This is a genomic window from Kitasatospora sp. NPDC048722, assembly GCF_040650235.1.
Taxonomy (GTDB): Bacteria; Actinomycetota; Actinomycetes; order Streptomycetales; family Streptomycetaceae; genus Kitasatospora.
Window position 1 is genome coordinate 1 of record NZ_JBEZGX010000016.1, and the last position, 57671, is coordinate 57671.

Below are 57671 nucleotides of genomic sequence, written 5' to 3' on the forward strand. Positions count from 1 at the left end.
ACGTCCATGCCTTCAACGCGGACGGCAAGGAGATCTACAACCAGAAGACGCAGCCCACGGTCAAGAACACCCGTCAGTAGGCGTCACTCCGGGCGCTTGGTGGTGGAGCGGCTGTCCCAGCGGCAGCACGGGTCGCACGGCGGAGGGCGAACGGCTGTATGACGATAGACGGATTGTCAAAGGCGGTCCCGAGACGTCGTCCCGGCGGGCGGAGCCGACCGGCCGGCCCGCCGTCGGCGCTCAATGCTGCGCCGGTGGCGCGGAGTTGGCGGCGTCCCGGTTCGCCGGCCCGCCCGGCACCGAGGTCACGAACGTCCGCTCGGTGAGCGCGGCGGTGGGCCGCAGCACCAGGACCGCCGCGCAGCAGGCGGTGACCGCCGCCATCACGACCAGCAGCGTCCGGTAGTCGAACCGGTCGATGAGGACCGTGCCGGCGGCGAGCGAGAGCGACTGCGGCACCAGCACCAGCATCGTGCACATGGCGTTGACGCGGCCCTGGAGCCTTGACGGCGTGTGGAGTTGGGCCGCCGACGACAGCACCACCATGAGCCAGGTGATGGCGATGCCGTCCGCGACCTCGCCCGCGACGACGAACGCCGTGTGCGGCACGCAGTAGGCGAGCGCCGCCAGCGTGAAGGCGCCGATCCCGAGTCCCGCCGTGCGCGCCATGCCGACCCGCCGGATCAGCGCGGAGGCCGTGAGGCCGCCGGCCACGGCGCCGACCCCCTGGACGGCGTTGAGCGTGCCCAGCGCCGAGGGCGGTCGACCCAGCCCCTCGTCCACGACCGCGAACATGACGGTCTGGCTCAGACCGATGACGCAGAACGCGCAGGCTGCGGCGTAGCCGATCTGGGCCAGGACCGGCGTGGCGTTGATGTGCCGCAGGCCCGCGAGGGCGCTGCGGAGGAACGGTTCGCCGGAGGCCTCCGGCCCGACGGACTCCTCGACCCGCAAGCCGGCGAGCGCCAGGATCGCGGCCAGGAAGGTCAGGGAGTTGAGCACGGCGAGCGTGCCGCCGCCGGCGACCGCGTAGACGGCCACGCCGGCGAGCGGGGCGAGGATGCGCAGCCCCTGCGTGGTCGTCTGGAGGATCGCGTTGGCACCGGTCAGCTGGTCGTCGGGCAGGAGGTCCCGGCGGATCCCGGCCGATGCGGCGCCGAGGACGCCGAAGGCCACGCCGTAGCAGACCGCCACCAGGTAGATGATCCAGAGCTGTTCGCCGCCGCGCACCGCGAGCAGGGACAGCACGGCCAGCCCCATGAGGGCGTTGGTGACCATGAGCAGCGGGCGCCGCCGCACCCGGTCGGCGAGGTGGCCGAAGAGCGGCGACAGCACCATGGGCGCGCCGAGGGCGGCCTCGACCCCGCCGGCGGCGGCGTTGCTGCCGGTGAGGTCCTTGGCCCAGATGCCCAGGGTCAGGTAGAGGGCGCTGCTGCCGAAGCCCGAGAGCGCCTGGCCGATGAGCAGGCGGCGGAACCGGGGGTCCGCGAGTGGCTTCACCGCCTCTCCCGGCCGTCGCGGGGGTGCAGCAGGACGGGCGCGGACTCGAAGCCCCGGATGAGGTTGGAGTGGAGCCGCCGGGCCGGTTCCGCGGGTTCGGCGCCCGCGGCCCGGGTGAGCAGCTCGCCGAACAGCACGCGGAGTTCGGTGCGGGCCAGTGCTCCGCCGAGGCAGAAGTGCGGACCGCTGCCGAAGGCGACGTGCGGGTTGGGCGCACGTCGGACGTCGAAGCCCTCGGGGGCCTCGAAGACGGTCTCGTCCCGGTTCGCGGACGGCATCCAGACCGTCACCGGATCGCCGGCCCGGATCGTCGTGCCGGCGATCTCGACGTCCCGGGAGGCCGTGCGCAGCACGTGCATCGCGGGGCTGGTGAAGCGCAGGACCTCGTCGACGACGGTGTCCATCCCGTCGGGGGAGCCGGCCGCGAGCCGCCACTGGTCGGGGTGGGCGGCGAAGGCGAGGAGGCCGCCGACGGTGGCGTGCCGGGTGGTCTCGTTCCCGCCCGAGATGAGGCCGTCGCAGTTGAGGAAGATCTCCTCGTCGGTGAGCGGGACGCCGTCGACCAGGCCGTTCGCCATGGCGCTGACGACGTCCTCGCCGGGCTCCTCGCGGCGGAAGTCGACGAGGTCGGCGTAGTAGGCGAGCATGCCGGCGTGGGCTTCGAGCCGGGCGATCGGGTCGACGCCGGAGGCGCCGAACGCGGCCCGGGTGGAGTCGAGCATGAACCGCCAGTCGCTCTTCGGCACGCCGAGCAGGTCGCAGATCACCGCGACCGGCAGGACCGCGGCGAAGTCCGTGAACTCGCAGGGCTCGCCGGTCAGGACGGCCGACAGTTCCTCGCGCACGATCGTCCGCATGTTCTGCTCCAGGCGGGCGACCATGCGCGGGGTGAACGCGGAGCTGATGACCCGCCGGATCTTCGCGTGCCGGGGCGCGTCGGTGACGATCAGCATCTTCCCGGCGGCCTCGGCGGTGGCGGTCGGGTTGTGGCCGATCCGCATGCCCTGGGCGGAGGTGAAGGCCGCGGTGTCCTTGAGCACGCGCTGGACGTCGGCGTGACGGGTGACGGCCCAGAAGCCGCCGCCGTCCGGGCCCTCGTTCCAGTGGACCGGGTGGTCGCGGCGGAGCTCGGCCCACACCGCCTCGGGGTCGCCGGTGCCGTACAGGGCCGGGTCGGCGAGGTCGACCGCCGCGGGGTCGACGGTCGGCGGGGCGCTGCGGCCGCCTGTTGCTGTCGTCATGATGCGCTCCCCTGGGGGGTGGCCGGTGCCGGGCCGAGCAGGTGCTCGGTCCTGGCGATGGACAGGATCCGTTCGGGCCGGCCGAGGACCAGCTCCGGGAGGTGCCGGGAGACGGCCGCCACCGGCCAGTCCCACCAGCGGGCCGCGAGCAGCCGCTCGACGTCCTCGGGGCCGTAGCGGGCGCGGATCACCCGGGCCGGGTTGCCGCCCACGATCCGGTAGGGCGCCACGTCGGAGGCGACCAGGGCGCCGGCGCCGATGATGGCGCCGTCGCCGACGGTCACGCCGGGCATGACGGTGGCGCCGCGGCCGATCCAGACGTCGTTGCCGATCCGGGTGTCGCCCTTGCGGCCCGGCCCCCGGGCGATCAGCGCGTCGATCAGGCCGTCGCGCCAGTCGCCTTCGAAGCTGAGGAACGGGTAGCCCGTCGGCCCGTCGAAGACGTGGTTGGCACCGGCCATCACGAAGGTGACGCCCGCGGCGATGGAGCAGTAGCGGCCGATGAACAGCCGCTCCGTGCCGAACGCGTAGCGGACCCGGGACTCCTCGAACCCGGCGGTGTCCTCGGAGGCGTCGTAGTAGGAGAAGTTCCCGGCGACGACCTTCCCGCCCGGCCGGAGCACCGGACGGATGAAGACGCAGCGGTCGTCGCCGAGCGGGCGCGGATCGCGGGGGTCCGGGATGTCCAGGCCGGGGTCGAGGTCGTGGGGGTCCGCGCAGTCGTGGTGCTCAGTCACCGTCGGCCCCCCGTCCGCCGCGCGGGCAGGGTCTTCAGGGCGGCCGTGACCAGCGGGCCCGACTGCTCCATGACGGCGGGAGTCATCATCGCGTCGTGGTCGGCGTCCACCACGTGGTGCTCGGCGTCGGTGAGGTACGGCCGCCAGGCCTGCTCGGCGGAGCCCCGCTCGGCGACGGTCTTGGCGGCGGCGATGCTCAGGACGCGCCCGTGGTAGCCGTCCGGGTGCGGCGGCCCGAGGAGGGCGGCGACACCCTTGGCCGCGCGGACCAGGGCGCGGCTCTGCCGGGCGTCGAGGGTGCCGTCGGCGGACGGGCCCGCGATGACCTCGCCGGTCACCCACGCGGCGAAGTCGCCCTCCAGCTCCTCCGGGGCCACCGGCCGTTCGTACGGCCAGGCGTCGTAGAGGACGACCAGGTCGACGGTCCGGCCGGCCGCCTCCAGCAGGCGGGCGACCTCGTAGGAGAGGACCCCGCCCAGCGACCAGCCCATGAGGACGTACGGGCCGTCCGGGTGCGTCGCGGTGATCAGGTCGGCGTAGCGCCGGGCCAGCGCGTCGAGCGACTCCACGGCCTTGAAGCGGCCGTGGCTCTCCGTCACCTGGATCCCGTGGACCGGCTGGTCCCGCTCCAGGTGGGGCAGCACGGAGCCGTAGCACCAGCTGAGGCCGCCGATGGGGTGGATGCAGAAGACCGGGCGGGCGCCCGGCCGACCGCGCCGGAGCTCGATGACGTTGGCGTACGGGTCGGCCGGGGCCCGGTCGAGCCGGGTCGCGAGGTCGGCGGCGGTGGGCGCCTCGAACAGCGTCGCGATGCCCATCTCGGCGCCGAGCAGGGCGCGGATGCGGCCGATCAGCCGGGTGGCCAGCAGCGAATGGCCGCCGAGCTCGAAGAACGAGTCCTCCGGGTCGACCCGGTCCACGCCGAGTTCCTGCGCGAAGAGCCGGACCAGGACCGCCACGCGCGGGTCGTCCGTGGCCGTCGTGCCGGTCGCGGCCGGGGCGTTCACCGAGGGCGCGGGGAGGGCCTTGCGGTCGACCTTCCCGCTCGGCGTCAGCGGCAGGTGGTCGAGGACCACCACGTCGCCGGGGACGAGGTACTCCGGCAGGTGTTCGGCCGCGTACCTCCGCAGTGCCGTGGCGGGGTCCCGCAGGTCCTGACGGTCCGCCAGAACCGTGTAGGCGACCAGGCGGACGTCCCCCGGACGGTCCTCACGGGCGATCACCGCGGCCTGGGCGACCTCCGGGTGGCCGCCGAGCACCGCCTCCACCTCGCCGGGCTCGACGCGGAATCCCCTGATCTTGATCTGCTCGTCGGTGCGGCCGAGGAAGACCAGTTCGCCGTCCGCCGTCCAGCGCACCAGGTCGCCGGTGCGGTACATCCGTTCCCCGGCGCCGCCGAAGGGGCTGGGCAGGAAGCGCTCCGCCGTCAGGGCGGGCCGGTTCAGGTAGCCGGTGGCCAGCCCGGCGCCCGCGAGGTACAGCTCCCCGGGCACGCCGGGCGGGACGGGGCGCTGCCGCGCGTCCAGCACGAACACCCGGGTGTTCGCCACCGGACGGCCGATCGGGACGGCCTGCGGCACCCCGTCGACGGTGCGCATCGTCGCGCACACCGTGGACTCGGTGGGGCCGTAGGCGTTGACCACCTTCGCGAAGTGGCGGGCCGCGTCGAGGACGGCGGGCGTGCAGGCCTCGCCGGCGGTGACCAGCGTGACCCCGGCGACGTCCTCGTCGAACTCGGTGGCGAGCACCACGGCGGGCGGCAGGGTGGCGTGGGTGATGCCCTGGACGCGGAGGAAGTCCGCCAGGGCCGGGCCGGGGATCCGGTCGGACTCCGGCACGACGACCAGGCAGCCGCCGGTGAGCAGCGCCATCCAGGTGTCCCACACGGAGGCGTCGAAGCTCATCGACGCGAACTGCAGGACCCGGCTGTCGCCGCCGACGCCGAGCGTCGCCGCCTGGGAGCGCACCATGCTGGGGAGGCCGCGGTGGGAGACCACCACGCCCTTGGGCCGGCCCGTCGACCCCGAGGTGTAGATGACGTACGCCGGGTGGGCGGGGAGGAGCGGCGCGGTGCGGTCCGCGTCGGTGGGTGCGGTGGCCGGCCGCTCCGCGAGCGAGCTCCGCACGTGCGCGTCGTCCAGGGCGAGCACGGGGAGGCCGGGGCCGCCGGGCAGCCCGGCGGCCACCTCGGTGGTGCTGAGCGCGCAGGCCGGGGCCGCGTCCCGCAGCATGAAGGCGACGCGGTCGGCGGGGTAGGACGGGTCGACGGGGAGGTAGGCCGCCCCGGCCTTCAGGACGGCGAGCAGGGCCACGACGACCTGCTCGGAGCGGGGCAGGGCGAGGGCCACCAGCCGCCCCGGCCCGATGCCGCGGGAGATCAGCTCGTGCGCCAGCCGGTTGGCGCGGGCGTCGAGCTCGGCGTAGGTCAGCACGGTGTCGAGGTGGCGCACCGCCGGGGCGCCGGGGGTGCGCGCGGCCTGGGCGGCGAACAGCGCGGGCGCCGGAAGCGCCGGCACCTCTGCCGCGGTGTCGTTCCACTCCCGCAGGACCTGCCGCCGTTCGTGCGCGGAGAGCAGGTCCACCTCGCCGACCCGGGCGTCCGGGTCGGCGGCCAGCGCCTCAAGCACCCGCACCAGCCGGCCGGCGATGCCCTCGACGGTGGCGCGGTCGAACAGGTCGGCGTCGTACCCGATCGCGGCGACCAGCCCGCCGGGCCGCCCGGCCGGGGCGCCCGGGCGTTCGCCGAACACGAAGGACAGGTCGAAGGCCGAGATCCCCATGCTCAGGTCGTGGGACTCCACCTCCAGCCCGGGGAGGGCGAGTTCCGCGGTGATGCCGTTCAGCATGGAGACGCTCACCTGGAACAGCGGGTTGGCGCCGGGGACGCGGGCCGGGTTGAGCGCCTCGACCAGCGTCTCGAACGGGACGTCCTGGTGGGCGTACGCGCCGAGGTCGGTCTCCCGGACGCGGCGCAGGAGTTCGGCGAAGGTCGGGTCGCCCGAGACGTCGGTGCGCAGCACGAGGGTGCCGGCGAAGAAGCCCACGAGGCCGTCCAGCGCGGCGTCGGCGCGCCCGGAGGTGGCCGTGCCGAGCGGGATGTCCGGTCCGGCGCCGGAGCGGGACAGCACCACGGCGACGGCGGCCTGGAGCGCCATGAACACGGTGCAGTCGTGGGCCCGCGCGGCGGCTGCCAGCGCGGCGTGCAGCGCCGGGCCGACCTCGACCGCGACCTCCCCGCCGCGCAGGCCGACCGTGCCCGTCCGCGGCCGGTCGAACGGCAGGGCCAGCTGGTCCGGGAGGCCGTCCAGCGTCCGGCGCCAGTACTCGGTCTGCTGCGAGAGCCGGCTCGCCGGGTCGTCCTCGGCACCGAGCAGGTCGCGCTGCCACAGCGTGAAGTCGGCGTACTGGACGGGCAGCGGCGGCCAGGCCGGCGCGGTGCCGGTGCGGCGCGCCCCGTACGCCTCGGCGAGGTCGTCGAGCAGCGGCTCCAGCGACCAGCCGTCGCAGGCCACGTGGTGGACGACCAGCAGGAGGACGTGTTCGTCCGGGCCGAGGCGGAAGAGGCGGGCGCGCAGGGCGGGTTCCGTGGTCAGCCGGAAGACGCGTTCGCTCTCCCCGGCGAGCTCGGCGTCCAGCGCCTCCGGGGTGGTGTCGGTGACGGTCAGGTTCGTCCGGGCCTCGGGACCGGAGAGGATCCGTTGCCAGGGCCGGCCGTCCTCGGTGGGCAGGACGGTGCGCAGCGCTTCGTGCCGGTCCACGACGTCGGCGAGGGCGGCGTTCAGCGCGTCGACGTCCAGGGCGCCGGACAGGCGGGCCGCGTACGGGATGTTGTAGGCCGCTCCGCCGTCGAGTTCGTTGAGGAACCAGAGACGGCGCTGGGCGAAGGACAGCGGCAGGCGTTCCGGGCGTGCCGCGGGGTGCACGGCCGGCCGGGCCCGCCGGCCGAGGGCGACGGCCGCGGCCAGGCCGGCCGGGGTCGGGGTCTCGAACACGGTCCGGATGGACAGTTCGACGCCGAGGGCGGCGCGGATCCGGTCCACCAGCCGGATGACCAGCAGCGAGTGTCCGCCGAGGTCGAAGAAGGCGTCCTCGACGCCGACCCGTTCCAGGCCGAGGACGTCGGAGAACAGCCGGCACAGGGCCGCTTCGGTCGCGTCCGCGGGTTCGCGGCCGGTGGAGGCGGAGGGGAACTCGGGTGCGGGCAGGGCGGCGCGGTCGATCTTGCCGTTCCGGGTCAGGGGGAGGGCGTCCAGGGTGACGATCGCTGCGGGGACCATGTAGGTGGGCAGGTGGAGGGCGGCGAAGTCGCGCAGCTCGCGGGGGTCGGTACCGTCGGGGCCGTCGGCGCAGGCCGCGTAGGCGACGAGCCGGGGGTCGCCGGGGGTGTCCTCGCGGACGACGACGGTTACGCCGCGCACGGCGGGGTGGCGGCCCAGGGCGGCCTCGATCTCGCCGAGTTCGATGCGGAAGCCGCGGACCTTGACCTGGTCGTCCGCGCGGCCGAGGTATTCGAGGTCGCCGTCGGCGGTCCAGCGGGCGAGGTCGCCGCTGCGGTACAGGCGGGCGCCGGGGGTGTCGCCGAAGGGGTCGGGGACGAAGCGCTCGGCGGTGAGGCCGGGGCGGCCGAGGTAGCCCCGGGCGACCCCGGCGCCACCGACGTACAGCTCGCCGGGCGCGCCGACCGGGACGGGCTCGCCGCGTTCGTCCAGGACGAGCGTCCGCCAGCCGGGCAGTGCGCGGCCGATCGGGCTGCGGGCGGTCTCGGTCCCCTCCGGGGTGAGGACCCGCCAGGTGACGTGGACGGTGGTCTCGGTGATCCCGTACATGTTGACCAGGACCGGGTGGTCGGGCGCGTGGCGGCGCCACCAGGCGCGCACGGGGGCCAGGTCGAGCGCCTCGCCGCCGAACACGACCAGGCGCAGGCCCAGTTCGCCGGCCGGGCGGCGTTCCTCCTGGGCGACGAGCTGGCGGAACGCGGACGGCGTCTGGGAGAGCACGGTGACGCGTTCGCGGACCAGGAGGTCGAGGAAGGCCGCGGGGTCGCGCGTCACGTCGCGGGGGACGACGACGAGCCGTCCGCCGTAGGCCAGGGCTCCCCACATCTCCCAGACGGAGAAGTCGAAGGCGAAGGAGTGGAACAGCGACCAGACGTCGCTCTGCGACGGCTTCGCCAGGCCCTCGGTCGAAGCCAGCAGCCCGGCGAGGTTGCCGTGGGTGACCTCGACGCCCTTCGGCCTGCCGGTGGAACCCGACGTGTAGATGACGTAGGCGAGTTCGCCGGCCTCCGGACGGACGGATCCGGTGTGGACCGCGTCCGTCGCCCGGCTGGTTTCGAGGGTGCGCCAGGGACCGGCCGGGACGCGGTCGGCGGTGCCGGGGCCGGCGAGGACGAGCCGGACCCGGGCGTCGCCGAGGACGTACTCGATGCGGCTCGCCGGGTTGTCCGGGTCGACGGGGACGTAGGCCGCGCCGAGGCGCCACACGGCGAGGACGGCGGCGACCATGTCGGCGGTGCGGCCGAGGCACAGGCCGACGCGGTCGCCGCGCCTCACCCCGTCTTCGGCGAGCAGTGCGGCGAAGTTGCATGCGCGCTGCGCCAGTTGACGATACGTCAGTGATGTTCCGATGCCGTCGGTGACCGCGACACTGTCACCTGCCGCCGCCACCTGCTCGGCGAACCGCTCCGCCGCCGACGGTCGCATCCGGGGCAGCGACGCGTCCGCGCCGCCCCGTTCGAGCAGCCACCGCCGCTCGGCCCCGTCCAGCAGCGGAAGTTCGCCGATCGGGCGCCCCGGGCCGGCCAGCGCCCCGGCCAGCAGCAGCTGCCAGCGGTGGGCCACCGCCTGCGCCGTGGCCCGGTCGAACAGGTCCTCGGCGTACTCCAGCACTCCGCTCAGGCCCGCCGGCCCGCCGTCCGCGCCGCGGTGCTCGGTCACGCCCAGGCTCAGGTCGAACTTGGCGGAACCCGCTTCGAAGGGCTCGTCGGCGACCTCCAGGCCCGGGAGGACCAGGCCGCCGTCCCCGCCGGCCTCCAGTGCGAAGCTCACCTGGAACAGCGGGTTCCCGGCCGCCGTGCGGGCGGGGTTGACGGCCTCGACCACCCGGTCGAAGGGGACGTCCTGGTGGGCGATCGCCGCCAGGGCCGTCCGGCGCACCCGCTTCAGGAGCTCGCCGAACGTCGGGTCGCCGGAGCAGTCGAGCCGGAACACCAGGGTGTTGACGAAGAACCCGACGACTTCCTGCAGGTCCTCGTCCGTCCGGCCGTCCACCGGCGAGCCGATCGGGAGGTCGGTGCCCGCCCCCAGCCGGCTCAGCAGCGCCGCGAAACCCGCCTGGAGCACCGTGAACAGCGTGACCCGGTGCTCGCGGGCCAACCCGGCCAGCGCGCGGTGGGTGTCGGCGTCGATCTCGAAGTGCACCGTCCCGGCGCGGGAGGAACCGGCCGGAGAGGACCCGGCCGACTTCGGCCGCGGGCGGTCGCGGGGCAGCCGCAGCTCCGGCGGTGCGCCGCGCAACTCTTCGCGCCAGTAGTCGAGCTGCTGTGAGATGAGGCTGTCGGGGTCGTCCTCCGCGCCCAGTGACCGCCGCTGGCGCACCGCGTGGTCCGCGTACTCCGTCGCCGGCACCGGCCACTCGGGCGCGGTGCCGGCGCGGCGGGCGGCGTAGGCCGTCCCGAGGTCGCGATCCACCAGGCCGACGGACCATCCGTCCGCAGCGATGTGGTGGATCACCAGCGCCAGCACGTGCTCCTCGGCGCCGGTTGCGAACAGCCATGCCCGCACCGGGAGTTCGGAGGTCAGGTCGAAGTCGTGCCGGCAGGCCAGGCCGACCCGCTCCGCCACCTCCCCGGAGCCGCACTCGGCGAACTCCACCGTGAACCGTCCGGCGACGTCGCCGGCGGGCACGACCTGCTGCCACGGCTCCCCGGCGACCTCAGGGAAGACCGTCCGCAGCGCCGCGTGCCGGCGCACGACGTCGCCGAGCGCCGCCGTGAGCGCCGTCCGGTCCAGCCGCCCGGTGATCCGGACCACCCGGGGCATGTTGTATCCGGCTCGGAACTCCCCGAGCCTGGAGAGGAACCACAGCCGCTGCTGCGCCAGGGACAGCGGCAGCCTGCCGGTGCCCGCCGCGGCGGGTGCGTCCGTCCCGGCGGGAGCCGGGGCGGGGGTCGGCCCGTCCTCCGGGGCGTCCAGACCACGAGACATCTCGATGTACCTCCTCACTCCGTCCCGACCGACCGTGCCTAGGCGCTGCGCAGGCTCATGGGCCGCATGTCGGTCCAGTTCCGCTCGATCCACTCCAGGCACTCGGGCTTCTTGCCGCGCGCCCCGGCGTCCCGCCAGCCGACCGGGTTCTCCCGGTCCTGCGGCCAGATCGAGTACTGCTCCTCGTCGTTCACCACGACCTTGTAGTCCAGGTCCAGTTCGTCGTTCGACATGCCAGCCTCCACGGCCTTCACGGGGAATAGGGATGGGTGTTCTCGCGGTGGGACGGTCAGGCCGACAGGTGGCGGGCGAGTTCCACGACCGTCGGGTGGAGCTGGACGTCGACCGGCCTGAGCGCGATGCCGAGCTCGCGCTGCACCCGGAACGCGATCTGCACGGCGCGGATGGAGTCCCCGCCGAGGTCGAAGAAGTCGTCCTCCAGACCGACCCGGTCGACCTTGAGGATCTCCGCCCACACCCGGGCCAGGCCCTCCTCGACGGGGGTGCGCGGTGCCGCGTAACCGGCCGCGTCGCCGGAGAACTCCGGTGCGGGCAGGGCGGCGCGGTCGATCTTCCCGTTGGGGGTCAGCGGCAGCGTCTCCAGGACGACGATCGCGGCCGGGACCATGTACGCGGGGAGGTGGGCGGTGGCGAGGTCGCGCAGCTCGCGGGGGTCGGTGGTGTCCGGGCAGGCGGCGTAGGCGACGAGTCGGCGGTCGCCGGGGGTGTCCTCGCGGGCGACGACGGTGACGCCGTGTACGGCGGGGTGGCGGCCCAGGGCGGCCTCGATCTCGCCGAGTTCGATGCGGAAGCCGCGGATCTTGACCTGGTCGTCGTTGCGGCCGAGGTATTCGAGGTCGCCGTCGGCGGTCCAGCGGGCGAGGTCGCCGCTGCGGTACAGGCGGGCGCCGGGGGTGTCGCCGAAGGGGTCGGGGACGAAGCGCTCGGCGGTCAGGGCGGGTCGTCCGAGGTAGCCGCGGGCCACGGCGTCGCCGCCGACGTACAGTTCGCCCTGCACGCCGATCGGCACGGGGTTGCCGTGGCCGTCGAGGACGAGCGTGCGGTAGCCGGGCAGTGCGCGGCCGATGGGGCTGTTGCTGGTCTCGATCCGTTCCTCGTCCAGGACTTGCCAGGTGACGTGGACGGTGGTCTCGGTGATGCCGTACATGTTGACCAGCGCCGGGTGGTCGGGCGCGTGGCGGCGCCACCAGGCGCGCACCGAGGCCAGGTCGAGCGCCTCGCCGCCGAACACGACCAGGCGCAGGCCCAGTTCACCGGCCGGATGGCGCTCGTCCTCGGCCACGAGCTGGCGGAACGCGGACGGCGTCTGGTTCAGGACGGTGACGCGTTCGCGGACGAGCAGGTCGCGGAAGGCCGCGGGGTCGCGCGTCACCTCGCGCGGGACGACGACGAGCCGTCCGCCGTAGGCGAGGGCGCCCCAGATCTCCCAGACCGAGAAGTCGAAGGCGAAGGAGTGGAACAGCGACCAGACGTCGGTGTCGCGCAGGCCGACGGTCTCCTGGCCGGCGTCGAGCAGCGTGGCGAGGTTCCCGTGGGTGACCTCGACGCCTTTCGGTTCGCCGGTGGAGCCCGAGGTGTAGATGACGTAGGCGAGTTCGGCCGGCTCGGGGCGGACGGACCCGAGGTGGACGGCGTCGGTCGCTCCGCCGGTGTCGAGGGTGCGCCAGGGTCCGGCGGGGACGCGGTCGGCGGCGTCGGTCAGGACGAGCGGGACGCGCGCGTCGCCGAGGACGTACGCGATCCGGCTCGCCGGGTTGTCCGGGTCGACGGGGACGTACGCGGCGCCGAGGCGCCACACGGCGAGGACGGCGGCGGCCAGGTCGACCGTGCGGGTGAGGCACAGCCCGACGCGGTCGCCGCGCTGCACGCCGGCCCCGGCGAGCAGGGCGGCGAACTTCGAGGAACGCTCGTCGAGTTGGCGATATGTCAACTCCAGGGTGCCGTCGCTCACCGCGACGCTGTCACCGGCCGCCGCCACCTGCCCGGCGAACCGCTCCGCCGCCGACGGCCGCACCCGCGGTGCCGGGGCCGCGCCGACGAGCCGCGCCCGCTCCTCGGCCGACAGCAGCTCGGCCCGTGCCACGAGCGTCTGCGGCTCGGCCAGGAGCGCCCCGAGCAGCCGGCACCAGTGCCCGGCCAGGCGCGCGGCCTGCGCCGCGTCGATCAGCTCGGTCCGGTGCTCGACCTCGATCTCGATCCGCTCGCCGTCGTCGTTGACGTTCCAGGTGAGGTCGAACTTGGCGGTCGCGGTGTTCACCGGGACGTGGGCGGTCTCCAGCCCGGCCATCCGCGGTGCCGCGTGCCCGCGGCTGTAGCCGAACAGGATCCGCAACAGCGGCGAGCCGTCGCGGTCGGTGCCCAGCCGCCGGGCGAGGTCCTCCAGGACGACGTCCTGGTGTTCCAGGGCGTCGATGAACGCGTCCCTGGTGGTCGCGAGGAGCCCGGCGAAGTCGGTGCCCGCGCCGGCCGTGATCCGCAGCGGGACCACCTTGACCAGGCAGTCCACCAGCCGTTCCGTCGTCGGGTCGTCGCGGCCGGCCAGCGACGTGCCGATGACGAGGTCCTGCTGCCCGGAACAGCGGGTGAGCAGCGCGGCGAAGCCGGCGAGGAGCGTCACGGCGGGGCTCACCCGGTGGGTCCGGCCGAACTCGCGGATCGTGGCGCAGAGGGCGTCGGGCAGCGTGAAACGCGAGGTCATGCCGCGGTTGGTGCGGGCGGCCGGCCGGCGTCCGGAGCCGAGCGGCTCGGTCGCCGCGGGGGCGTCGCCCAGCGTCCGCTCCCAGAAGGCGAGGTTCTCCTCGGCGGTGGCGGCGTCCAGCGGCGGGAGCTCGGGCTCCGGCGGTGCGTCGACGGAGACGGGGGCCGCGTCGGCCCGGTAGTGGGCGGCGAGCTCCTCCAGCAGGACGTCCACCGACCAGCCGTCGCTCACGAGGTGGTGGGACACCAGCAGCAGGAAGCACTCGTCCTCGGCGTAGCGGATGACGGACACCCGCAGCAGGGGGTCGGCGGCGACGGCGAAGGGGCGCGCGATCTCCTCGTCCATGGCCTGCCGGGCCGCCGCCTCGTCGGGCAGCCGCAGCACCTGGACCGGGACGTGGGCGTGGTCGAGGACGGTCCGGCGGGGGAGCCCGGCGACGGACGCGAACCGCGTCCGCAGCGCGCGGTGGCGCCGGACGAGCGCCTCGACCGCGTGCCGCAGGCCGTCCAGGGACAGCTCGCCCCGCAGGCGCAGCGCGGCCGGCACGTTGTAGACCGGCTGCCCCGGGTCGACCTGCTCGGCCAGCCAGATGCCGTGCTGCGTCGGCGACACGGGCAGGGGCGCGCCCCCGGCGCCCGGGTTGGGTACGGAGTGGGTCATGACGCTCAAATCCCTTCCTGGTCGGCGGTCTGCCGCTGCCGGTGGGTGTCCGCCCGCGCGAGCCGGATGACCCGGACGGTCCGCTGCAGGCCGGGGAGGTCGGGCTCGTGGGTCTCGACGTAGGCCGCGAGCGAGGCGACCGTCCCGTCGACGAGCAGGACGCGCAGCGGCACCGTGACGGACAGCTCGCGGCGCAGCCGTGCCACGATCCGCGTGGCGGTCAGCGAGTAGCCGCCGAGTGCGAAGAAGTCCTCGTCGGCGCCGACGGCGGCGAGGCCGAGCTCGTCGGCCCAGATGCCGGCCAGGACGGTTTCGAGGGCGGCGCGCTGGCGGGAGGCCGGGGCGGCGCCGCTGTCCTGTTCCTGGTCGGCAGCGGCGGCCGGAACCGGGGCGACCGGGCTCGGAACGGCCGGTTCCCCGGCGGGCAGCCACTGGTCGGCCCGCAGCTCCGGGTCGCGCACCACGGCCGCGAGGAGCGACAGGTAGTGCTCGACGAACCGGGCGATGCGCGCGGCGTCGTAGCGGTCGGCCCGGTACTCGACGTTGCCGATGGTCCCCGACGCGGTGGCCTCCAGCGTCACCATCAGGCCGAACTTCGCCGAGCCGACCCGGACGGGCACCTCCTCGGCCTCGGCGCCCGGGAGCGCGAGCCGCACCGGGTCGACGTTGAGCAGCTCGAAGATGACGGAGGTCGGCGGCGTGCCCGGGACGCCGTGGGCCCGCCGCTCCCGCAGGGCCGCCTCCAACGGGTAGTCCTGGTGCGCGTAGGCGTCGATGACGGTGGTGCGGGCGCGGTCGAGGAGCTCGCGGAACGGAACGCCGGGGGCCAGCCGGGTGCGCAGTTGCACGAGGTTGACGAACGACCCGACCATCGTCTCCAGCTGGGGGTGGCCGCGGCCGGCGACGGAGGTGCCGACGGTCAGGTCGTCCTGGCCGCAGTAGCGGTGGAGGAGCCCGAGGAACGCGGCGTAGAGCACCATGAACGGGGTCGCGCCGCTGCGCCGGCCCAAGGCCTCGATCTCGCCGAGGAGCCCGGCGGGTATCTCGAACCGGTGGCAGCCGGCCCGGAGGCCGGGGCCGGCGTCGGCGCGGTGCAGGGCCGTCAGGTCCACCTCGGGGGCGGTGACGACGCGCTCCCGCCAGTGCTCCCGCAGCGCGGGCAGCCGCTCGGCCAGCACGCCCCGGTGCCAGGCCGCGTAGTCCAGGTAGCCGGTGCGCGGTCCGTCCTGCGGCGCGCCCTCCCGGCCGGCGTACAGCGTGCCGAGCTCGTCGACGAGACGGGCCAGCGACCACTGGTCGCAGACGATGTGGTGGACGACGAGGACGAGGGCCCAGTCGTCGTCCGCGAGGCGGACGAGCAGTGCGCGCAGCGCGTTCTCGGCCAGGTCGAAGGGCGCGTCGACGGTGCGCCGGACCAGTGCGGCGAGGGCCGCGTCGTCGTGTCCGGTCAGGTCGACCGTCTCGAAGGGGGCTGCCGCGACCGGGGCGACGCTCTGGACGGGGCCGGCGGCCGACTCCGTGATCCGCAGCCGCAGCGCCTCGTGGCGCCGCACCAGTCCGTCCAGGGCCCGCCGCAGCGCCGCCGGGTCGACCGTGCCGCGCAGCCGCCAGTACAGCGGGAAGTTGTACTGCGCCGCGCCCGGGTCGAGCTGTTCGGCGAGCCAGATGCCGGTCTGCGCGGAGCTGAGCGGGTGGGCGCCGCCGGCCGGTGCCGCCGGGATCGGCGCCACCGTGGTGGGCGCGGCCCGGTCGATCAGGGCGGCGAGCCCGGAGAGCGTCGGGTGGTGGAAGAGGTCCTCCACGGTGACCTCGGCGCCGAAGACGGCGCCCGCCCGCATGGCGACCCGGGCGGCGAGCAGCGAGTGGCCGCCGAGGGCGAAGAAGTCGGAGCCGGCCTCGATCTCGGTGGGGGAGACGTTCAGCACGTCGGTCCAGATGCCCGCCAGGAGGGCTTCGGTGGAGCTCGGCGCGGGGGCGTCCAGGACCGTGGCGTCGGCTGTTTCCGGGGCGGCGGCCTCCTCGACGTCGAGCACCGGCAGGTCCGGCGACTCAAGGAGTGCGGTCAGCACCTGCCGGACGTCCTCGCAGAAGGCCGTCACGCCGGCGGGGTCGTAGAGGTCGCGGTCGAACTCGCAGCCGGCCTCCTTGCGGTCCGGGTCGATGCTGAGGACCAGGTCCCGGTCGGCGAGCCGGGGTCCGAGGCCGCGCCACTGCTCGGCCGGGCGCCCGAACAGCACCGCGACGCCTGAGCGTTCGGCGGACCGCGGCCCCGATTCCGCTTCGAGTCCGGCTTCGAACTCCGCTTCGAGTCCGGCTTCGAGTTCGGCCTCCAGCCGGCCGAGGGTCACCGCCGCGGCGGCCCGCCCGCCCAGCTCGACCCCGACGTCGACGAGCCGGAGCGGCCCGAGGTCGGTCCCGACCGCGAGCACCGTGCGCCCGCGCCGGTGGCGGGCGGCCAGGGCGGCGGCGACCGCGGCGACCGCCGCCGTCCGCGGCTCGATCCCGTACCGGGCCGACACCTCCGCGAGGCACTCGGCGAAGGCGGCGCCGTCGGCGGCCACCGCCGCGCGCCGGAACTGTGGCACCGGCGGGCGCGGCCGGTCGGGCGGCAGGGTCGCGTGGGCGGCCGGCCACCGGGGCCGCAAGGGGCTAGCCGACATCGGCGATCGACTCCTCGGCGCCCTTGACGACGACGGTCCGGCCGAGGACGAGGGCGTCCAGCCTGGAGCGCAGGAAGGTACGCAGGGCCTCCTGCGGGGTCGCGATGATCGGCTGGCCGCGCAGGTTGAACGAGGTGTTCAGCACCACCGGGGTGCCGGTGCGGCGGCCGAAGGCGCCGATCAGCTCGAAGAACCGCGGGTTGCTCTCCGGGTGGAGCACCTGGACGCGCGCGCTGCCGTCGACGTGGGTGACCGCGCCGAGGCCGTCGCGGTGCTCGGCGCGGGTCTGCGTCACGAACAGCATGTGGGCGTACCGGGATTCGGTGCCGGGCTCGATCTCGAAGTACTCGGTGGCGTCCTGGACGCGGACCACCGGCGCGAACGGCCGGAAGCTCTCGCGCTCCTTGACCACCTCGTTCAGGCGGTCGCGCATGGCCTCGGTCCGCGGGTCGGCGAGGATGCTGCGGTTGCCGAGCGCGCGGGGGCCGAACTCCATCCGGCCCTGGACCCACGCGGTGATCCGGCCGTCGGCCAGCAGCTCCGAGACCCGCTCGGCGAGTTCGGCGTCGGTGGCGTACTCCTCGACGGTGCAGCCCTCCGGCTCGCCGACCGCGGCCGCCAGCTCCTCGTCGGAGAACCCGGGCCCCCAGTACGGCATGGACATCCGCCCGGCCCCGGCGGACGCGGCGGCGTCCGCCGCGAGCGCCGCGCCGATCGCGGTGCCGTCGTCGCTGGAGGCCGGCTGGACGAAGACGTCGTCGAACAGCCGGCTGCGCGACACGAGGCCGTTGAGCGTGCAGTTGAGCGCGACGCCGCCGGCCAGGCAGAGCCGGCTCAGGCCGGTGCGCTCGCGGGCCGCGCGCAGGACGTGCAGCATCGACTGCTCGGTGATCGCCTGGAGGGCCGCGGCGATGTCGGCGTGCTCCTGGGTCGAGGGCTGCCCCGGGAGCCGTGCGGGGCCGAGCACGGCCGCCAGTTCGCGCAGGACGCCCTCGTGGGTCTCGTGCTCGAAGGCCGTGCGGTCCCGGGCCAGCACGGGGACGGTGTACGTGCCGTCCTCCCGCAGCCGCACCATGTCGGCGAAGCGGTCGTAGTAGCGCTGCGGGTCCCCGTAGGGCGCGAGGCCCATCACCTTGTACTCGTCCATGAAGGGGACGAAGCCGAGGTGGTGGGTCACCAGGCTGTAGAGGATCCCGACCGAGTGCATGGCCGGGACGGTGCGCAGGACCTCGATCTCCTCGCCCCGGCCGACCGCGACGGTCAGGCTCTCGGACTCGCCCATCCCGTCGCTCACCACGATCAGCGACTCCTCGAACCCGCTGGGGTAGAAGGTGCTCGCGGCGTGGGCCAGGTGGTGGGGGACGGGCCGGAAGCGGTCGCCCCAGGGCCGGCCGGGAAGGACCTTCTCGGCCAGGGCGATCTGCGACTCCGTCGAGTACACCTCGCGGAACCGGGTGGACGCGTAGGCGCTCCCTGAGCCGCCGACCGGCTCCCCGTAGGCGAAGCCGTGCGCCAGGACGTCGACGTCGTCGGGTTTCAGCCCGCCCTGCTCCAGGCAGTACGCGATCGCGTTGGCCGGGAACGACCCGGTGGTCTTCTCTCCGGTGAACCGCTCCTCCGCGGCGGCGGCCACGACCTCGCCGTCGATCACCAGGGCCGCCGCCGAGTCGTAGCCCTGGGCGAACCTGTGCAGCCGGGGATCGAGCCCGGGGAATGCCGCCCGCTTGAATTCCAGTCCGCCGTTCAGCCCGCTGTAGCCGAGGACGCGCATAGTCTCCAACCTCACCGTCGTTGCCACGCGAAATCGTTCGGCCCTCACGCTAGGCCGGGAAAGCGCCGCACGTCGCCGCCCGCAGGTCGAGAACCGACCTGTACTCCGGTAGGGCCGGGATTCTGTTCCAAAGGACGAGCGGTAAATCGTTGACCCGTGCGCGGCGCCGCTCCTAATGTGACCGGCGGACATATCGAAAGAACAGCGGATTCCGTCAGGATTCGTGTGGGCGACCGGGTGATAGGAGCCTGAGCTCGATGTGCGGAATAGCCGGGGTCTACGGATTCGACGACCCGGCCGGCCTGGACCCCGACGTCCTGACGGCCATGACCGACGCGCTGGTGCACCGGGGGCCAGACGCGCACGCCACCTGCGAGACCGGCGCGTTCACCGCCGGGTTCCGCCGCCTGTCGCTGGTCGACCTGGCTGGCGGTGGACAGCCCCACGCCACCCCGGACTCCTCGGTGGTCTCCGTGTGCAACGGCGAGATATTCAACCACCGGGAACTTCGCGAAGAACTCCGGAGAAAGGGCCACGCATTTCGGTCCGGTTCGGACACGGAAGTCCTGGTCCACCTCTACGAGGAATACGGCACCGAACTCACCGACCACCTCGACGGCCAGTTCGCCTTCGCCCTCTACGACCGGCGCGAGGACCGCCTCCTGCTCGCCCGCGACCACTGCGGAGTGCTGCCGCTGTTCTACACCGAAGTGGCCGGCCGGATCGTTTTCGCCTCCGAGGTCAAGAGCATTCTGCGCCACCCGCTGGTGGAACGCCGGGTCGACCTGCGCGGACTCGACCAGGTCCTGTCGCTGCCCGGACTGGTCAGCCCGCGGACGATGTTCGAGGGCATCCGTTCGCTGCGCCCCGGCGAGCGGCTCGTCGCGGACCGCTCGGGCCACCGGACCGAGCGCTACTGGGACCTCGACTACCCGCTCTGGGACGACGAGGCCCGCCACCGCGACGCCGCCGCCCTGCGCGACCCGCGCGTCCTCGACACCTTCGCCGACCGCACCCGGGCCCTCCTCGACGCCGCCGTCCGCTCCCGCTCGGTCGCGGACGTCCCCGTCGGGACCTACCTCAGCGGCGGCCTGGACTCCAGCCTGATCGGCGCGCTCCTGGCCGCCGGCCGCCCCGGCCACGCGTGGCCCAGCTACGCCGTCACCTTCCCCGGCAGCAGCATCGACGAGGCGCGCTACCAGCGGCTGGTGGCCGGCAAGATCGGCACCCGCCACCACGAGGTGCCGGTCGACGCCGCCGACACCGCCGGCCTGCTCGGCGGCATGGTCCGGCACGCCGAGACCCCGGTGAAGGAGTCCTACAACGTCTGCTCGATGCTGCTGGCCCGCGAGGTCCGCGCCACCGGCACGGTCGCGGTGCTCAGCGGCGAGGGCGCCGACGAGCTGTTCGGCGGCTACCCGGGCTACCTGTTCGACACCGGCGGCCCGGGCCGCGGCCCGGCCGACCTCCTGGAGGAACAGCTCGAACGCGAGGCCGCCCACCGGATGTGGGGCCTGGACCTGCGCTACGAGACCGACCAGGTCCCCGCCCACGACCTGCGCCGCCAGCTCTACAGCGGCCCGCTGGCCGAGGAGTTCGACGCCTTCTCGGTCACCTCCCAGCGCCTCGTCGACCCGGAGCGCCTGATCGGGCGCCACCCGCTGCACCAGCGCTCCTACCTCGACTTCCACCTGCGGCTCGCCGACCACCTACTCGGCGACCACGGCGACCGGATGGCCATGGCGAGCTCCGTCGAGATGCGCTTCCCCTTCCTGGCCAGGGACGTCGTCCGGCACGCGACCGCGATCCCGCCGTCCCTGATGACCGCCGGCGGCCGCGAGAAGGCCGTGCTGCGCCGCGCGGCCGAGGGCCTCGTCCCGCAGGAGGTCCTCGGGCGCCGCAAGTTCGGCTTCCGCAGCCAGACCAGCACCGAACTGCTCCTGGCCGGCGACGACTGGTTCAACGACCTGCTCTCGCCCGCGACCGTGCGCCGGCAGGGCTACTTCGACCCGGCCGTCGTCGCCGAGCTGATCCGCCGCCAGACCTCGGGGGCGCGCACCGTGCACCCGCACCTGGACACGGACTACCTGCTCGTCATCGCGACCTTCGCGATCTTCCTGGAGGAGTTCGGGCTGCCGTGCCTGGGATGACCCGAGAACGCGTCACCACGCCCCCGGCGACCGCCGCGCGGCCCCTCCCGGCCGGCGCCCCCGCGCGCACCGGGGAGCCCGGGGCCCGCAAGCCGCTGATCGGCGTGATCGGCGGAATGGGCCCGCTGGCCTCCACCGAGCTGCTCAACACGGTGTACGGGCTCGAACCGCCCGAGCACGAGCAGCTCGCCGCCCGGATCCTGCTGTGGTCCGACCCGGCCGTGGCCGACCGGACCACCGCCATCCAGTCCGGGACGGTCGACCTCGTCCGCGACGCGCTGGAGGACTCGGTCGAGCGCCTGCTCACCGCCGGCGCCGACGTCGTCGTCGTGGCCTGCATCACCGCGCACCCCGCGATCCGGCTGCTGCCCGAGGCGCTGCGCTCGCGCTGCGTCTCCCTGGTGGACCTGGTCTTCGAGCAGCTCGCCGAACGCCCCGGCCGGCACCTGGTGCTGTGCACCCGGGGCAGCGTGCTGGCCGGCGTCTTCACCGGCCACGAGCGGTGGCCGGAGTACGCGCACCGCCTGGTCCTGCCCGACGAGGCCGACCAGGAACAGCTGCACCACCACATCTACCGGCTCAAGCGCAATGCCGACCGGCTCCCGACGGTCGACTTCGTCCGCGGCCTGCTGCCGAAGTACCGGGCGTCCGCGTTCATCGCCGGCTGCACCGAACTGCACCTGGTGACCAGGGCGATCGAGGCCCGCGGACTGACCCGCCACCTGCCCAGCATCGACCCGATGACCGTCATCGCACGGCGGATCAGGAACGGAGAGTTATGACCACGCCGACGGTTCTGACGCGATGGGCGGACGGCCTGGCCCGCCACGGCGCCCGCTGCGCCGTCAAGTCCAGTGCCCGGGAGGTGAGTTACGAGGAGCTCGCGGGGCGGGTGGCCGGCTATCAGGCCGCCTTCGAGGGGGTGGGGCCCGCCGACCCGGTCCTGATCTCCTGCGCCGACCCGGTGGAGGTGATCGCGGCCGTCCTCGGCTGCACGGCCGCCAGCCGGACCTTCGCGCCGGTCGACCCCAGGCTGCCCGCAACCGTGCTGGACGGCGTGCTCGCCACCTTGCGGCCGGGCGCGGTCGTCGCCGACGCCCCGGGCCGCGCGGCGCTCGCGGAGCGCGAACTGCCCGACGGCGCACGGCTCGTCCGCCCGGAGGAGCTGGAGCCGCGGGCGTGGTCCGCCGAGGCCTGGCAGAGGTCCGGCCCGGAGGACCGCGGGTACGTCTACTTCACCTCGGGGACGACCGGGCGCCCCAAGGGCATCCGCGGCAGCCTCCGGGCGGTCCACCACTTCGTCGACTGGGAGATCGCCGAGTTCGGGATCGGCGCGGGCACGAGGGTCTCCCAGCTGACCTCGCCGGGCTTCGACGCGTTCCTTCGCGACGCCTTCGCCCCGCTGTGCGCGGGCGGCACCGTCTGCGCGAGCCCGGCCGGCGGGACACCGGTCGGCGAGGGCCTGGCGCGCTGGCTCACCGAGAACGAGGTCGAGGTCCTGCACTGCGTGCCGACCCTCTTCCGCACCCTGCGCTCCGCCGGCCTCACCCCCGGCTCGTTCCCGGCGCTGCGCGCCGTGCTGCTCGCGGGCGAGCCGCTCCACCCCTCGGACGTCGCGTGGTGGCGCGGCCTGTTCGGCGGCGGCAAGGAGCTGGTCAACCTGTACGGGCCGTCCGAGACGACCATGACGAAGCTCTTCCACCGGACGACGGAGGAGGACGCCCACGCCCGGCTGGTGCCGGTCGGCCGGCCGCTGCCGGGCGTGTCGGCCCGGGTCCTGACCGGGCCCGGCGATCCGCCGGACGCGCTCGGCGAGGTGGAGATCGAGGTCCCGTTCCCGCTCCTCGGCTACCTCGGCGACGACGAGTGGCGCGGCACGGCCACCACCCACCGCACCGGTGACCTCGGCAGGTTCCGGCCCGACGGGACGCTGGAGCTGTACGGCCGCCGCGACCAGCAGGTCAAGGTCCACGGCGTGCGCGTCGACCTCGGCGAGGTCGAGAACGCCCTGCGCGGCCGCCCCGGGGTCCAGGACGTCTGCGCGGCGGCGGTCACGGAGGACGTGACGACGGCCCTGGTCGCCTACGTGGTGGCCCCGGACGTCTCCGACGCCGACCTGCGCGCGCACGCGGCGCAGCGCCTCGCGCCCGGCCTGGTGCCCTCGGTGTTCGTCCGCATGGCGGCGATCCCCCGGACGCTCAACGGGAAGGTGGAGCGCCGCTCCCTGCCCAAGGTCGCGCTGCGGCGGTCGGCGGAGGCAGCGGAACCACCGAAGGGGCCGACGGAGACCGGGATCGCGGCGATCTGGAGCGAGATCCTCGGCCTGGCGGACATCGGCCGCGACGACGACTTCACCCTCCTCGGCGGCGACTCCCTCGCGATCGCGCGCCTCATGGACCGGGTCCGTCACGAGTACCGGGTGGACCTCCCGCTGCGTGCCTTCCTCCAGGACCCCACCGTCGCCGGGCTCGCCGCCGCCGTGACGGACCGTACGGCGGGGAGCGGGTCGTGAGCGCGCCCGTGGCGGCCCCGCCCGTGAACGCGCTGCTCCGCGCCCGTCTGACGGGCGGGCTGGACGTCACCGCGCTGTCGGCGGCCGTCGACGACCTGGTGGCCGCGCACCCGGAGCTCCGGGCGGCGGGCGGGCGGCCCGGCCGGGTCCGGCTGAGGGTCATCGACCTCGCGCGGTCCGGCGGGGAGCAGCAGCGGCGCGTCCTGGCGGACCTGGCGGCGGACGAGGCCGCCCGGCCGGTCGGGGCCGCCGGCCGCCCCCGGCTGCGGGCCTGCCTGGCGGGGCTGGGCGCCGGGGCGTACGAGCTCCTGATCGCGGTGGACGCGGAACGGGCCGACGAGTGGACGGTCGCGGCGCTGACCCGGGACCTCGGTGCCGCCTACCGTGCGCGGACCGGAGCCCCACCGGCGCCCGCGCCCGGTCCCCGGCCGGGCGCCTGGTGGCCGGGGGAGCGGGCGGCCCGCGAGCTGCCCGACGGCGCCACCGCCGAGCGGGTGCTCGCCGCCTTCGCGGCCGTGCTCGCCAGGTACGCCGGAACCGACGGGGCGGTGGTGACGGTGGCGGACGGCCCGGAGTACCGGATGGTCCGGCTGGACCTCTCCGGCGCCCTGACGTCCGCCCAGTTGGCCGCCCGGGTGCGTACGGCGCCGGAGGCCGCCGCCGACGCGCCGGCCTTCCCGATCCGCGCCGTGTTCGCGGGGCGGGACCTCCCGGCCGCGGCCCTGGACCTGCCGGGCGTCGCGGCCGAGGTGAGCGTCGACGCCCCGCCCGAACCGCAGGGCCGGCTGACCCTGACCGTGACCGGGCCGCGCGCGTTCACCGTCGCCCTCGCCGGTACGCTGCCCGGCGGAGCGACGGCGGAGGGCTTCGCCGACCACCTGGTCCGGGCGCTGCGCTTCGGGCACGTCACCCCGGACCGGCCCCTGGCCGAACTCGACCTCTCCGGCCGCCCCGCGCCCCACCCGGCGCCCGCCCCCGCCACCGTGCGGCCGTACCGCGACTACCTGGCCTTCTTGGAGGAGGAGTTCGCGGCGCGGGTGCAGGACGCCCCCCAGGCGGTCGCGGTGCGCTCCCCGGAGGGCACGCTCGACTACCGCGGGCTCGACCGGTGGAGCTGCCGGATCGCCCACGCCCTGGCCGGCCGCGGCGCGGGCCCCGGGCGGGTGGTGGCGATCCTGCCGGGCGGCGGCGCCGACGGGATCGCGGCCGTGCTCGGCGCTCTGCGCACCGGCGCGACGTTCACCTGCCTGAACCCCGCCGACCCGGACGCCCGCCTGCGCGACATCCTGTCCGGCACGGGGGCGGTCTGCGTACTGGCCGACGGGGCCGCCGCCGCGGCGCACCCCGCGCTGCTCGGACCGGACGGCCGGTTCGCCGGCCTGCCGGTGCTCCCGCTGGAGCCGGCCCCGCGCGACGAACCGCCGGGGGAGCACGACCGGTTCCCGGCCCCGCCGGCCGCCGACCACCCGCTGTGCATCGTGCACACCTCGGGGAGCACCGGGACGCCCAAGGGGATCGCGCTGTCGCGGGCCGCGTTCGCGCAGTTCGCCGAGTGGCAGCGGGAGCGGTTCGGGATCGGGCCGGGGAGCCGGGTCGCCCAGTGGGCGCCGCTCACCTACGACGCCGCGTACACCGAGGTCTTCGCCGCGCTCACCGCCGGCGCCGAGCTGTGCCTGCCGCCCGACGGGGCCCGGCGCGACCCGGTCGCGGTGGTGCGCTGGCTGCGGCGGGAGCGGATCGGCCAGATCCAGACCGTGCCGTCGTTCTTCCGGCTGCTCACCGAGGTACTGGACGCGCAGGGCGGCGAACTGCCGGACCTGAGGCACGTCCTGGTCGCCGGCGAGGTGTTCCCGGTGGACCTCGCCGAGGCCTGGGCGCACCGGCCGGCGCGCCCGGCGCTGCACAACCTGTACGGGCCCACCGAGTGCATCCTCGCCACCCACCACGAACTGCCTCCGGGCACGGCGTTCCCGGTCACCGTGCCGATCGGCGGGGCGATCCCGGGCCGGGAGGCGCTCGTCCTCGACGCCCTCGGCCGGCCGTGCCCGGCCGGGGTGCCCGGCGAGATCCACCTGCGCAGCGCGTTCCTGGCCGGTTCGTACCACCGCCGGCCCGCCGAGACGGCCTCGGCGTACCTGCCCGACCCGTGGCGGCCCGGCCGGACGCTCTACCGGACCGGCGACCGCGGGTACTGGCGAGCGGACGGCACCCTGGCGTTCACCGGCCGGACCGGCAACCAGGTGAAGATCCGCGGGAACCGGGTCGAGCTGGACGAGGTCGAGGCGGTGCTGGAGCAGCAGGCCGGGGTGCGGGAGGCCGCCGCGGCCGTGCGCACCACCGCGACCGGCGACCCCTGCCTGGTGGGCTACGTGGTGGCCGACGCCGGGGTCTCCCCGGAGGAGCTGCGTCGGCTCGTGGCCCAACGGCTGCCGGCGCCCGCCGTGCCCGACCTCATCGCGGTGCTGGCCGATCTGCCGCGCACCGCCACCAACAAACGTGATCGTGCGCGGCTGCCCTGGCCCCTGCCGGCACGTCGGAACGAGCTGGAAGGTGACGAATCATGAGGAACGCCGAAGCGGCGGTCGCGGCCCTGGCGGCCGAGGCCGGGGTCGACCCGGACACCGTGCGGCTGGCCGCGTCGTTCAAGGTCGCGGCGGTGCTGACCGGCTCCGACGCGCTCGGCGACGGCGGCCGGAGCTGGCGGGAGCTGATCGCCCGGGTGGCCACGCCGCAGGGGCGGGCCGACGCGGACAGGGTCGTGGCGGAGGCCGCCGCCCGGGGACACGTGGGCGCCGACCGCACCGAGGGCTACGTCCGTGCGGTCCTGGAGCGGATGACCGGCTCCCCGGACGAGGCGCACGACGAGCACGGCCTCGTCGCCGGAGCGGAGCTGGCCGCCGTGCTCGCGGCCTCCGCCGGTCCGGTCCGTGCGCTGCCGGACCGCCGGTTCCACGAGCTGTTCGAGGAGCGCGTGCGCCGGCACCCCGGCGCGGTCGCCGCGGTGCAGGACGGGCGGAGCTGGACGTACGCGGAGCTGAACCGCCGCGCCAACCGGATCGCGTGGTCGCTGCGGGAGCAGGGGCTGGCCGACGAGGACGTGGTGGCCGTGGTGGCCGAGCGTTCGCTGGAGTGGCTGGCCGCGGTCCTCGCGGTCTTCAAGGCGGGCGGCTGCTACCTGCCGCTGGACCCGGCGTTCCCGGCCGAGCGGATCGCCGTCGTGCTGGAGCGCAGCGGCTGCCGCCGGGTGCTGGCGGACCCGGGACTGGCGCAGCTCGACGAGGCCGTGCGCGGCCGGGAGGCGGTGACCGTCTCGGTGCTGACCGAGGTACTGGCCGCGCCCGGCCGACAGGACGATCTCGAACTCGCGGTTGCAGCAGACCAGTTGGCGTACATCTACTTCACCTCCGGCTCGACCGGCGAGCCCAAGGGCGCGATGTGCGAGCACGCGGGCTTCCTCAACCACCTCTACGCCAAGATCGAGGACCTGGGCGTCCGGGAGGGCGACGTCATCGCCCAGACCGCGCCGCAGTGCTTCGACATCTCGCTGTGGCAGCTGGTCTGCGCGCTGCTGGTCGGCGGCCGGACGGAGATCGTCGGGCAGGAGACCATCACCGACGTCCGCCGGTTCGTGGAGACCGTCACCGGTGCCGGCGTCCAGGTGGCCCAGCTGGTGCCCTCCTACCTGGACCTGGTGCTGGAGACCCTCCAGGGCGACAGCCCGGGACTGCCGTCGCTGCGCTGCCTCGCGGTGACCGGCGAGGCCCTCAAGGCCGAGCTGGTGCACCGCTGGTTCGCCGCCTTCCCCGGCATTCCGCTGGTGAACTGCTACGGCACCACCGAGGTTTCGGACGACACCAACCACGGCGTGCTGCACGGTCCGCCGGCCGGCCGGTCCGTCCCGCTCGGCCCGCCGACCCGCAACGTCCGGGTGTACGTCGTGGACGAGCGGCTGCGCATGGTCCCCGACGGGGCGCCGGGGGAGATCGTCTTCGCGGGGGTGTGCGTCGGCCGCGGGTACGTCAACGACCCGGCCCGCACCGACGCCGCGTACCGCGCGGACCCGTACCGGCCGGGCGAACGGCTCTACCGCTCGGGCGACTTCGGCCGTCGGCTGCCGTCCGGTGAGTTCGAGTACCTCGGCCGCCGGGACTCGCAGGTGAAGGTGAGCGGCTTCCGGATCGAGATCGGCGAGATCGAGAACCGGCTGCTCCAGGTCCCCGGAGTCCGGGACGGCGCCGTGGTGATCGCGGGTCCGGCGCAGGACCCGCGGCTGGTGGGCTTCTACAGCGGCTCCGGCGCGCCGGAGCCCGGGGCCGTGGAGCGGGCCCTGGCCGCCGTCCTGCCCCACTACATGGTGCCGGGCCGGCTGCACCGCCTCGACCGGCTGCCGCTGTCCGCGAACGGCAAGATCGACCGGAAGGCGCTCACCGCCTCCGCCCGGAAGAACGGCCGGGCGGCGGCCGACGGCGACGCGGCACGCCCGGAGACCGACACCGAGCGCCGGGTCGCCGGGCTCTGGGCCGAGTTGCTCAACGTGCCGCTCGACCGGGTCGGGCGCGGTTCCCGGTTCGTCGAGCTCGGCGGCACCTCACTGGCCGCGATCCGGCTGGCGATAGCCCTGGACCGCGCGGTGACGGTGGGCGAGCTGAAGGACACCCCGACCGTCGCCGAGGTGGCCGCGCTCCTCGACCGCAAGGCGGCCGGCCGCACCGCGGAGGTGCGCCGATGACCCCCGCCGGCGCCGTACCGGTCCTGCGCGTGCTCGCCGCCGCCCCCGGCGCGGAGTGGGCCGCCGAACACCGCGAGGAGGTCCTCACCGAGGTCGAGGCCTCCGGGGCCGTCCTCCTGCGCGGCCTGGACGTCTCCTCGGCCGCCGGCCTCGCGGCCGTCACCGCGGCGCTCGGGATCGAGTCGATGGCCGAGCGGGAGGGGTTCGCGCCCCGCGACCGCCTCGGCGAGGGGGTCTACTCGGCCTCGCACTGGCCCGCGGACACCCCGATGTGCATGCACCACGAACAGAGCTACGCCGCCGAGGTCCCCGGGCTGCTGGTGTTCGGGTGCCTGACCGCCCCGCAGCGCGGCGGCCGCACGCTGCTCGCCGACTCCCAGCAGGTGCTGGGCGCGCTGCCCCCGGAGCTGGTCGAGCCGTTCCGCCGGGACGGCTGGCGGCTGCTGCGGGCCTACCAGGACGTCGGCGTGCCGTGGACCGACGCCTTCGGCACCGACGACCGGGCCGCGGTCGACGCCTACTGCACGGCCGAGGGCATCGCGCACGCGTGGTCCGGCGACGGCGCGCTGCGCACCGTGCAGCGCCGGGCCGCCGTCGTCGCCCACCCCCGCACCGGGGTGCCCGGCTGGTTCAACCAGATCGCCTTCCTCAACGAGCTGACGATGGACCCGGCGGTCCGCGAGTACCTCCTCCACCAGTACGGGCCGGCCGGTCTGCCCTTCACCACGGCCCACGGCGACGGCGCCCCGATCGGGGCCGGAACCGTCGCGGCCGTCAACGCGGTCTACGACGCGGCCGCCTTCGGCGAGACCTGGCGGGACGGCGACGTCCTGGTCGTCGACAACATCCGGATGGCCCACAGCCGCGAGCCGTACGAGGGCCCCCGGGAGGTCGCCGTGGTCCTCGGCGACCCGGTGCGGCTCTCCGGGCACGTCCTGCCCGGCGGTGCGGCCGGATGACCACCGCGTCCTTCGCGCAGCAACGCGCCTGGCTGGCCAGCCGGTTCGCGGCCGGCACCGCCCTGTACCACGTCGCGGACCAGTGGCCGCTGCACGGGGACGTCTCCGAGCGGCAGATCCGGGCGGCGCTGGCCGCCGTGGTGGAGCGGCACGAGCCGCTGCGCACCGGGTTCCGGGTCGTGGACGGCGTGCTGACCGCGGTCGTCCGCGACCGCGTCGATCCCGACGTCGAGGTCGTCGACCTGTCCGGCCGCCCCGAGGAGCGGCAGCGCGAGGACCGTGAGGACCTCGCCGACCGGCTGAAGCACACGGCCTTCGACCTCTCCCGCGCACCGCTGTGGCGCGCCGGGCTGGTCAGGCTCGGCGCGGGCCGCTGGCGGCTGCTGTTCGTCGCCCACCACGCCGTCTGCGACGCGCCGTCACTCTTCAACCTCCACGCCGAGATCGCCGAGTTCTGCGCGGCCTTCGAGCAGGAACGTGCGCCGCACGTTCCCCAGCTCCCCGTCTCCTACGGCGATCACGCACGTCAGCAGCGCGAGCGGCTCGGCGGCGACGGGCTCGCCCCACTGGCGGGCTACTGGCGGGCGCAGCTGGCCGGCCTGCCGCCCGTGCACGGCCTTCCGCTGGACCTGCCGCGCCCGGCCCGGCGGTCCTTCGCCGGCGCGGAGCTCCGGGTCGCGCTCCCGGCCGGCACGGCGCGAGCGCTCGCGGAGGCCGCCCGCCGGTCCGGGACCACGTCGTTCGAGCTCCTGCTCGCCGGTTACGCCGCCCTCGTCCACCGGCGCTCCGGCCGGGACGACCTCGTGTTCGGGGTGCCGCTCTCCGGCCGGGACCGGCCCGAACTGCTGCCCCTCGTCGGCACGTTCGTGAACACGCTGGCGCTCCGGGTGGACGCCTCGGGCGACCCCTCGTACGCCGCGCTCGTCGACCGCGTCCGAGCGGTGTGGCGGGCGGCCCGCGACCACCAGGAGATGCCGTTCCAGACCGTGGTCGAGCAGCTCGCGCCGCAGCGCGGGCCCGGCCTGCCCCCGCTCTACCAGCTGGCGTTCAACGTCACGGCGGCCGGGGGCTTCGGGCCCCCGTCCACGGCGGCCGAGGACGACCTGCTGCTGGAGGTCTCGGGCACGACGGTCCGCCTGGAGTACAACACCGCACTGTTCAAACGGGAGACCGCCGCAGGGCTGCTCTCCGACTACGCGGCGGTCCTCACCGCGGCCCTGGCCGACCCGGCGACCCCGCTGTCCCGACTCCCGGCCGGCCCGGGCACGGGCCGGCCGGCAGCGGCACCGGCCCCACCGTCCGGCCGAGTACCGCCGCGCACCGCCGCCGAGGCCCTGGTGGCCCGCGCCTGGGCGGAGGTCCTCGGAGTCGACCGGGTGGGCGTCGACGACGACTTCTTCGCGGCCGGCGGCCACTCGCTGCAGGCACTGCGCCTGCTCGCCCGGCTGTCGTCCGACCACGGCGTCGAGACCACCGTCGACGCCTTCTTCTCGAACCCGACCGTCGCGGGGCTGGCCGCCGAGCTGGCCCGGCACACCGCGACCCGCCGGGAGGACCAGAGCGACCAGAGCGACCAGAACGAGCCCGAGGGAGAGACATGGCAGTGACCGGCCGGATCGACGGCGTGCCCAGCGAGGTCTGGGACGAGGAGGTGCTGGCCCCGCAGTTCGCCTACGAGGCCGAGGCCCTGCTGCCGCACTACGTCTCCATCGAGAAGGTGCTGCTTCTGGAGTACCGCAGGATGGGCCTGGTCGACCCGGAGGGCGCGGCCGCGATCGCCGGACGGCTCGACGAGCTGACCCCCGAGCTGATCCGGGCGGACCCCCGGGACAACATGTCGGACATCTTCTTCGCCATGGAACGCCACGTGGCCCGCGGCGCCACCGCCCCGTTCGCGGCCTGGCACGTGGACCGCAGCCGCAACGACTTCCAGGCCTGCGGCCAGCTGCTGTCCTGCCGGGAGAACGTCCGGGCCGTCGCCGGGGACCTCATCGCCCTGGGACGCACGGCGGCGGCGCGCGCCGCCGAACTGCCGGACAGCCCAATGCCCGGCTACACCCACGCGCAGGCCGCGCAGACCATCACGCCCGCCTTCTACCTCTCGGCGCTCTCCGAGGAGACCCTCGGCGCGGCCCGGCGTCTGCTGACCGCCTACGACGAGATCGACCGCTCGCCCCTCGGTGCCGGCAGCATGGCCGGCCAGGAACTGCCCTGGGACCGTGAGCGGATGGCCGGCCTGCTGGGCTTCCGGCAGCCGCAGGCGCACGCCCTGGTCTCGGTGGCCTCCCGGTCCTGGGCCCTCGTGGTCGCCTCCGCGCTGGCGGACCCCGCCGTGCTCCTCAGCCGGTTCACCACCGACCTGATGACGTGGAGCGGCGCCGGATTCGGCTTCGTGGACTTTCCCGACGCGCTGGCCGGGATCTCGGCGGCGATGCCGCAGAAGCGCAACTTCCCGGTCCTGGAACGGATCCGCGGCCGCTGCTCGCACGTCGTCGGCTGCGCGACGCAGCTCGCCTTCGCCCAGTGCGGAACCCCGTACGCCAACAGCGTCGAGGTCTCCAAGGAGGCCGGGCGGCACCTCCAGACCCAGTTCGCCGCGCTGCGCTCGGCCCTGCGGCTGGCCCACTCCGCCCTCGCCGGCGCCGTCTTCCGGACCGACCGCATGCGCGAGGCGTGCGAGGGGGACTTCCTCGGCGCCTTCACCCTCGCGAACCTGCTGACCCTGGAGGCCGGCGTGCCCTGGCGGACGGCGCAGGTGATCGCCGGGGCCTACGTCAGGGCCGCCATCGCGAAGGGCCTGACCGCGGCCACCCCCGACGGCCCGCTGCTCGCGGCGATCGCCGGGGAGCACGGCCACCGGGTGCCCGAAGCCGCCGCGCTGCTGTCCGGCGCCTTCGACACCGACCAGGCGGTCCGGATCAAGCACTCCGCCGGGTCGACGCACCCCGACGCCGTCCGCGCCGTGCTCGCCGCGCAGGAACGCGGCTACCGGGAGGTGGCCGGCCAGTGGCGGCTGCGGGACGAGGCGGCGCGCGTCGCCGCGGCGCGCGTGGACACCCTGCTGGCCGTCGAGGACAGCGCGGAGCGCACCCCGGCGGGCACCTCGTGAGGGGCTCCGGCCTCATCACCCGCCGCCCGGGCGCGGACCTGCGCAGCGGCCGGGCCGACGCCTCGGGCACCTTCGGCGAACTGCTGCAGGGACGGCTGCCCGACGGCACGGACTTCCTCGTCACCCTGCCGATCACGCTCCGCTCCCGGGCCTGGTTCCGCTTCGACCCGGCCGGCCCGCTGCGGGTCTTCCCCGCCCACAAGACGAAGTCGCTGCGGCTGGCCGGGGCCATGCTGACGGCCCACCAGGCCGGTGGTGGCGGGACCCTGATCCTGGACAGCGACCTGCTCATCGGCAAGGGGCTCGCCAGCTCCTCGGCCGACCTGGTCGCCACCGCGCGCGCGGTCGGCGGCGCGCTGGGCCTGGACACCGGCCCGGCCGAGGTGGAGCGCTGGCTGCGCCCGATCGAGCCGACCGACGGGGTGATGCACCCGGGCGTTGTCGTGTTCGAGCACCGCGAGGTGCGGCTGCGCGAGGCCCTCGGCGGGCTGCCGCCGGCCACCGTGGTGGCGGTCGACGAGGGCGGCCACCTGGACACCGTCGCCTTCAACAAGCGGCCCAAGCGCTACTCGCCGGCCGACACCGCCGAGTTCACCGGACTGCTGGACGCCCTGACCGGCGCCGTGCGGGCCGGGGACCTCGCCGCCGTGGGCCGGGTGACCACCCGCAGCGCCGTCCTCAACCAGCGCTTCGCGCCCAAGCGGCACCTCGACGCGATGCTGGCCGTCGCCCGGCGGACCGGGGCGCTCGGCGTGGTGTGCGCGCACAGCGGCACCATGCTCGGCCTGCTGTTCGACGACGCGGACCCGGATCGCGCCCGCAAGGTGGCCGAGGCGCAGGCGGCCTGCGCGGCCCTGGGTGACGACGTCCTGCTGTTCCGCACACTCACCCGGCCCGCCCAGTAGCGGCCACACCGACACCCCTAAGGACGTACGGACATGCGGCAGGAATCGGTCATCGACGGCATCGGCCACACCCCGGCGGTGCGGCTGCGGGTGGACGCGCCGGACGGCGTCGAGGTCTTCGCCAAGCTGGAGATGCAGAACCTCTTCGCGATGAAGGACAGGGTGGCCCGGCAGGTGATCCTCGAAGCCCGGCGCACCGGCGCGCTGGCCGAGGGCGGCCCGATCGTGGAGAGCTCCTCGGGCACGATGGCGCTCGGGGTGGCCCTGGTCGGCACCTACCTCGGCCACCCCGTGCACATCGTCACCGACCCGCGCATCGACCCCATCACCCTGGCCAAGCTGCGCACCCTGGGCTGTGAGGTCCACGTCGTGGCGGCGATGACCGGGCAGGGCTGGCAGAGTGCCCGGCTGGAGCGGCTGGCCGAGCTGATGGCCGGCCTGCCCGGCGCGTTCTGGCCGCGCCAGTACAGCAACCCGCAGAACCCCGCCGCCTACCGCGGCCTGGCCGGCGAACTGCTCTCCGACCTGGGGGCGGTGGACGTCCTGGTGGGGGCGGTGGGCAGCGGCGGCTCGCTCTGCGGAACGTCGAAGGCGCTGCTGGAACGGCTGCCCGGCGTCTCGGTGGTGGGCGTGGACTGCGTGGGAAGCGTGCTCTTCGCCCAGCCGGACCGTCCGACCCGCAGGCAGGGCGGGCTCGGCAACAGCCTCTTCCCGGACAACATCGACTACCGCGTCCTCGACGAGGTGCACTGGCTCTCCGACGACGAGGCCTTCGACGCCACCCGCCGGCTCGCCCGGGAGCAGAAGATCTTCGGCGGGAACACCTCGGGCTCGGTCTACCGGGTCCTCACCCACCTCGCGGCCCGTGCCGAGCCGGGCACCCGGCTGGTCGGGATCATGCCGGACCGGGGCGACCGCTACGTGGACAGCGTCTACGCCGACGGTGCCTGCGGGGGTGCCGTCGCCGGGGCCCCCGAGGAGGTGGAGTACGGCGCCACGGTGTCCAGTTGGTCGTTCGCCCGGATACCCCGCCGGGACCGGCGGCTGCTGCTCTTCGTCGAGTCCAACACCACCGGAACCGGGATGATCGCGCTGCGGACCGCCGTCCGGCTGGCCCTGGAGCCGGTGCTGTTCACCAAGGACGCGGCGCGCTACCCGGACCTGCCCGGCACCGGCTGCCGGGTCGAGGTCTGCGACACCGACGACGAGGCCGCGCTGGACGAGGCCATCGCCCGGGTGTGCGCCGGACGCCGGGTGGCGGGCGTCACGACGACCAGCGAGTTCTACCTGGAGCACACCGCCCGGGCCGCCGCCGCCCTGGGCACGCCCGGCAACCCGCCGGAGGCGATGGCCCGCTGCCGCAACAAGGCGCTGACCCGCACCGCGCTGCGCGAGGCCGGAGTGCACCAGCCCGGGTTCGCGGTCGTCACCGACCCGGCCGGCGCCGCGGCCGCCGTCGAAGCCGTGGGGCTGCCCTGCGTCGTCAAGCCGGTCGGGGAGTCCGGTTCGCAGTCCGTGCTGTGGTGCGGGGACGCCGCCACGGCCGTCGCGCACGCCACCGGGCTGCTCGCCGTCACCCACAACGTCCGCGGCCAGCGGACGGCGGGCGCGGTACTGGTCGAACAGTACGTGGACGGGCCCGAGTTCAGCGCGGAGATGTTCGGCGTGGACGGCGAGGCGCGCTGTGTCGGCGTCACCCAGCGCACCGTCAGCCCGCTGCCGCACTTCGTCGAGACCGGTCACCTCTTCCCCGCCGACGTCGACGGCGCGCTGGCCGGACGGATCGCCGACACCGCCCGGCAGGCCCTGAAGGCGCTCGGCTTCGAACGCGGCCCGGCCCACGTCGAGCTCCGGCTGACCGCCGACGGCCCGGCCGTCATCGAGGTCAACGGACGGCTGGCCGGCGGCATGATCCCGGAGCTGATCCGCCCGGCCACCGGGATCGACCTGCTGGAGCAGCAGATCCGCGCCGCCGCCGGCCTGCCGCTGAACCTGTCGGCCGGCCAGGCGCGCCGGGCCGGCCTGCGCTTCCTGACCGCGCCGCGACCGGGGCGGCTGACCGGCGTGGACGGGGTCGCTCGGGCCGGGCGGGTGCCGGGGGTGGAACGCGTCGTGGTGAGCGGGACGCCGGGTCGCGAGGTCCGGCCGCCGCGCAGCGCCTACGACCGGCTGGGCCACGTCATCGCGGTGGGTTCCTCGCCGGAGGAGGTCGGACGCGCGCTGACCGAGGCGACCGGACTGATCGAAATCGGCGTGGAAGAGGAGTGACGATCCGTCACATCACCTCGGGTGCCGACCGTCCGTGGAGGTCGGCCGCCATCCGGTCGAGCATCCGCTCCATCTCCTCGCGGAGGAAGAAGTGGCCGCCGGGATGCACGTGGAGGGCGAACGACGCCGAGGTGTGGTCGGCCCAGCCCGCGGTCGGCTCCGCCGGGACGATCAGGTCGTCCCGGCCCGCGAACGCCGTGATGGGGCAGGAGACCCGGCTCCCGGCCGTTGCCCGCCACCGTTCGAACAGGGTCAGGTCGGCCCGGATCACCGGCAGCATGAGCTCCATCACCTCGGCGTTGGCGAGGATCTCGGGAGGCGTGCCGCCCATCGCGGACAGCTCCGTCAGGAGCTCGGCGTCCGGCAGTCCGTGCAGTGGCCTCGGCTCGGCGGCCGAGGCCGGCAGGGCCCCGGACACGAAGAGCCGGGCCGGCGGCGTGGCCCCGGGCCGTCGCTCCATCTCCTCGGCCACCGCGTACGCGATCTTCGCGCCCATGCTGTGCCCGAGGATCGCGTACGGCCCGCTCTCCCACCGGAGGACCTCCTCGCACAGCGCGTCCACCACGGCGGCCATGTCGGTCAGCGGGGGATCGAGCAACCGGGTGCCGTGGCCCGGCAGTTCGACCGGGACGACCTCGACGGAGAGCTGCCGGGCGGCCGCCGTCCACGGGCGGAAGAATTGTGCCGCCCCGCCGGCGAAGGGGAGGCAGTAGACGCGGGGCGAACCCGTTGTCGTCGTCCCGGTCCAGGGCAGCCAGCGGGCGCCGTGGTCCTGGTTCTGTCGCAACATCAGATGACACCGTTCTGGTGGGCGAACACGGCGGCCTGGAGGCGGTCCCGGAGGCCGAGTTTCCTGAGCAGCTGGGAGACGTGGAACTTGACCGTCGACTGCACGATGCAGAGCCGCTTGGAGATCTCCGCGTTGGACATCCCGTTCGCCAGGAGCGCCAGGATCTCGCGTTCGCGGAAGGTGAGGAGGTTGAGCCCGAGCGCCGGGAACAGCGCGGGACGTCTCTCGCGCACCCAGCTCAGGAGCAGGGCCGCGATGTCGGGGGAGAGGAAGGAGTGGCCGGTGGCCATGGCCCTGATCGCCTGGGGGAAGTCCTCCACCAGGGTGTTCCGGGTGACGATCCCGGTCGCGCCGGCCAGGACGGACTCCAGGACGGCGTCGTCCTCGGCCGGTGTCATGAGCAGTGTGCGGGGGGACTGCCGGCTCGGCCCCTGGAGGTCGCGGACGAGCTCGATCCCCGTCATGTCCGCGAGTTCGTAGTCGGCCACGACGACGGCGGGGTTCAGCTCCCGGGCCAGCGCGCTGGCGGTGCTCCCGTCCGCGGTCTCGCCGACCACCCGGATGTCCGGCTCGGCCACGAGGGCCGAGGAGAGTCCGCTGCGCATCAGCGGCTGGCCCGCACAGATCAGGATCGGTATTTCCATCGGTCTGTGACATCCCCTTTCTCCGGAGTGGTCCTCCCGGCACGCCGGCTTCCCGCCGGTCGGTGCTGCTCGGATTCGGACCGGATCAGCCCGTACCGGGCCCGGCGGGCCCGGCGGTGTCGAGCCCGAGGGCGATGGCCAGCAACTGCGTGCGGCTGCTGGCTCCGCTCTTGGCCCGCATGTTGCGGATGTGGGTCTCGACGGTGTGGTGGCTCAGGTGCAGCAGGCGGGCGATCGCCCGCGACGTGTGGCCGTGCGCGAGGTGGTCGAGGATCTCCCTCTCCCGCGTCGTGAACAAAGGGTTCAGCCTCCCCAGGAGGTGTCGTTGCAGCGGGTGCGGGGCGGGCAGACGAAGGGGGCGGACGGCGCGGGGCCGCCGCGCTGGGCGGTCGTGGTGTGACCGTCGTGGGCGCGCGCCGATGCGGTCGGCGGCAGCCAGGCGGCGACGGCGGCGAGGAGCGCCACGGTGGTGAGGACGATGCGCTTCATGGGTGTCTCCCGTGGTTCGTTGGTATTCGCCCCATCGGCCGAAGGGGCGGTGGCCTCACTCTGGCGGGCATCGAAGATCGCCGACATGCTTGGAGCCGTTCATCAACGTGCCTGGCAACAAAGGGGTGTGGGTGTAAACATGGACATAAGTGATCACGATGTGACAGGGCGTCGGGCCGAACCAGGTCAGGGGCATGAATCCGATCTGTCCGTCTACGCATGGTTCGCGGAGAACCGGTACGCCGGCGCCCACGATCCGGTGGTCGTGGCGCAGGCGACGGGACTGGCCCCGTCCGGCGTGACGGCGGCGGTCGAGAGACTCCTCGACACGGGACTGCTGGCTCCGGCAGGCGTCCGGCAGGACGCGCTGCGGGTGGTCTCCCCCGACGCGGCCTTCTTCCGGCGCGCCGCGCCCGTCGAGGCGGAGATCCGGCAGCGCCAGGACGACATCGCCCGCATGCGCAGCCGGTACGACGAGTTCTCCGCCCTGTTCCCGGAGAGCCGGGAGACCGGCGCGGGCATCGAGGTGATCCCCACGCTCGCGGAGGTGCGCTTCCTGCTCAACCGGCTGGGCGAGCAGTGCACCACCGAGGTGGTCTCCTGCCAGCCCGGCGGCGGCGCCCGGCTCCCCGAGGCGATGTCCGAGGCCCTCGTGCGCGACCGGGCGATGCTGGAGCGCGGCGTGCGCATCCGCACCCTCTACCACCACACCGCTCGCTTCAACGGCCCCAGCCAGGCCTACGTCGCCGCCGCCTCCGCCCTGGGCGCCGAGTACCGCACCACGCACGAACTGGCCGGGCGGCTCATCATCATGGACCGCGAGACCGCCTTCCTGCCCTCCACGGGCCCGGGCCTCGGGGCCGCGGTCATCCGCGAACCGTCGACCGTCGCCTACCTGTACGAGATGTTCGAGCTCACCTGGGGCCAGGCCACCCCGTTCCAGGAGTCGACCGGACGCGAGATGGAGGCCGTCGCCCGGGAGATGCACGGCACGATCCTGCGCCTGCTCGCCGACGGGCTGAAGGACGAGGCGATCGCGCGCCGGCTGGGCATGTCGCTGCGCACCGCGCGCCGGCACATCGCCGAGATCCTGGAGCGGCTCGGCGCCGACAGCCGCTTCCAGGCGGGCGTCGCCGCCAGCCGGGCGGGCCTGCTGGATACCCGAAAACCGTGATGCCGTCCGACACGCCGATGCACCATGCTTGACACCCCGACACCAGCGGGGTGAGCGGTACCGCGCCGAAGGAGACGACACGTGGACTGGGAACGCCTGAGCGAGCGCCCCGGGCAGGATCCCTACCTCCAGGAGCTGGCGCTCTTCCTGGACGCCCACTTCGCCCGCACCTTCGGGCTGGTCTGGCCCGAGAACGACCCCGTCGTTCCACGGGGGACGGCCGGACCACCGGACACCGAGCTGGCCAGGTACGTCGCCGACGGCCTCACGGCCCTGCTGGGCTGGCGGGTCGAGCACGTCGCCGGCGCCCGGCCGCCCTCCGGCCACCTCCTGATGATCCAGTCCGCCGGATCGAGCCGCTGGACGCTCGATTCGCCCGGGGAGCCCGTCGCCGAGGTCTCCACCCTGAGCGGCGAGGCCCTGTACGTCCCGCCCGGCTACCGGTCCAGCGCCGTCCACAGCGACGACGCGCGGCACGTCGTCCTCCTCGTCACCGGACCCGAGGGGGCGCAGGCCTGAGGCCGTGCGGATCGGGCCGGGTACCGCGACGCCTGCCCGTCCCCACCCGCGGGCTTCCGTAGAATCCACGGGCGCCCGTCCGGCCGCGCCCGCCCGTCTGCAGGAGGAAGCCTTGACGTCCGACCCGCGGCCCGGTGTGCTCACCCGCCTGGACGGCCTGCTCGACCGGGCCCCCGCCGACCGCAGCGGCGCCCTGTGGCGGCTCGCGGAGGACGGCCGCCAGCTGGATGCGAACGTGATCCGCCTGCTCCCGCACGCCGAGGTCGCCGGCCACGAGGAGCCGGACCTGGACGTCCTCGTCCAGGTCCTGGAGGGGAGCGGCCACCTGGAGACGGCGGCCGGCCGGCAGGTCCTGGAGCCCGGCTGCACCGCCTGGCTGCCCCACGGCGCCCGCCGCGCCGTCTCGGCGGGCGCGGACGGCCTCGTCTACCTCACCGTCCACCGCCGCCGCCCCGGCCTGTCCATCCGCCCGGCACCGGCGGACGTCCGGTGAGGCGCTGACGGGCGTGCCGTACGCCCGCGCGGGTGTGCCCCGCTTGTGGACGGGCGCGGTCGCGGGTTCTCGTGGAGACCGGTGTCCGGACAGAACCGGGAGGGTCCCGTCATGGCCGCACGAGTCGCCTACCGGCGGATCTACGAGGAGTCCTCACCCGGGGACGGGCGGCGGGTGCTCGTCGACCGGGTCTGGCCGCGCGGGATGACGAAGGAGGACGCGCACCTCGACGAGTGGCTGCGGGACGTCGCCCCGTCGACCGAGCTGCGCCGCTGGTACGGGCACGAGCCGAGCCGGTTCGCCGAGTTCCGCCGCCGCTACCGCGCCGAGCTGCGCGACGCGGGGCACCGGGAGGCGGCCGGACACCTGCGCGACCTCGCCGCCGGGGGCGCTCTCACGCTCCTGACCGCGACCAAGGACGTCGACCACAGCCAGGCCGCCGTCCTCGCCGAGTGGCTCGGCGACACGAAGCGATGACCGTCAACCGTGCTCCTTCGCCCCCACCCGCAGGAATGAAGACGGGGGTCGACCGGGGTGTTGAACCGAGCCGGCGCCGCGCTCGTACCGAAGGGCAGGGGAAAGCGGTCCGGCATCCGGCCGGGCCGCCGGACCGAGACGGGACATGATGGCCGACGAGCGCATCGACACCCGACTGCTGGAAGAACTCACCGAGCAGTCACAGGACTTGAACAGTGACGCCATGCGGATCACCCGCGGCGCGCTGAGCGGCTTCGCGGAGGCCGCCGGTCCGTCGCGGCCGTGGTGGCGGGGCGGCCTGCTCGCCGCCCTGGTCGGCGGGGCGGGCCTGCTCGGCGCGGCCCGGGCGGCGGCGGACTCCCCGTCGCCCTCGGCGTCCGCCTCCGGCGCCGTGACGGCGGACGACATCCGCGCGCTCCAGACCGCCGCGGCGCTGGAGAACCTGGCGGTGAGCGTCTACCGGACGGCCGCCGGCCTGCCGTTCATCAAGGACGGCAACACGACGGTGGCCGCGTTCATCGCCAAGACCACCGAGCAGCACCAGGCGCACGCCCGGGCCTTCAACGCCGCCGCGACCGCCGGCGGCGGCAAGGCGCAGACCGGCCCGGACCCGACGTACAAGGCGGTGGTCGACCAGGCGCTGCCCACCATCAAGACGCCGGCCGACGTGGTGAAGCTCGCCGTCGGCCTGGAGGACGTCGCCGCCCAGACGTACACCAGGAACGTCGGCCAGGTCTCCAGCGCCGACCTGCGCAGGCTCTTCGCCTCCGTCGCCCCGGTGGAGGCGCAGCACCGGGCCGTGCTGCTCGCCGTGCAGGCGCTGCTGGCGGGCAACGCCGCCGACCTGGTCACGATCCCGGTGGACCCGGCGAAGCTGCCCGCCGCGGCCGGCAGTGTGGGCTTCCCCGACGCCTTCTACAAGACCGACAACGCCTCCCCGATCACCGAAGGGGCCGTCCAGTGACCGCCGACCGCACCTGGGAGCCCGCCCTCGGCGAGGCCGAACTCGCTCGCCTGACCCGGGAGATGGACGAGGCCCACCGGGCCACGCTGCCGCTGATGCGGGCCTCCGCGCGAGACCTCGGGGAAGAGCTCCGCGCCTCGGTCCCGGCCGATCCGGGCCGGCGCCGGTTCCTGCTCGGCGCGGGAGGCGTGGCCGCGGCCCTCACGCTGGCGGCGTGCTCCGGCACCAAGAGCGCCGAGGACCCGGCGCCGACCAGCCCGGCCGGCTCGGTCGATGCGATGTCCGGCTCGCCCTCGGCGTCCGGCGGCTACACCGGGGACCTGCGGGTCGTCGCGCTGGCCGTCGCGCTGGAGAACCAGGCGGTCGGTGCCTACAAGGCCGCGCTGGACGCCGCGGGCGCGGGCAAGCTCGGCACCGTGCCGCCGGCGGTCGCGACGTTCGTCACCACCGCGATGAACCAGCACGCCGACCACGCCAAGGCCTGGAACGCCGTCCTCACCGGCGCCGGACTGCCCGCGATCAACGACGTGCCGCTCTCCTCCCACGCGGACACGATGGCGGCCCTCGGCAAGGCGGCCTCCGTCGGGGACGTGGCCGAACTCGCGCTCGAACTGGAGGACCAAGCCGCCCAGACCTACCTCTTCGCGACGTACGGCGTGACCGGTGCGGCCGGCATCGCGACGGCCGCGAGCATCGCCCCGGTCGAGGCCATGCACGCGGCGATCCTGAACTACGTGCTCGGCCGGTACCCCGTGCCCGACGACTTCCTGCCCACCGACAAGGCCGCCAACCCGGACCTGCTGACCGTCTGACGACACCACGAGCCGGCGCGCGCCCACCCGACACCCCGGGCGCGCGCCCCACCCCTCCACCCGAAACGGAGCCCGTACGTGACCAGAACCCGGCCCTTCCCGGCCGCTGCCGCCGCCCTGCTGCTCTCCGTGGGTCTCGCGGCCTGCTCCAGCTCCGGCAAGCCCGCGAACACCACCACCAGCGCGGCGAGTTCCCCGGCCGCGAGTGCCAGCGCCAGTGCCGGCGCATCCGTGACCGCCTCCACGCCCGCTCCCAGCAGCACCGGGGCGCTCCAGGTCACGATCAAGAACTTCGCGTTCGCGCCGGCCTCCCTCACGGTGAAGCCCGGCCAGACCGTCACGGTCGTCAACCAGGACTCCACCACCCACACGCTGACCGCCTCCGACAAGTCCTTCGACACCGGGAACATCGCCCCGGGGGCGTCCGCGACCTTCACCGCGCCGCAGCAGACGGGCGACCACCCGTACATCTGCACCATCCACCCGTTCATGCACGGCACCCTCACCGTTGGCTGATGCACCATGGACATCCCCGAACCAGGCCGCCGCCGCAGCCGGAGCCTCACCGATCTCGTCCTGCGCCTCGTGGCGGCGGCCGGACTCGCGGTCGACGCGGCCGTCCACGCCCGGCTGGCCGACCAGTACGACGCCGTCGGCGACTCGATCAGCCAGGGCACCCTGTTCCGTCTGGAGTCCGCCGCCGCGAGCCTCGCCGTGCTGCTCCTGCTCCTGTGGCGGCACCGTGCCGGCGACGTCTTCGCGTGGGCCGTCGCCGCCTCGGGGCTCGGCGCGCTGCTGCTCTACCGCTACGTGGACGTCGGCGCCATCGGCCCGCTGCCGAACATGTACGAGCCCGTGTGGTTCTCCGACAAGACGCTCGCCGCCTGGGCCGAGGGGGTCGCCACGGCGGCCCTCACCATCCTGCTGTTGCTGGGCCGCCGCCGACGCCATCCGTGACCCCGGTCGTGAGGGCCGCGTCCCACACCGGCGCGCGCTTCAGGGCGCCCCTCCGCGCCCCCAGTGCGCCCTGCCAGCCTCCGCACGCCGTTGTGGGCCGGGCCGACCGCGATGAGGCTTCTTGTCGGGACGCGTTGTCTGTACATGTTCATGAAGCCCAGTCGCGGAGGCGCACACGGTCCACACCCGTCACTAACCCCGCAATCAGCCGACCGGTGGCCCGCCCCACCTCCCCGGGGGCGGGCCACCTCCACGTCGCCGGGCGGCAGCGGCGGCGACGACGGCGGTTCGGGTGAACGGGCGGCGCGGCGGCGGGCGCGCGGCCGGGGGCGGACGGGGCCGGGGCGATGATCGCCGGGTTCCCGGACGCTCACCCCACCGGAGGCGGAGATGCGGATCCTGCTCCTTGCCAGCGCGTTCAACAGCCTCAGCCAGCGACTCCACGCCGAACTGCGCGACCGCCGCCACACCGTGGACGTCCACCTCGCCGGGGACGACGACGACCTGCGCGCCGCCGTCCGGCGCCTGCGGCCGGACCTGGTCCTCGCGCCCATGCTGCGCACCGTCGTCCCACCGGACGTCTGGTCGGAGACCACCTGCCTGATCGTCCATCCTGGCCCGCCGGGCGACCGCGGCCCGTCCTCGCTCGACCGGGCGGTCCAGGAGGGCGTCACCGACTGGGGCGTCACCGTGCTCCAGGCCGAGGCCGAGATGGACGCCGGGCCGGTCTGGGCCTGGGCGCCGTGCCGCCTGCCCCCGCGCGGCAAGAGCGACCTGTACCGCAACGAGGTCTCCGACGCGGCCGTGGCGGCCGCGCTGCTCGCCGTAGAACGCGTCGCCTCCGGCACGTACGTGCCGCAGCCGCAGCACGGGCCCGGCTGGCGGGCGCCGGTGCGCACCCGGCCCGTCCTGCGCCAGGAGGAGCGCCGGATCGACTGGGCGGGCGACTCCACCGAGGAGGTGCTGCGCCGGCTCCGCGCCGCGGACTCGCAGCCCGGCGTGCTCGACGAGCTGTGCGGCGGCGAGTGGTACCTGCACGGCGGGCACCCCGAGCCGGAGCTGCGCGGCCGTCCCGGCGACCTGCTCGCGACCCGGGCCGGGGCGGTGTGCCGGGCTACTCCGGACGGCGCCGTGTGGATCCCCGAACTTCGCCGGCGGCGCACGCCCGGCGGGCCCGCGGCCTTCAAGCTCCCCGCCGTGACGGCGCTCGGCGCCCTGCTGCCCCCGCTGCCCGAGGTGCCGGCGCCGCTGATGCCGGGCGAGGACGACGGGCCCGCCTGGACGGACATCGGCTACCGCGAGGAAGGCCCGGTGGGCTTCCTGCACTTCTCCTTCCCCGGCGGCGCGATGTCCGCCGGCCACTGTCGACGCCTGCGGGAGGCCTACCGCTTCGCGCTCGGACGGCCGACCTCGGTGCTGGTGCTTGGCGGCGGCCGGGACTTCTTCTCCAACGGCATCCACCTCAACGTCATCGAGGCCGCCCAGGACCCGGCCGCCGAGTCCTGGGCGAACATCACCGCGATGGACGACCTCGTGGCCGAGGTGCTCACCACCACCGACCGCCTGGTGGTCGCCGCCGTCGCCGGCAATGCGGCGGCCGGCGGTCTGATGCTCGCCCTGGCGGCGGACGAGGTGTGGTGCCGCGGCGGATCCGTCCTCAACCCGCACTACCGGCTGATGGGCCTGTACGGGTCGGAGTACTGGACCTACACCCTGCCCCGACGGGTGGGCGCACCCGAGGCCGAGCGGCTGACCCGCCAGGCGCTCCCGCTGTCCGCGGCGACGGCCGAGCGGGTCGGCCTGGTCGACCGCGTACTCGCCTGCGGCCCGCAGGAGTTCGGACCGACCGCGGCCCACCTGGCCGGGCTGCTCGCCGCCTCGCCGGGCACGCAGCGCCGGATCGCCGAGAAGAAGGCCGCGCGCGAGGCCGACGAGCGGACGAAGCCGCTGGCCGCGTACCGGGCGGAGGAGCTCGCGGTGATGCACCGGCAGTTCTTCACACCCGAATCGCCGTACCACGCGCTGCGCTCCGCGTTCGTCCGCAAGCGCCCCGCGTCCGCGGGCCTCCTCGCCCGGACGTGACCCGAACGGCCCAGCCGGCTTGCGTCCACCGGGCGACCCGTACGGGTCTGCCGGACCGGCGTTCGATCCGAACGGTTGCTATGACTGTCTTTGAGCCATTTCGTCCGGCTCCCATCCCCGAGGAGGCATCCTCATGGGTGCTGCAACAGCTGCATCAACCGACACCGACGTGGTGCACATTCTCTGGATCAACGCGGGCCTCAGCTGCGACGGCGACTCCGTCTCGCTGACCGCCGCGATGCAGCCGAGCATCGAGGAGATCGTCACCGGCGCGCTGCCCGGCCTGCCCAGGGTCGCGGTGCACTGGCCGCTGATCGACTTCGAGTGCGGCCCGGTCCAGGGCGCGGACAACTTCGTCGAGTGGTTCTTCAAGGCCGAGCGCGGCGAGATCGAGCCGTTCGTGCTGGTCGTCGAGGGGTCCATCCCCAACGAGAAGATCAAGAAGGAGGGTTACTGGTGCGGCTTCGGCGACGACCCCGCGACCGGCCAGCCCATCACCACCAGTGAGTGGCTGGACCGGCTCGCCCCCAAGGCGACCGCGGTCGTGGCGATCGGCACGTGCGCCACGTACGGCGGCATCCACGCGATGGCCGGCAACCCGACCGGCGCCATGGGCGTGCCGGACTACCTCGGCTGGGACTGGAAGTCCAAGGCCGGGCTGCCGATCGTCTGCGTGCCGGGCTGCCCGATCCAGCCCGACAACTTCGCCGAGACCCTCACCTACCTGCTGTACCAGCTGGCCGGCTCCGCGCCGATGATCCCGCTCGACGACAAGCTGCGGCCCGCCTGGCTGTTCGGCGCCACCGTGCACGAGGGCTGCGACCGCGGCGGCTACTACGAACAGGGCCAGTTCGCGACCGACTACGGCACGCCCGAGTGCCTGGTGCGGCTCGGCTGCTGGGGACCGGTCGTCAAGTGCAACGTCGCCAAGCGCGGCTGGATCAACGGCGTCGGCGGCTGCCCGAACGTCGGCGGCATCTGCATCGCCTGCACGATGCCGGGCTTCCCGGACAAGTTCATGCCCTTCATGGACCCGCCGCCCGGCTCGCGCGTCTCCACCGGCGCCAGCAGCGCGTACGGGACGGTGATCCGCCGACTGCGCGCGATCACGCTGAGCACCGTCGACAAGGAACCGAAGTGGCGCCACACCGGCCGCCACCTGACCACCGGTTACCGCCCGCCCTGGTGACGCCGGAGGGCCGCGCACCCCGCCCGGGGTGCGCGGCCCGTCGCCGCCCCGCCCACCTCACCACCCAAGCAGGCCACGACAGAAGGGCACGACACACACGATGGCAACACCGACGACCAGGGCCTCCGGCGACGGCAGCGGCCTGACCGAGATGTCCTGGGACCCGATCACCCGGATCGTGGGCAGCCTGGGCATCCACACGAAGATCGACTTCAAGCAGAAGAGGGTCGCGGAGTGCTACAGCACCTCGTCCGTCTTCCGCGGCTACAGCGTCTTCATGCGCGGCAAGGACCCGCGCGACGCACACTTCATCACCAGCCGGATCTGCGGGATCTGCGGCGACAACCACGCCACCTGTTCGGTCTACGCGCAGAACATGGCCTACGGCGTGAAGCCCCCGCACCTGGGCGAGTGGATCATCAACCTCGGCGAGGCCGCCGAGTACATGTTCGACCACAACATCTTCCAGGAGAACCTGGTCGGGGTCGACTACTGCGAGAAGATGGTCAAGGAGACCAACCCGGGCGTCCTGGAGCTGGCCGAGCGCACCGAGGCCCCCCACGCCGGTGACCACGGCTACAAGACGATCGCCGACATCATGCGCTCGCTCAACCCGATCGAGGGCGAGTTCTACCGCGAGGCGCTGCAGGTCAGCCGCTACACCCGGGAGATGTTCTGCCTCATGGAGGGCCGCCACGTGCACCCCTCCACGCTCTACCCGGGCGGCGTCGGCACGGTCGCGACGGTGCAGCTGTTCACCGACTACCTGACCCGGCTGATGCGCTACGTCGAGTTCATGAAGAAGGTCGTGCCGCTGCACGACGACCTCTTCGACTTCTTCTACCAGGCGCTGCCCGGCTACGAGGAGGTCGGCCGCCGCCGCGTCCTGCTCGGCTGCTGGGGCAGCCTCAACGACCCGGACCACTGCGACTTCACGTACCGCAACATGACGGACTGGGGCCGGCGGATGTTCGTCACCCCCGGCGTCGTCGTGGACGGCAAGCTCGTCACCAACGACCTCACCCAGATCAACCTCGGCATCCGGATCCTGCTCGGCAGCTCCTACTACGAGGACTGGCAGGGCAAGGAGCTGTTCGTCACCCACGACCCGCTCGGCAACCCGGTCGACCCGCGGCACCCGTGGAACCAGCACACCATCCCGCAGCCGCAGAAGCGGAACTTCGACGACAAGTACAGCTGGGTGATGTCCCCGCGCTGGTTCGACGGCAAGGACCACCTCGCCCTCGACACCGGCGGCGGTCCGATCGCCCGCCTGTGGTCCACCGCGCTGTCCGGCCTCGTCGACATCGGCTACATCAAGGCCACCGGACACAGCGTCAGGATCAACCTCCCCCGCTCGATGACCAAGCCCGAGGTCACCTTCGAGTGGAAGATCCCGCAGTGGAGCAATGCCATCGAGCGCAACCGCGCCCGCACCTACTTCCAGGCGTACGCGGCCGCCGCCGCCCTGCACTTCGCCGAGAAGGCGCTCGCCGAGGTCCGCGCCGGGCGCAGCCAGACCTGGGAGCGCTTCGAGGTACCTGACGAGTCGATCGGCTGCGGCTTCACCGAGGCCGTGCGCGGCGTGCTCTCGCACCACATGGTCATCCGCGACGGCAAGATCGCCAACTACCACCCGTACCCGCCGACCCCGTGGAACGCGAGCGTGCGCGACAGCTACGGCACGCCCGGCCCGTACGAGGACGCGGTGCAGAACACGCCGATCTTCGAGGAGAACTCCCCGGAGAACTTCAAGGGCATCGACATCATGCGCGCCGTGCGCAGCTTCGACCCCTGCCTGCCCTGCGGCGTGCACATGTACGTCGGCGGCGGGCGCACCGTGCAGACCATGCACGTGCCCACCGGCCTGAGCGGGCTCACCGCATGACGGCCGAGCAGACCGGGCTGCGGATCCAGGAGGCACTGGACGCCCTGGCCGGCAGCGGCGCCGAGCAGGCCGGCGAGCAACTCGTGCGCGACCTCATGGAGTTCTACGGCGAGGGCCTGGCCAGGCTGGTGCCGGAGCTCGCCCCGCCCGCCCTGGAGCGGATGCTGGACGACCCCGCCGTCGCGGGGCTGCTGCTCCTGCACGACCTGCACCCCGAGGACGTGAACGCCCGGATCGACCGGGCGCTCGCGGCCCTGCCCGAGCGGGTCGAGGTGCTCGGCTTCGAACCGGGCACCGGCACCCTGCGGCTGCGCCGGACGGCCTCCGGCTGCGGCTGCTCGGACCAGGACGTCGAAGCCGTCCTCGCCTGCCACGCCCCCGAGGTGACGGCCGTCGAGCTGGCGCGCGCCCCGCAGCTGCTCCAGATCGGCACCCGCCCACAGCAGCCCGCGGAGGCGCGATGAACACCCGGAGGGTCTCCCGGGACGGGACCGCCCTGCTGCGCCGGCTGCGCGAGCCGGCGCCGCCGCGCCCCGAGCAGTGCGGCTTCTGCGGCCGCGACCTGCCGCCCGGCCACCGCCACCTCGTGGACGTCGAGGAGCGCGCCCTGGCCTGCACCTGCACCGCGTGCGGCCTGCTGTTCCAGCAGCCCGGTGCGGCCGGCGGCCGCTTCCGCACCGTGCCCGACCGCTACCTCGCCGACCCCGACGGCGATCTCGACGAGCGGCTGTGGTCGGTGCTCGGGATCCCCGTCGGCACCGCGTTCCTGTTCCGCAACGCCGCGCTCGACCAGCTCCTCGCCTTCTACCCCGGCCCGGCCGGCGCCACCGAGAGCGAGCTGGACGAGGAGGCCTGGGAGCGCGCCCTCGGCGGCAGCCGGCTGGCCGCCGCCCTCGAACCCGACGTCGAGGCGCTGCTGCTGCGCCGCACCGAGGGCCGCGTCGAGTGCTACCTGGTGCCGATCGACGTCTGCTACGAGCTGGTCGGCCGGCTGCGGCGGTGCTGGCACGGCTTCGACGGCGGCGCCGAGGCGCGGGCCGAACTCGACGCGTTCTTCGCCCGGCTGGCCGACCGGGCCCGCCCGCTGCCCGCGGAGGTGACGGCGTGACACCGCTCGGCTTCACCTGCACCGGCGTGCGCTCCGACCCGTACGCGGCCGCGCCGACGCTGGTGTTCCGGCTGCGGATCACGGCGCCGGCCGACACCCGGGTGCACGCCCTCGCGCTCCAGTGCCAGCTGCGGATCGAACCGGGCCGCCGGTCGTACGGCGAAGCCGAGGGCGGGCGGCTGGGCGACCTGTTCGGCGAGCGGGAGCGCTGGGCGACCACGCTCAACCCGATCCAGCTCGCCACCGTGCCGCTGCTCGTGCCCGGCTTCACCGGTGAGACCGAGGCCGACCTCGCCGTGCCGTGCAGCTACGACCTGGAGGTGGCCTCCGCCCGCTACTTCCGGGCGCTCGACGGCGGCGAGGTCCCGCTCCTGCTGCTCTTCTCCGGCACCGCCTTCGCCGGACCCGGCGGCTTCCAGGTCACGCCCGTGCCCTGGGACAAGGAGGCCCGGGTGCGGATGCCGGTGCGGGTCTGGCGCGAGGCGATCGACCAGCACTTCCCGGGCTGCGCCTGGCTGCGCCTGCCCGACGACGTGATGGGCGAGCTGCTGGCCTACCGCTCCCGGCGGGCCCTGCCCTCGTGGGAGGCGACGGTGCGCGAGCTGCTCGCGGCGGCGGTCGAGGAGGCGGTCCGGTGACCGAGCGGAGCGAGGCCACCATCGAGAGGTGCGCGTTGCGCGAAGTGCCCGCCGAGCGCGGCGAGGTGGGCGCATGAGTGACTTCCCGGAGACGATCGAGAGCGGGTTCGCCGCCGCCCGGCAGATCGCGGACGCCGTGCTGCTGGAGGGCTACGTGCTCTACCCGTACCGCGCGTCGGCGGCCAAGAACCGGCTGCGCTGGCAGTTCGGCGTCCTGGTGCCGCCCGAGTACACCGCGCAGGGCGGCGAGCACTCCCACCAGCGCACCGAGTGCGTCATGGAGGCGCGGCAGGACGACCGGCTCGCGGTCGAGCTGCGCTTCCTGCGCGTCCAGCGGCGCACCGTCGAACAGGCCACCGCCACCGGCGGGTTCGAGCCGGTGGAGCGGCTGGAGCTGGCCGACCGGGTGCTCGTCGAGTGGGACGAGGCCGTCGAGGAGCGGATCGAACTCCTCCAGCCGGTGCAGGAGTTGATGGGTGAGGGGGTGCAGCACGGATTCCGCCTGCCGGGCGTCGGCGAGACCGAGCTGCTGCGCGAGAACGGCACCGCCGTCGGACGCCTCGTACGGCGGCGCGAACAGGTCGACGGCGTCGTGCGCTTGAAGGCCGAGGAACTGCCCGGCCCGTACCGCGCGCAGCGCCTCACGGCCGTCGTCGAGAACGCGTCCACCTGGATGCCGCGCCGGCGCACACCGCGCGAGCAAGCACTCCCGCGCGCCCTGGTCTCCGCCCACCTGCTGCTCGGGCTGGAGCACGGCCAGTTCCTGTCAGTCACCGACCCGCCCGAGTGGGCGCGCCCGGCCGTCGAGCGGTGCCGCAACGAGCAGACGTGGCCCGTCCTGGCCGGACCCGACGGCGGGTGCAAGGTGATCCTCTCCTCGCCGATCATCCTGGAGGACCACCCGCGGGTGGCTCCGGAGAGCCTCGGCACGCTGTACGACGCCACCGAGATCGACGAGATCCTCGCGCTGCGCACCGCGGCCCTCACGGACGAGGAGAAGCGCGAGGCCCGGGGCACCGACGAACGGGCCGGCGCCGTGATCGACCTCGCCGAGTCGATGCCGCCCGAGGTGCTGGAGCGCCTGCACGGGGCCATCCGCGGGTTGCGCGAGATCTCCTCGTCCGATCCGGAACAGCCCTGGTGGGATCCGGGCAACGATCCGGCGGTCGACCCCGAGCGGGACGAGGTGCTGGTCGACGGTCGTGCCGTCGCCGCCGGCAGCCGGGTGCTGCTGCGGCCCGGACGGCGGCGCACCGACGCCCAGGACCTGTTCCTGGACGGGCGGACGGGTGTCGTCGAGGCCGTGCTGCACGACGTGGACGGCTCGGTGCACCTGGCCGTCACGGTGGAGGACGACCCGGGCGCGGACCTGTGGCGGGCGCAGGGGCGCTTCCGCTACTTCCAGCCCGACGAGGTCACCCCGCTGGAGGAGTCGTGAACGGACCGAAGGTGCTGGTGGCCGGGGTGGGGAACATCTTCCTCGGCGACGACGGCTTCGGGGTCGAGACCGTCCGGCGGCTCGCCGCCCATCCGGTGCCGGACGGCGTCGAGGTGGTCGACGTCGGCGTGCGCGGCGTGGACCTCGCCTACCGACTGCTCGACGGCTACCGGGTCGCCGTGCTGGTGGACGCCACCTGCCGGGGCGGGGTGCCCGGCACGGTCTACCTCATCGAGGCGGCCGCCGAGCCGCTGGAGGCGCCGGTACTGGACGGGCACCGGATGGGGCCCGACGCCGTGCTCGGCCTGCTCGCCACGCTCGCCGCGGGCACCGGTGGCGAGCCGCCCGGACGGGTGCTGGTGGTCGGCTGCGAGCCGGCGTCGCTGGAAGAGGGCATCGGGCTGAGCGCCCCGGTCGCCGCCGCCGTGGAAGAGGCGGTCCAAGTGGTCCTGCGGGTCGTGGACGAGGCCGCGCAGCCGGAGAAGGAGACGACACCATGCTGAGGAAACTGTTCTGCGCCGCCCTGCTGGCGGGGATCGGCGCGCTGGTCTGGCAGAGCCTGCCGGATCTCAAGCGGTACCTGAGGATCTCGCGCATGTGACGCGCACGTGAGGTGCGCGCGGGGCGCGGATTGCTGCGAACGGTGCAGCCCCGGACGCGGTGGCGGCGCGGCTACGGGCCGGCGCCGCCACCGCGTCCTGTAATGGGGCGCGTTGCCGCCGGGCGTGGGAAGGGACCGATGCACGAGATGTCGATCGCCGTCGCCGTCGTCGAACAGGTGGACGCGGCCGCGCGCGAACACGGCGCCCCCGGGGTGGCCCGGGTGCGGCTGCAGGTGGGCGAGCTGGCCGGCGTGGTGCCCGAGGCGCTCGACTTCTGCTTCGAACTCGCCTGCGCCGGAACGCTGGTGGCGGGCGCGGTACTGGACACCGAGGCCGTCGCGGCGCGGGCCCGCTGCACGCCATGCGCGGTCGAGTGGGCCGTCGGCATGCCGCCGGACCTCGGGTGCCCGAGCTGCCCGGGCGGCGGCGTCGAGCTGCTGTGCGGGCGCGAGCTCCAGATCCTCGGCGTCGAGTGGGCCGAGCGCCCCGGCGTCCGGGCCGAACAGAAAGGCTGACGCCGATGTGCCAGACGGTCGACCTCCGCCAGGCGGTCCTCGCCCGCAACGACGACAGCGCCCGCGAGCTGCGCTCGGCGCTGAGCGCGCGCGGCACGGTCGTGGTGAACATGCTCTCCAGTCCGGGAAGCGGCAAGACCGCCCTGCTCGAAGCCGAGTTGGGGCTCGCGAAGGAGCGCGGCGTCGCCGTCGCCGCGCTCACCGCCGACCTCGCCACCGAGAACGACGCGCTGCGGCTGGCGCGTTCGGGCGCGCCGGTCAAGCAGGTGCTCACCGACGGGCTCTGCCACCTGGAGGCGCGGATGCTCGCCGGGCACCTCGACGGCTGGCTGCCGCGGGACTGCCGGCTGCTGTTCGTCGAGAACGTCGGGAACCTCGTCTGCCCGGCCTCCTACGACCTCGGCGAGTCGCTGCGGGTGGTGCTCGCCTCGGTGACCGAGGGCGAGGACAAGCCGCTCAAGTACCCGACCGCGTTCGGCCTCGCCAACCTCGTGCTGGTGACCAAGGCGGACCTCGCGGCGGCGGCGGAGTTCGACGAGGCCGCGTTCCTGGCGAACGTCCAGCGCGTCAACCCGGGTGTGGAGGTCGTGCACACCTCGGCCCGCACCGGGGACGGCGTCGGGGCGCTGCTGGACCGGGCACTGGGCGTGCTGGGCGGGGCGGCGGTGCACCGGCCGGTGATGGCTTCCGGGCATTCGCACGGCGGGCACGTGCACGTGGTGCAGGAGACCCCGTGACCGCGCTCGACCGCGAGCGGCGGCGGGTCGCCGTCCGCGGGCTCGTGCAGGGCGTCGGCTTCCGGCCGTTCGTCTTCACGCTCGCCGGCGAGCTCGGGCTGGCCGGCAGCGTCACCAACACCGGCGAGGGTGTGCTGGCCGAGGTCGAGGGCAGCCGGGAGGCCGTCGACGCCTTCTGCCGGCGGATCGCCAGCGACGCCCCGCCGCTCGCCCAGGTGGCCTCCGTCGAGCACGCGGCGCTCGCCGCCACCGGCGCCACCGGTTTCACCATCACCCCGTCCCGCGCCGACGGCCCCCGGACCACCCTGATCCCGCCCGACGTCGCCGTGTGCGCCGACTGCCTCGCCGAACTCGCCGACCCCGCCGACCGCCGCTACCGCCACCCGTTCATCAGCTGCACCAACTGCGGGCCCCGGCACACCATCGTGACCGGCCTGCCGTACGACCGCGCCAACACCACCATGGCCGGCTTCCCCCTCTGCCCGGACTGCGCCCGCGAGTACGCCGACCCGGCCGACCGCCGTTTCCACGCGCAGCCCGTCGCCTGCCACGCCTGCGGGCCGCGCCTCGCGCTGGCCGTGCCCGGACGGGCCGGGCGGACGGGCGAGGACGCGCTGACGGAGGCCCGGCTGCTGCTGGTGGGCGGCGCGATCCTCGCCGTCAAGGGCATCGGCGGCTACCACCTCGCCTGCGACGCGCGGAACGCCGACGCCGTCGGAATGCTGAGGCGGCGCAAGCGGCGCGGCGACAAGCCGTTCGCGCTGATGGCCCGTGATCTCGCCACCGTCGAGGGCCTGCTGCCCCTCCATCCCGTGGAGCGGGAGCTCCTCACCGGGCCGGTGCGGCCGATCGTCCTGCTTCGGGGCGCGCCGCCGGCCGGGCTCGAAGCGGTGGCCCCGGGCAGTCCCGACCTCGGCGTGATGCTCCCGTACACGCCGCTGCACCACCTGCTGCTCGCCGCCCCCGGGTGCGACCTCCTGGTGATGACCAGTGCCAACCTCTCGGGCGAACCCATCGTCACCGACGACCGGCACGCGCTCGCCGCACTCGCCCCGCTCGTCGACGGCTGGCTCACCCACGACCGCCCCATCCACGTGCCCTGCGAGGACTCCGTCGTGCGCGTGGTCGACGGCGAGCAACTGCCCCTGCGGCGCTCGCGGGGCTACGCGCCGCTGCCGCTCCCGCTGCCCGTGCCCGTCCGGCCGGCGCTGGCCGTCGGCGGCGACCTCAAGAACACCTTCGCACTCGCCTGCGACGGCTACGCCTGGCTCTCCGGCCACATCGGCGACATGGACGACCTCGCGACGCTGCGCGCCTTCGACCGCGCGGTGGATCACCTCGGCGTCGTCAGCGGCGTGCGGCCCGACCTGCTCGTCGCCGACCGGCACCCCGGCTACCGCTCGGTGCACCACGCCGAGCGGACCGCCGAGGGGCGGCCCGTGCGGAGGGTGCAGCACCACCACGCGCACGTGGCCGCGGTGATGGCCGAACACGGCCTGGACGGCCGCCGGCCGGTGCTCGGCGTCGCCTTCGACGGCACCGGGTACGGGGACGACGGCGCGATCTGGGGCGGCGAGGTGCTGCTCGCCGACTACGACGGCTACCGCCGCCTCGCCCACCTCGGGTACGTGCCGCTGCCGGGCGGGGACGCGGCGGTCGAGCGCCCGTACCGGACGGCGCTCGCGCACCTGCGCGCCGCCGGACTGCCCTGGGCGGCGGGGCTGCCGCCGGTCGAAGCCTGTCCGGATGATGAACTGCGGCTGCTGGAGCGGCAGTTGGAACGCGGGCTGAACTGCGTGAGGACCTCCAGCATGGGGCGGCTCTTCGACGCGGTGTCCTCGCTCGCCGGCGTCTGCCACCGTGCCGGGTACGAGGCCCAGGCGGCCATCGAGCTGGAGGCCGCGGCAGTCGCGTTCGGGACGGTCGGAGGGTACGCCTTCGGGCTGTCGGAGCGGGCGGGCGGCTGGACCGCCGAAGCGGGGCCGGTGCTGGCCGCGGTGCTGGCGGACCTGGCTGCGGGCGTCCCGGCCGGGCTGATCGCCGCGCGCTTCCACGCCGGGGTGGCCTCGCTGGTCCGGCGGATCTGCGCGGCCGCCCGGGAGGAGTACGGGATCTCGACGGTGGCGCTCAGTGGTGGCGTCTTCGCCAACGCGCTGCTCTCCTCGGCCTGCGCCCGCGGCCTCGGGGAGGACGGCTTCACCGTACTGCGGCACCGCCGGGTGCCGCCCAACGACGGAGGGCTGGCGCTCGGCCAGCTGATGGTGGCCGCCCGGTCGACGGCCACCCGGGAGGAGTGAGAGCGGATGTGCCTGGCTGTGCCCGGCAGGGTGACGGAGATCGAGGAACGCGACGGGACCCGGATGGCGGTCATGGACTTCGGCGGGGTGGTCAAGGACGTGTGCCTCGAGTACTTGCCCGACCTGGCGGTGGGGGAGTACGCGATCGTCCACGTGGGCTTCGCGCTCCAGCGCCTGGACGAGGAGTCGGCCCGGCGGACCCTGGAGCTGTTCGAGGAACTCGGACTGCTGCAAGAGGAGTTCGGCGACCCGTGGGAAGCGGCGCGGGCGGCGGAGGCAGTGGGGACGGAGCGCGGGGCTGAGGAGGCCGGACGGTGAAGTACCTGGAGGAGTTCCGCAACCCCGAGCTCGCGGAGGGCCTGCTCGCCGACATCAGGGCGACGGTCACCCGGCCGTGGGCGCTGATGGAGGTCTGCGGCGGCCAGACGCACAGCATCATCCGGCACGCCATCGACCAGCTCCTGCCGGACGAGGTCGAGTTGATCCACGGCCCGGGCTGCCCCGTGTGCGTCACCCCGCTGGAGGTGATCGACCGGGCGCTCGCGATCGCCGCCAGGCCCGAGGTGATCTTCTGCTCCTTCGGGGACATGCTGCGGGTGCCGGGCACTGACCGCGACCTGTTCCGCGTCCGCGGGGAGGGCGGCGACGTCCGGGTGGTGTACTCGCCGCTCGACGCGCTCAAGATCGCCCGGGAGAACCCGGACCGCGAGGTCGTCTTCTTCGGCATCGGCTTCGAGACCACCGCCCCGCCCAACGCCATGGCCGTCCACCTGGCCAGGAAGCAGGGCCTGCGCAACTTCAGCATGCTCGTCTCGCACGTCCGGGTGCCCCCGGCCATCGAGGCGATCATGGACTCGCCGGACTGCCGCGTCCAGGGCTTCCTCGCCGCCGGGCACGTGTGCAGCGTCATGGGCACCGCCGAGTACCCGGTGCTCGCGGAGCGCCACCGCGTACCGATCGTCGTCACCGGCTTCGAGCCCCTGGACATCCTGGAGGGCATCCGGCGCACCGTCCGCCAGCTGGAGCGCGGCGAACACACCGTCGACAACGCCTACCCGCGCGCCGTGCGGCCCGAGGGCAACCCGGCGGCGCGCGCCATGCTGGAGGACGTCTTCGAGGTCGCCGACCGCGCCTGGCGGGGCATCGGGGTCATCCCGCTGAGCGGCTGGCGGCTCTCGCCGCGTTACCGCGACCACGACGCCGAGTACCGCTTCGACGTCGGCGGGATCACGACCTGCGAGCCCGCCGCGTGCCGCAGCGGCGAGGTGCTCCAGGGGCTGCTGAAGCCCCACGAGTGCGAGGCCTTCGGCACCGTCTGCACCCCGCGCACCCCGCTCGGCGCCACCATGGTCTCCAGCGAGGGGGCCTGCGCGGCGTACTACCTCTACCGGCGGCTGAGCGTGCCGGTCGTGCCCCTTTCCGCTCAGGAGGCGAGTCGCGTTGGCTGACGTCGAACTGCTCACGGAAACCGGTGTGTTGGACTTCTCGGGCTGGAGCTGTCCGCTGCCCCTGCGCGATCACCCGAGAGTCGTCATGGGGCACGGGGGCGGCGGGGCGATGTCCGCCGAGCTCGTGGAGAACATCTTCGCGCCCGCGTTCGGCGGTCAGGCCATGGAAGGACTCGGCGACTCAGCCGTCCTCCACCTCGGTGGCGCCCGGCTCGCCTTCTCGACGGACTCCTACGTCGTGCGGCCGCTGTTCTTCCCCGGCGGCTGCATCGGCGACCTCGCCGTCAACGGGACCGTCAACGACCTCGCCATGAGCGGGGCCCGCGCCGCCTACCTCTCCTGCGGCTTCATCCTGGAGGAGGGGGTGGAGATGGCCGTCGTCGACCGCGTGGCCCGCGCCCTCGGCGCCGCCGCCCGCGCCGCCGGGGTCGAGGTCGCCACGGGGGACACCAAGGTGGTCGAGGCCGGGCACGGCGACGGCATCTACCTGAACACCGCCGGCATCGGCCTCGTCCCGGCCGGCGTCGACATCCGGCCGCAACGGGCCGAACCGGGCGACGTGGTCATCCTCAGCGGGCCGATCGGGCTGCACGGCGTGGCGATCATGAGCGTGCGGGAGGGCCTGGAGTTCGGCGTCGAGGTGCGCAGCGACAGCGCGGCGCTCGGCGGGCTCGTCGAGACCATGCTCAGGGTGACGCGTGACGTCCACGTCCTGCGCGACCCCACCCGGGGCGGCCTGGCGGCCTCGCTCAACGAGATCGCCGCGGCGGCCGGGGTCGGCGTGGTGATCACCGAGCGGGCCGTCCCCGTCCCGGAGGAGGTGGCCAACGCGTGCTCCGTCCTGGGCCTGGACCCGATGTACATCGCCAACGAGGGCAAGCTCGTCGCCTTCGTGCCGCGCGACGAGGCGGACGCGGTCCTGGCCGCCATGCGGGCCCACCCGCTCGGCGCGGAGTCCGTGGTGATCGGCGAGTGCGTCGAGGACCACCCCGGGATGGTCGTCGCCCGGACCGGCTTCGGCGGCACGCGGGTCGTGGACCTGCCGATGGGGGAGCAGCTGCCGCGGATCTGCTGATCCCGCTTCGGCAACCTTCCGGGTGTGTCCTCTGTCGACGAGCCCGTTCACGTCGTGGCGTACGACCCGGCCTGGGCACACCCGGAGGCGGCCGCGCGGTACGCGCGCGTGAAGCGCGAGGCGGCGCTGGCGGCGGGCCGCCTACCGGCCTACTCGGAGCTCAAGGCGGCGACGGTGGCCGACATCATGCGCGCGGCGCGGTGGACCCTG

The 57671-nt window shown here is 74.4% G+C and carries 45 protein-coding genes (1 of these 45 running past the window's edge); 32 read left to right on the plus strand and 13 right to left on the minus strand.

Annotated features, from left to right (window positions below; all coding sequences use genetic code 11):
* Positions 1-240: 240 nt before the first annotated feature.
* From AB0C76_RS14310 to AB0C76_RS14345, 8 genes are read right to left on the minus strand one after another with little or no spacing between them, the layout of a single operon-like run.
* Entirely contained in the window at positions 241-1500 is a 1260-nt protein-coding gene (locus tag AB0C76_RS14310; RefSeq protein ID WP_359964293.1) for an MFS transporter, read from the minus strand.
* Positions 1497-2741, minus strand: coding sequence for a cytochrome P450 (locus AB0C76_RS14315; protein WP_359964294.1), 1245 nt, complete (start codon positions 2739-2741; stop codon positions 1497-1499). Before AB0C76_RS14315 ends, AB0C76_RS14310 begins: the two co-directional genes overlap by 4 nt.
* Positions 2738-3478 (minus strand): CatB-related O-acetyltransferase, encoded by a 741-nt coding sequence (locus tag AB0C76_RS14320; RefSeq protein WP_359964296.1) that lies wholly within the window; start codon positions 3476-3478, stop codon positions 2738-2740. Before AB0C76_RS14320 ends, AB0C76_RS14315 begins: the two co-directional genes overlap by 4 nt.
* On the minus strand, positions 3475-10683 hold the full coding sequence (locus AB0C76_RS14325) for an amino acid adenylation domain-containing protein (RefSeq protein WP_359964298.1): 7209 nt from the start codon (positions 10681-10683) through the stop codon (positions 3475-3477). Before AB0C76_RS14325 ends, AB0C76_RS14320 begins: the two co-directional genes overlap by 4 nt.
* Before the next feature lie 38 nt (positions 10684-10721).
* Positions 10722-10916, minus strand: coding sequence for an MbtH family protein (locus AB0C76_RS14330; RefSeq protein WP_359964300.1), 195 nt, complete (start codon positions 10914-10916; stop codon positions 10722-10724).
* A 56-nt stretch (positions 10917-10972) separates the two neighbouring features.
* On the minus strand, positions 10973-14062 hold the full coding sequence (locus AB0C76_RS14335) for an amino acid adenylation domain-containing protein (RefSeq protein ID WP_359964302.1): 3090 nt from the start codon (positions 14060-14062) through the stop codon (positions 10973-10975).
* Between the two features lie 5 nt (positions 14063-14067).
* On the minus strand, positions 14068-16722 hold the full coding sequence (locus AB0C76_RS14340; protein WP_359964304.1) for a condensation domain-containing protein: 2655 nt from the start codon (positions 16720-16722) through the stop codon (positions 14068-14070).
* Positions 16712-18493, minus strand: a complete 1782-nt coding sequence (locus AB0C76_RS14345) for a carbamoyltransferase C-terminal domain-containing protein (protein WP_359964306.1) — start codon at positions 18491-18493, stop codon at positions 16712-16714. Before AB0C76_RS14345 ends, AB0C76_RS14340 begins: the two co-directional genes overlap by 11 nt.
* A gap of 257 nt (positions 18494-18750) precedes the next feature.
* Here AB0C76_RS14345 and asnB point away from each other — a divergent pair, with 257 nt between their 5' ends.
* The 10 genes from asnB to AB0C76_RS14395 are packed head-to-tail and all read left to right on the plus strand — an operon-like array spanning position 18751 to position 35125.
* The gene (gene asnB, locus AB0C76_RS14350) at positions 18751-20643 is read left to right on the plus strand and encodes an asparagine synthase (glutamine-hydrolyzing) (RefSeq protein ID WP_359964308.1); all 1893 of its coding nucleotides are present in this window, start codon (positions 18751-18753) and stop codon (positions 20641-20643) included.
* Entirely contained in the window at positions 20640-21425 is a 786-nt protein-coding gene (locus AB0C76_RS14355; RefSeq protein ID WP_359964310.1) for an aspartate/glutamate racemase family protein, read from the plus strand. The genes asnB and AB0C76_RS14355 overlap by 4 nt, the downstream gene beginning before the upstream one ends.
* Entirely contained in the window at positions 21422-23155 is a 1734-nt protein-coding gene (locus tag AB0C76_RS14360) for a non-ribosomal peptide synthetase (protein ID WP_359964312.1), read from the plus strand. Before AB0C76_RS14355 ends, AB0C76_RS14360 begins: the two co-directional genes overlap by 4 nt.
* Positions 23152-25719 carry an amino acid adenylation domain-containing protein gene (locus tag AB0C76_RS14365; protein WP_359964314.1) on the plus strand — a complete coding sequence of 856 codons (2568 nt, stop codon included), beginning with the start codon at positions 23152-23154 and terminating at the stop codon, positions 25717-25719. The genes AB0C76_RS14360 and AB0C76_RS14365 overlap by 4 nt, the downstream gene beginning before the upstream one ends.
* On the plus strand, positions 25716-27884 hold the full coding sequence (locus AB0C76_RS14370) for a non-ribosomal peptide synthetase (protein WP_359964316.1): 2169 nt from the start codon (positions 25716-25718) through the stop codon (positions 27882-27884). Before AB0C76_RS14365 ends, AB0C76_RS14370 begins: the two co-directional genes overlap by 4 nt.
* The gene (locus tag AB0C76_RS14375) at positions 27881-28843 is read left to right on the plus strand and encodes a TauD/TfdA family dioxygenase (RefSeq protein WP_359964318.1); all 963 of its coding nucleotides are present in this window, start codon (positions 27881-27883) and stop codon (positions 28841-28843) included. Before AB0C76_RS14370 ends, AB0C76_RS14375 begins: the two co-directional genes overlap by 4 nt.
* Positions 28840-30450 carry a condensation domain-containing protein gene (locus tag AB0C76_RS14380; RefSeq protein WP_359964320.1) on the plus strand — a complete coding sequence of 537 codons (1611 nt, stop codon included), beginning with the start codon at positions 28840-28842 and terminating at the stop codon, positions 30448-30450. The genes AB0C76_RS14375 and AB0C76_RS14380 overlap by 4 nt, the downstream gene beginning before the upstream one ends.
* Positions 30441-31952, plus strand: coding sequence for a lyase family protein (locus AB0C76_RS14385; RefSeq protein WP_359964322.1), 1512 nt, complete (start codon positions 30441-30443; stop codon positions 31950-31952). Before AB0C76_RS14380 ends, AB0C76_RS14385 begins: the two co-directional genes overlap by 10 nt.
* A complete protein-coding gene (locus AB0C76_RS14390; RefSeq protein ID WP_359964324.1) occupies positions 31949-32857 on the plus strand; it encodes a kinase in 909 nt (302 codons plus the stop codon). The genes AB0C76_RS14385 and AB0C76_RS14390 overlap by 4 nt, the downstream gene beginning before the upstream one ends.
* Positions 32858-32890: 33 nt before the next feature.
* Positions 32891-35125 carry a pyridoxal-phosphate dependent enzyme gene (locus AB0C76_RS14395; protein WP_359964326.1) on the plus strand — a complete coding sequence of 745 codons (2235 nt, stop codon included), beginning with the start codon at positions 32891-32893 and terminating at the stop codon, positions 35123-35125.
* Between the two features lie 7 nt (positions 35126-35132).
* Here AB0C76_RS14395 and AB0C76_RS14400 read toward each other — a convergent pair whose 3' ends face one another.
* The 4 genes from AB0C76_RS14400 to AB0C76_RS14415 all read right to left on the minus strand — a co-directional run bounded on the left by AB0C76_RS14400 (position 35133) and on the right by AB0C76_RS14415 (position 37048).
* The gene (locus AB0C76_RS14400; protein WP_359964328.1) at positions 35133-35915 is read right to left on the minus strand and encodes an alpha/beta fold hydrolase; all 783 of its coding nucleotides are present in this window, start codon (positions 35913-35915) and stop codon (positions 35133-35135) included.
* Positions 35915-36559, minus strand: coding sequence for a response regulator transcription factor (locus AB0C76_RS14405; protein ID WP_359964329.1), 645 nt, complete (start codon positions 36557-36559; stop codon positions 35915-35917). The genes AB0C76_RS14400 and AB0C76_RS14405 overlap by 1 nt, the downstream gene beginning before the upstream one ends.
* Before the next feature lie 85 nt (positions 36560-36644).
* Positions 36645-36857 carry a helix-turn-helix transcriptional regulator gene (locus tag AB0C76_RS14410; protein ID WP_359964331.1) on the minus strand — a complete coding sequence of 71 codons (213 nt, stop codon included), beginning with the start codon at positions 36855-36857 and terminating at the stop codon, positions 36645-36647.
* A 5-nt stretch (positions 36858-36862) separates the two neighbouring features.
* Entirely contained in the window at positions 36863-37048 is a 186-nt protein-coding gene (locus tag AB0C76_RS14415) for a hypothetical protein (RefSeq protein WP_359964333.1), read from the minus strand.
* Between the two features lie 265 nt (positions 37049-37313).
* Here AB0C76_RS14415 and AB0C76_RS14420 point away from each other — a divergent pair, with 265 nt between their 5' ends.
* The 22 genes from AB0C76_RS14420 to hypE all read left to right on the plus strand — a co-directional run bounded on the left by AB0C76_RS14420 (position 37314) and on the right by hypE (position 57461).
* Positions 37314-38222, plus strand: coding sequence for a LuxR C-terminal-related transcriptional regulator (locus AB0C76_RS14420; protein ID WP_359964335.1), 909 nt, complete (start codon positions 37314-37316; stop codon positions 38220-38222).
* Between the two features lie 81 nt (positions 38223-38303).
* Entirely contained in the window at positions 38304-38741 is a 438-nt protein-coding gene (locus AB0C76_RS14425; protein WP_359964337.1) for a hypothetical protein, read from the plus strand.
* A gap of 112 nt (positions 38742-38853) precedes the next feature.
* Positions 38854-39234, plus strand: coding sequence for a cupin domain-containing protein (locus AB0C76_RS14430; protein WP_359964339.1), 381 nt, complete (start codon positions 38854-38856; stop codon positions 39232-39234).
* Between the two features lie 111 nt (positions 39235-39345).
* Positions 39346-39711 carry a DUF488 family protein gene (locus tag AB0C76_RS14435; protein ID WP_359964341.1) on the plus strand — a complete coding sequence of 122 codons (366 nt, stop codon included), beginning with the start codon at positions 39346-39348 and terminating at the stop codon, positions 39709-39711.
* Between the two features lie 145 nt (positions 39712-39856).
* Positions 39857-40675: a ferritin-like domain-containing protein gene (locus AB0C76_RS14440; protein ID WP_359964343.1), complete on the plus strand. Its 819-nt coding sequence runs from the start codon at positions 39857-39859 to the stop codon at positions 40673-40675.
* On the plus strand, positions 40672-41487 hold the full coding sequence (locus AB0C76_RS14445; RefSeq protein WP_359964345.1) for a ferritin-like domain-containing protein: 816 nt from the start codon (positions 40672-40674) through the stop codon (positions 41485-41487). The genes AB0C76_RS14440 and AB0C76_RS14445 overlap by 4 nt, the downstream gene beginning before the upstream one ends.
* 78 nt (positions 41488-41565) lie before the next feature.
* On the plus strand, positions 41566-42003 hold the full coding sequence (locus AB0C76_RS14450; RefSeq protein WP_359964347.1) for a cupredoxin family copper-binding protein: 438 nt from the start codon (positions 41566-41568) through the stop codon (positions 42001-42003).
* A gap of 6 nt (positions 42004-42009) precedes the next feature.
* Positions 42010-42444, plus strand: a complete 435-nt coding sequence (locus tag AB0C76_RS14455; RefSeq protein ID WP_359964349.1) for a hypothetical protein — start codon at positions 42010-42012, stop codon at positions 42442-42444.
* 390 nt (positions 42445-42834) lie between these two features.
* The gene (locus AB0C76_RS14460) at positions 42835-44526 is read left to right on the plus strand and encodes a hydrogenase maturation protein (RefSeq protein ID WP_359964351.1); all 1692 of its coding nucleotides are present in this window, start codon (positions 42835-42837) and stop codon (positions 44524-44526) included.
* A gap of 133 nt (positions 44527-44659) precedes the next feature.
* Complete coding sequence (locus tag AB0C76_RS14465; RefSeq protein WP_359964353.1) at positions 44660-45715, plus strand: hydrogenase expression protein HypE; 1056 nt, start codon at positions 44660-44662, stop codon at positions 45713-45715.
* Between the two features lie 100 nt (positions 45716-45815).
* The gene (locus AB0C76_RS14470) at positions 45816-47603 is read left to right on the plus strand and encodes a nickel-dependent hydrogenase large subunit (RefSeq protein WP_359964355.1); all 1788 of its coding nucleotides are present in this window, start codon (positions 45816-45818) and stop codon (positions 47601-47603) included.
* A complete protein-coding gene (locus tag AB0C76_RS14475; RefSeq protein ID WP_359964357.1) occupies positions 47600-48067 on the plus strand; it encodes a thioredoxin in 468 nt (155 codons plus the stop codon). Before AB0C76_RS14470 ends, AB0C76_RS14475 begins: the two co-directional genes overlap by 4 nt.
* On the plus strand, positions 48064-48711 hold the full coding sequence (locus tag AB0C76_RS14480) for a DUF5947 family protein (protein WP_359964359.1): 648 nt from the start codon (positions 48064-48066) through the stop codon (positions 48709-48711). Before AB0C76_RS14475 ends, AB0C76_RS14480 begins: the two co-directional genes overlap by 4 nt.
* On the plus strand, positions 48708-49349 hold the full coding sequence (locus AB0C76_RS14485; protein ID WP_359964361.1) for a DUF6084 family protein: 642 nt from the start codon (positions 48708-48710) through the stop codon (positions 49347-49349). The genes AB0C76_RS14480 and AB0C76_RS14485 overlap by 4 nt, the downstream gene beginning before the upstream one ends.
* A 73-nt stretch (positions 49350-49422) precedes the next feature.
* Positions 49423-50787, plus strand: coding sequence for a hypothetical protein (locus AB0C76_RS14490; RefSeq protein ID WP_359964363.1), 1365 nt, complete (start codon positions 49423-49425; stop codon positions 50785-50787).
* Positions 50784-51290 carry a hydrogenase maturation protease gene (locus tag AB0C76_RS14495; RefSeq protein ID WP_359964365.1) on the plus strand — a complete coding sequence of 169 codons (507 nt, stop codon included), beginning with the start codon at positions 50784-50786 and terminating at the stop codon, positions 51288-51290. The genes AB0C76_RS14490 and AB0C76_RS14495 overlap by 4 nt, the downstream gene beginning before the upstream one ends.
* 236 nt (positions 51291-51526) lie before the next feature.
* Complete coding sequence (locus AB0C76_RS14500) at positions 51527-51904, plus strand: hydrogenase maturation nickel metallochaperone HypA (RefSeq protein WP_359964367.1); 378 nt, start codon at positions 51527-51529, stop codon at positions 51902-51904.
* A 5-nt stretch (positions 51905-51909) separates the two neighbouring features.
* Positions 51910-52641: a hydrogenase nickel incorporation protein HypB gene (hypB, locus tag AB0C76_RS14505; RefSeq protein ID WP_359964369.1), complete on the plus strand. Its 732-nt coding sequence runs from the start codon at positions 51910-51912 to the stop codon at positions 52639-52641.
* Positions 52638-54938: a carbamoyltransferase HypF gene (hypF, locus tag AB0C76_RS14510; protein WP_359964371.1), complete on the plus strand. Its 2301-nt coding sequence runs from the start codon at positions 52638-52640 to the stop codon at positions 54936-54938. Before hypB ends, hypF begins: the two co-directional genes overlap by 4 nt.
* Positions 54939-54944: 6 nt before the next feature.
* Positions 54945-55256: a HypC/HybG/HupF family hydrogenase formation chaperone gene (locus tag AB0C76_RS14515; RefSeq protein WP_359964373.1), complete on the plus strand. Its 312-nt coding sequence runs from the start codon at positions 54945-54947 to the stop codon at positions 55254-55256.
* Entirely contained in the window at positions 55253-56386 is a 1134-nt protein-coding gene (hypD, locus tag AB0C76_RS14520; RefSeq protein WP_359964375.1) for a hydrogenase formation protein HypD, read from the plus strand. The genes AB0C76_RS14515 and hypD overlap by 4 nt, the downstream gene beginning before the upstream one ends.
* Entirely contained in the window at positions 56379-57461 is a 1083-nt protein-coding gene (hypE, locus tag AB0C76_RS14525; protein ID WP_359964377.1) for a hydrogenase expression/formation protein HypE, read from the plus strand. Before hypD ends, hypE begins: the two co-directional genes overlap by 8 nt.
* 184 nt (positions 57462-57645) lie before the next feature.
* Here hypE and AB0C76_RS14530 read toward each other — a convergent pair whose 3' ends face one another.
* Positions 57646-57671, minus strand: partial view of a hypothetical protein gene (locus AB0C76_RS14530; RefSeq protein ID WP_359964379.1) — the final stretch only. The gene runs 679 nt beyond the window's last position; the window shows 26 of its 705 coding nt (coding positions 680-705); its start codon lies beyond the right edge, outside the window; it ends in the stop codon at positions 57646-57648.

Bases quoted from the DNA above. Each gene is read 5' to 3' on its own strand.
- hypB (WP_359964369.1), top strand. From the start codon at position 51,910: ATGTGCCAGACGGTCGACCTCCGCCAGGCGGTCCTCGCCCGCAACGAC.
- AB0C76_RS14370 (WP_359964316.1), top strand. From the start codon at position 25,716: ATGAGGAACGCCGAAGCGGCGGTCGCGGCCCTGGCGGCCGAGGCCGGG.
- AB0C76_RS14490 (WP_359964363.1), top strand. From the start codon at position 49,423: ATGAGTGACTTCCCGGAGACGATCGAGAGCGGGTTCGCCGCCGCCCGG.
- AB0C76_RS14455 (WP_359964349.1), top strand. From the start codon at position 42,010: ATGGACATCCCCGAACCAGGCCGCCGCCGCAGCCGGAGCCTCACCGAT.
- AB0C76_RS14515 (WP_359964373.1), top strand. From the start codon at position 54,945: ATGTGCCTGGCTGTGCCCGGCAGGGTGACGGAGATCGAGGAACGCGAC.
- AB0C76_RS14380 (WP_359964320.1), top strand. From the start codon at position 28,840: ATGACCACCGCGTCCTTCGCGCAGCAACGCGCCTGGCTGGCCAGCCGG.
- AB0C76_RS14340 (WP_359964304.1), bottom strand. From the start codon at position 16,722: ATGTCGGCTAGCCCCTTGCGGCCCCGGTGGCCGGCCGCCCACGCGACC.
- AB0C76_RS14405 (WP_359964329.1), bottom strand. From the start codon at position 36,559: ATGGAAATACCGATCCTGATCTGTGCGGGCCAGCCGCTGATGCGCAGC.
- AB0C76_RS14500 (WP_359964367.1), top strand. From the start codon at position 51,527: ATGCACGAGATGTCGATCGCCGTCGCCGTCGTCGAACAGGTGGACGCG.
- AB0C76_RS14395 (WP_359964326.1), top strand. From the start codon at position 32,891: ATGCGGCAGGAATCGGTCATCGACGGCATCGGCCACACCCCGGCGGTG.
- AB0C76_RS14335 (WP_359964302.1), bottom strand. From the start codon at position 14,062: ATGACCCACTCCGTACCCAACCCGGGCGCCGGGGGCGCGCCCCTGCCC.
- AB0C76_RS14345 (WP_359964306.1), bottom strand. From the start codon at position 18,493: ATGCGCGTCCTCGGCTACAGCGGGCTGAACGGCGGACTGGAATTCAAG.
- AB0C76_RS14435 (WP_359964341.1), top strand. From the start codon at position 39,346: ATGGCCGCACGAGTCGCCTACCGGCGGATCTACGAGGAGTCCTCACCC.
- AB0C76_RS14360 (WP_359964312.1), top strand. From the start codon at position 21,422: ATGACCACGCCGACGGTTCTGACGCGATGGGCGGACGGCCTGGCCCGC.
- AB0C76_RS14385 (WP_359964322.1), top strand. From the start codon at position 30,441: ATGGCAGTGACCGGCCGGATCGACGGCGTGCCCAGCGAGGTCTGGGAC.
- AB0C76_RS14415 (WP_359964333.1), bottom strand. From the start codon at position 37,048: ATGAAGCGCATCGTCCTCACCACCGTGGCGCTCCTCGCCGCCGTCGCC.
- asnB (WP_359964308.1), top strand. From the start codon at position 18,751: ATGTGCGGAATAGCCGGGGTCTACGGATTCGACGACCCGGCCGGCCTG.
- AB0C76_RS14400 (WP_359964328.1), bottom strand. From the start codon at position 35,915: ATGTTGCGACAGAACCAGGACCACGGCGCCCGCTGGCTGCCCTGGACC.
- AB0C76_RS14440 (WP_359964343.1), top strand. From the start codon at position 39,857: ATGATGGCCGACGAGCGCATCGACACCCGACTGCTGGAAGAACTCACC.
- AB0C76_RS14470 (WP_359964355.1), top strand. From the start codon at position 45,816: ATGGCAACACCGACGACCAGGGCCTCCGGCGACGGCAGCGGCCTGACC.
- AB0C76_RS14480 (WP_359964359.1), top strand. From the start codon at position 48,064: ATGAACACCCGGAGGGTCTCCCGGGACGGGACCGCCCTGCTGCGCCGG.
- AB0C76_RS14460 (WP_359964351.1), top strand. From the start codon at position 42,835: ATGCGGATCCTGCTCCTTGCCAGCGCGTTCAACAGCCTCAGCCAGCGA.
- AB0C76_RS14330 (WP_359964300.1), bottom strand. From the start codon at position 10,916: ATGTCGAACGACGAACTGGACCTGGACTACAAGGTCGTGGTGAACGAC.
- AB0C76_RS14475 (WP_359964357.1), top strand. From the start codon at position 47,600: ATGACGGCCGAGCAGACCGGGCTGCGGATCCAGGAGGCACTGGACGCC.
- AB0C76_RS14465 (WP_359964353.1), top strand. From the start codon at position 44,660: ATGGGTGCTGCAACAGCTGCATCAACCGACACCGACGTGGTGCACATT.
- AB0C76_RS14375 (WP_359964318.1), top strand. From the start codon at position 27,881: ATGACCCCCGCCGGCGCCGTACCGGTCCTGCGCGTGCTCGCCGCCGCC.
- AB0C76_RS14325 (WP_359964298.1), bottom strand. From the start codon at position 10,683: ATGTCTCGTGGTCTGGACGCCCCGGAGGACGGGCCGACCCCCGCCCCG.
- AB0C76_RS14355 (WP_359964310.1), top strand. From the start codon at position 20,640: ATGACCCGAGAACGCGTCACCACGCCCCCGGCGACCGCCGCGCGGCCC.
- AB0C76_RS14315 (WP_359964294.1), bottom strand. From the start codon at position 2,741: ATGACGACAGCAACAGGCGGCCGCAGCGCCCCGCCGACCGTCGACCCC.